We start from the raw sequence: 42076 nt of genomic DNA, 5'->3' as shown, positions 1-42076 counted from the left end.
CTGCTTACATCCACGGCTTCTACAATCCAGCCCGGCTACACTCGGCGCTGGGCTACCACTCGCCTAACAACTATGCCCGGCAGCTCCGGGCTGCCGCCTGAAACGGCTTCATGGCGTCCGTTTTCAGGGGGCCAGATCAGTGAGCCGCATGGATGCGGCGACCAAGCCCCCATGGATGGGTTTACGGCGTCCCCGCAAACCCACAGTGCCCCGCCATCCCTCAGTAAACCCGCTGTTGCTTTGACTTTGACTTTGGCTGTTGCCGTTGCTGTTGCCGGCCAGCGGCCGGCACTACCGCGGGTGCCGGGCGCAGCCCGGCCGCAAACCCCTTACTTCTTCGCGCGCGGCTGGTTCAGCGGCTCCATCGCGCGGAAGCGCTTGCTGTACTCATCGGTCAGGTTGCGCGATTCCTGGCTGTTGCGGACGATGGTCGGGGTCAGCAGCACGATCACTTCCGAACGACGGCTGGTGCGGGTCTTCTGCCCGAACAGCGCGCCAACCACCGGAATCCGGCTCAGGCCGGGAATGCCGCTGCTGCCATCGGTGCCCGAATCGGTGATCAGGCCGGCCAGCATGATGGTGTCGCCGCTCTGCACCGCCGCTTCGGTCGATAGCTTCTTTGTGGAAATGCGCGGGTTGCAGTTGCGCTCGTTCGGGTTGCAGGCGTCCGGCACGTCGGAGGCGCTGCTGACCTCCTGCACGATATCCAGGAACACCGTGCCATCGCGGGTCACGCGCGGGCGTACCTTGAGGATCACGCCCGTGTCGATGTACTGCACCGAGCTGTAGGTGCTGGTGCCCACGCCGGTATTCACCGTGGTGGTGTTGATCGGCACCTTGTCGCCAACGTTGAGCGTGGCCTCGGCGTTGTTGCGCACGAACACCGACGGTGTCTGCAGCAGGCGCAGGTCGGTGACCTTGTCCAGCGCGCTGACCACGGCGGCCGCGTTGTGGCCGGTGAACGCCCAGCCCACGCCATCGTTGCCGGTGACACCGCCGGCAAAGGTATTCCACGAACCGCCCGCTGCCGGCGGCAGGGTCAGGCCCGCCAGTGCGCCGGTCAGCGCGCGACCGGCCACGGCGTTGTCGAAGAACCAGTTCACGCCGTACTTCAGGTCACCGGTCAGCGCGACTTCGGCCACCTGTGCCTCGATGTGCACCTGCAGCGGCATCACGTCCAGCTTCTCGATCACCTCGCGGATCGAGCGCCAGGCCTGCGGGGTCGAGCGCACCAGCAGGGTGTTGGTCTCCTCCACCGCCGACACGCCGACGCGGTCGCCCTCCACTTCCAGGCTGACACTGACGTTGCCGGGCTGGCGCTGCGGCAGGTTCAGGCTGCCGTTGCTGCTGCCACTGCCACTGCTCCCGCCCAGCGTCGAGCCAAGGGTGCTGCTGTTGTTGTCCATGCCACGATCGCCGTCACTGCCCAGCTGCGACGGGATGGCGCCCGGCGCCAGCGAGTCCGGGCTGGAGCCGCCGCGGTTGCCACTGCTGGCGAAGGCCTCGCTGAGGCGCTCGGCCAGGTCGCGCGCCTTGATGTAGCGCAGCTCGTAGGAGAACAGGCGGGCGCTGCCACCTGCGGTGTCGATGCGATCCAGCCACTGCTGGATCTGGTCCAGGTAGCGTACCTGTGGCGTGATCACCAGCACGGCGTTGGCGTTCTCCAGCGGCAGGAAACGGAACATGCCAGCGCTGGGCGTCTTGCTCTCTTCGCCGAACACCTTTTCCAGGTCGGTCGCGACCTGCTCAGCCTTGCCCGACTGGATCGGGAACACGCCCACCGACATGCCCGACAACCAGTCCACGTCGAAGATCTCGACGGTACGCAGGTAGTTTTCCAGTTCTGCGCGTGTACCACCGAGGGTGATCACGTTGCGGCCGCTGTCCACATTGACGATGGCGTTGGGACGCGCATACGGCTCCAGCACCTTCTTCATCTCGGTGGCGGAGATGAACTGCAGCGGGACCACGCGGACCTCGAAGCCGCGTGCGCTGGCCGCCGGCGCGGTGCTCGGCGCGACCGTGCCGGCCAGCGCCTGGTCGGCGGCGACAATGTTGTAGCGGCCGCCGCTGTAGACCATGCGCGCGTTGTTCCAGCCCAGCACCATCTCCAGCAGGTTCAGCGCCTGCGCCGGCGAGACCGGCTTGGGCGTGGCCAGGGTGACCGTACCCTGCACGCCCGGTGCGATCACGTAGTTCTGGCCAAGCATGTCGCCAAGGATGGCCTTGACCACCGCATGCAGTGATTCGCCTTCGAAGTTGAAGGTGGCCTCGCCGGTGCTGGCGCCATGCAGCGCAGGTGCCGGTGCGCGCGCGGCCTCACGGTTGATCATGGTGCCGGTGCCGCGACGGATCACCGCCTGCGGTGCGCCCTGGCTCTCGCGGGCGGCATCAGCGGCGACGTCGGCCGCTTGTCCGGCAGCGGCACTTGGCGACAGGTTGCCGTTGCGCTGCACGTGCGGCGCGGACACCGTACTGCAGCCGACCAGCAGCGCGAGGGCAAAGGACCAGGGAAGAAAACGCAGGTTCATGCATTCACTCTATCGGTTGGTGCCATCGCCCGGGGGCGGCGACGGTTGTTGCTGCTGTTGCTGCAGCTGGCGGCGGCGGGCCTGGATGCGTTCGCGGATGGCCTGCATCTGCGCCTCGCTGGGACCGTTGTTGTTGGCCGGTGGTGTTTTTGCAGCTGACGCCGCAGGTGTGGGGGCATTGCCGGCGGGCGGCGTCGGTGGGGTTGCCGCGACCGGAGGCGGTGCCGGCGGAGCACCCGCCGAAGGCGGCACAACGATCGCACCTGCAGGCGGTACACCGTTGGCACCGCGCAGCACCGTCGGCGGCTCACCGCCCTGGCCGTTGAACACCGCCAGTTCCAGGACCTGGTTGCCACCGGGGCCGATCACCGTCGCCTGGCGCGGCTGCAGCGCCACCAGCTGCCAGCCATCCACGGCTTCGCCATTGAGACGCAGGCGCAGCGAGCGGTTCTGTTCGGTGGTGAAGGTGGCCATGCCGAAATCGCCGGTCAGCAGCACGCCGGTCAGGCGCAACGCGGCACTGGCCGCCGGTTCGCTGCCACCCAGCAGATAGGGCCTCGGCCTGCGGTCTTCGGCAAACAGCGGGCGCTCTCCGATCGCGCTGTAGCTGTCGGCGCTGGCCATGCGCTCGGCAGCCAGCGGCGGCAGCGATGGCAGCGATGGCGCGGCGTCGGCATCACCGTCGGCGCCCGGCAGCTGGCTGCCCAGCCCGAAGACGGTTGCCAGCCAGACCGCCGCCGCCCAGCCGGCCAGTGCCAGCAGGAAACCGGTACGCAGGCTGATCTGCTCACGCTTCATCGGCCACCTCCTGCCCTTCGGACGGGGGCGCCGGCTGGGACGCAGGCGTGGCCTCGGCCGGCGACGTGGACGATGCCGGTGCCGCAGCGGGCGCCGGTACCGTGCCATCGGCGGCGGCGCCTGGCAGCAGATAGCCGGCCAGCTCGAAGGACACATCCAGGCCCAGCCCCGATTCGTTCGGCGATTGCTGGAAGCGCTGCGCGATCAGGTTGAGGTTGTCGACGAACAGGCGGGGGCTGCCGGTTTCGAGGCTGTGCAGCACGGTGGCCAGTTCGGCCACGCCGCAGCGCAGGCGCACCTGCATGGCCACGCGCACGAACTCGGCATCGCGCCGGTTGTCGGCCAGTGGCGTGCGGTTGCTGATGGTGCAGCTGCGGTTGCCCGGGCTGGCCATCGCCACCGCATCCTGCAGCCGGGCGCCCAATGCAGCGGCGGCAGCTTCGGCAGTGGCTTCGCGCAGGAAGCCTGGCCGCTGCTGCAGTGCCTCGCGGGTAGCGCGAAGGCGCTGTTCGATCTGCGGCTGCTGCTGCAGCTGCGCCTGCACGCGCGACTCGCGTTCGCGCAGGGCGGCGACATCGGCATCGATCGCACGCAGCGGCTGGGTGAGCCAGGGGTGCACCAGCAGCAGATAGGCCAGGCCCAGCACTGCCAGCAGCAGTGCCAGCGCCAACCAGCGATCACGGCGTGCGCTTGGCATCGGCATCGGCCGCCTCCGGGGTCGGTGCTGCGGCCGGCAACGGCTGCAGTTCGGCGGTCATGGTGAAGCGGTCGCGGCCACTGGCCGCGCCATCGGCCTGCAGCACCCCGGTCAGGTTGACCTTGCGCCACTGCGGTGCGTCCTGCAGCAGCTGCACCAGCTGCGATGCCTCGCGGCTCAGGCCGATCAGCTGCAGGTTGTTGTTCTCGATCGCCAGCTTTTCCAGGTAGGTGCCTTCCGGCAGGCGCCGGGTCAGTTCGTTCCAGATCTCCACCGTACCGGCGCGCTGGCTGCGCTGCTTCTCAAGGAATGCAGCACCATCGATCAGCGCCTGCAGCTGCGCGCGTTCGCTGGCCACGCCACGCGCGCTGCGCGCGCTGCGCTCGACCTGCGCACGCAGTTCGTCGGCGGCGGCCTGGCGGTTGTCCAGCAGCTGCACCGCGGCCAGTACCAGCATCACGACGGATGCCACTGCCAGCAGCAGGTTCCAGCGCCGCATCGGGTCTGGCCGCAATTGGCGCTGCGCGGGCGGCAGCAGGTTCACCTGCAACACGTTGCCCTGCGCATCGATGGCATCGACGCCGGCCAGCGCATCGGCCCATTGGCCCACCCGCGTGCGCCATGCCTCCAGCTGCCGCAGTGGCCACGCCACCAGTTCGACCTGCAACTGCCCTTCGCCGCCCGCGCCGAGTTCACGCACGTCATAGCTGACCTGGGACGCTTCGAACGGGGTCTGCCGGTCGATTTCGAAACCGACCACGGCACGCAGGCGGTCGGCCGCCGCGGCGGGCAGGCGCAGCGTGCGCCGCAGCACATCCGCCGCGGGCAGCAGCCACACCCGGGGCAGGCTGCGCAGGCGCGGCTCGAGTACCCGGTCCAGTTCCGCCGGCGACAGCGGCCACGGCAGGCGCGCCACCACTTCGCGGCGTTCACCGGCCTCACGCCAGACCTGCAGTTGGTCGCTCTCAGGCTGCAGCAACAGGCGGGCCTGGCCCCAGCCCAACGCCCATTGCCAGCGCACCGGTACCCAGGCCAGCAGCGACTGCCGCCACCAGCGCAGGAAACGGCCAGCGCCCGGGCCGATCCGGCCCTGCACCTGCCGCAGACTGTCCTGCCACGCCGTCATCTTGCTGTCATTCCCTGCTCCCAGCGAAGCACTGTGTAGGTCCGCCCGGGAACCCCGCCCGAGCCACTGCGTACCACTGCCTGCAACACCGACCTGCGTCCACTGCTGTCGATGGCAGCGGACTCGATACTATAGGTGCCGCTGCTGCTGGCAAGCGTTGTCGTACCACCAGCGGAATCTGCATCACGCTCCTGCTGGGCGCGCTGCGCCAGCACGGTATCCGCATCCAGGCCCAGTGCGGTCAGTACCGGTGCGCTGGCGAACTGGGGATCCGGGCGTGCCTGGCGGCTGTACAGGGTCAGGTGCGGCAACATCGCCCGGTACAGCGTGCCGCGCATGCCCAGCACGCGCTGCAGCTCGCCCAGGGTCTCGAACCGCTTGTTGCGTGGGCCATAGGGCAACCCGGCTGCGGCGTAGTCCTGCGCTTCGGCACCACCGCCCGGCTGCAGCAGGCTGTCCTCGTCACGCCAGTCGATGATGGCCCCGGCCAGCTGCCGGGCCTGTGCATCGTCTTCACCCAGTGCCTTGAGGAAGGCGGCCAGCAGCGCGGCATCGGCCAGGTTCAGGTTGATCTTGCCGTTCTCGTCCAGCACCTTGATCTCGATGCTGGCGTCGTCGAACTGCCAGCGATAGGTCCGACCGTCGGCACGCCACGGCGCGCGCTGCGGATCGGCCGACAGGCGCAGCAGTGCATATTCGAGGCCGGCACGCGCACGTTCCTGCCCGCGTGCATCGTCATCCAGCACGCGCTGCTGCAGGTGTTCGACCCGTGCGCTCAGCGCGAATGCGCCGACCAGCGCGGTCATCAACGCGATCAGCCACAGCACCAGCACCAATGCCGCCCCACCCTGCCGGCTCATCGCGCGCCTCCGCTGCCACCGGCGCGCAGCGCCACCACCAGCGGTGGCCACGGCGCGCCCCGGGCCGGCACGATCTGGATCTCCACCAGCATCGGCAGCCGGCGGGTGTCGTCCCAGCGCGGCATCCAGTCGGTCACCTGCCCGGTGCTGGCATCGATACCCCGATAGCGCAGCTGCACCGACTTCAGGTTTTCCACCAGCACCTCGGGCGGGCGCGGCGGGTTCTCGGCGATGCGCTCGCCTTCCTGCAACAGCACCAGCTCCAGCAGCAGGCGCTGTCGGCCATCGCGTCCGTCGACCTGCAGCGCGTGCAGGTAGGGTCCGCCACGGCCGAGGTAGCCGGGCAGATCGGCGGCGAACAGCATGCGCTGTTCCTCGCCCTGGAAGAAGACCGGCTCGCGGGTGGGATCCGGAACTTCCAGTGGAGTGCGCAGCGCGCCCGCCAGCTGCCTGCGCAGCAACGATTCCACCGCGCGCATGCGTTCGCTTTCGGCGGCGATCTGCTCGCCGCGCTGGCTGACCGCCATCGCCGAGCGCACGCTGGCAAAGGCCAGCGCCAGGCCGCCGGCCAGCAGCACGGTGGCCAGCATCACTTCGACCAGGGTGAACCCTGCGGCGTGGCCCCTCACCGGGCATTCTCCAGGTCGGGCGGCAACAGGCGCAGGCTGCGCCAGCGCAGTTGTTCGCGTTCGCTGTCGCCCCAGCGCACCCGCAGCTGCAGCTCGGCCAGCCATGGGGTGCCCGCTGACGTGGCCTGCACGACGTTGCCGGCGCGTGGCTCCACCCACGGCTGAACCTGCAGTTCCCAGTGATAGCGCCCCTGTTCCCAGTCACCCTGTTGGCTGCCCACCTGCAGTGGTGTGTCGACGCCGGCTTCGGCCAGCAACGACTGGGCGTGCAGCACCGCGCGCGTGCGCAGCTCGGCATCGCGCACCTGTTTTGCGCCGCCGGACAGGCTGCCCAGCAGCAGGGTCAACGCCAGGCCCAGCAGGGCGAAGGCGATGATCACTTCGAGCAGGGTGAAGCCACGCGCGCGCCGCTTCATTGCGCCCGCCAGGGGCCGGAGCGGACCTCGCCGGTGAGCCAGCCGACGTCGACGCGCCATTCGGCGCCGTCGCGCTGCAACCGGATGCGGCCACCGCTGGAGCCGCCATCGGGGTGAAACTCGATCACGCCCTGCCCCGGCGCGGTGGCCAGCTGCGCGGCACCTTCGAACTGCACCTGCAGCTGTGCGGGCACCTCACCGTGGCGCTGGTTGGCGCCCTCCCAGCGCCGCCGCGCCGGCTCGATGACGAAGCGCTGCGGTTCACCGCGGGCGATCGCCTGCGCGCGCACCATGCGCAGCTGGCTGGCGATGTCCTTGCCTGCGCTGCGCAACTGCATGCCGGCGAAGCCGCGCGACAGGCCGGCGGCGGTGATCAGGCCGATCGCCGCGATCAGTGCGATCACCAGCAGCATTTCCAGCAGCGACAAGCCCGCCGCGCGCCTGCCATGCAGGCGCGGGTGGGGCAACCGGCGCGGCAGGAAATACGTCATGCGCGGTTACGGCTGGTAGCGGATGTCAGCGTCGACGCTGCTGCCGCCGGCCTTGCCATCCTTGCCCAGGCTGACCAGCTCATAGGGCTGGCCTTCGCCCGGTGCGCGGTATTCCAGGGCGTGGCCCCACGGATCGTTCAGGTCGGCCGGCTTGGCGTACGGGCCGAGCCAGCCGCCAACACCGGCCGGTGCGGTCACCAGGTCATTGAGCGAGCCGGGCAGCTTGCCGGTGTCGATCTGGTAGTTGTCGATCTTGGACGCCACGGTCTGCACCTGCGCCTTGGCGATGTTGGCCTTGCCACGGTCGGCACCGCCCAGTACGCGGCTGGCGACCAGGGTCAGCACCGCGCCGATCAGCACGATGACGATGATGATTTCCAGCAGGCTCATGCCCGACTGGTTGCGCGCGGCAGTGAAGGAAAGGCGGATCGGTCGGCGACGGGCAATCATGGACGGTCCTTTCAGTTGCGGAGTGTCGGGGTTGCAGGGAGTGCCATCGTCAACCGATGGCATTGGTCAGGTCGTACAGCGGCACCAGCACGGCGACGATCACCGCGCCCACCACCGAGGCCAGCACCAGGGTGATTGCCGGCACCATCGCCGCCAGCATGCGGTCGATGCGCCGGGCACTATCCTGTTCGAAGGTGTCGGCGGCCTTCAGCAGCATGGTATCGAGGGCGCCGGATTCCTCGCCGACCTGGATCATCTGCAGGGCCAGGCGCGGGAAGCGCTTGCCGCGCGACAGTGCCAGCGACAGGCCGGCGCCGTTCTTCACCTCATCGGCGGCCGTTTCCACGTCGGCGGCCAGCGCGCGGTTGCCCAGTACGTTGCGGGCGATGCCCAGTGCACCCAGCAGGGGCACGCCGTTGCGCAGCAGGGTGCCCAACGTGCGGGCCAATCGCGCGGTTTCCAGTTCACCCAGCAGGCGGCCGATGCCGCGCCGCTGCAGCAACCAGCCGTCCAGCGCCAGCCGGAAGGCCGGTTGCCGCGCCTTGCGTTCAAAGAACAGCACCAGCACCGCCGGCACCACCAGCAGCAGCACCCACCAGTCGCGCACGAACAGGCCCAGCTGCAGCACTGCATTGGTGAACCACGGCAGCGCCACATCCAGGCTCTCGTACATCTGCGCGAACTGCGGCACCACGTAGCCAAGCAGGAACAGCAGCGCACCGCCCACCACCACCAGCAGGATCGCCGGGTAGACCAGCGCGTTGATGACCTTGCCCTGCAGCGCGCGGCTGCGCTCGAGGTAGTCGGCCAGGCGTTGCAGGGTTTCATGCAGGCTGCCACCGGCTTCGCCGGCGCGCACCATGTTCACGTAAAGGCGCGAGAACAGCCCATGCTGGCGTTCCAGCGCGGTGGACAGCGGTGCACCGCCACGCACCACGTCGCGGATGTCGGTGATTGCGCGGCGTGATCGTTCGTCCTCGGGCAACCCCAGCAGGATCGACAGCGCGCGGTCCAGCGGCTGGCCGGCACCGAGCAGGGTCGCCAGCTGCTGGGTGAACTGCAGCAATGCAGCGCCCTGCAACGGGCGCTGCTGCAGCAGGTTGCGCCAGCTGCTGCCGCCGATCGCGCCGGCGTCGGCCAGCTGCGTCTCCATCGGCAGGTGGCCCTGGTCCTGCAGGCGCGCGATCAGCTCGGCCTCGCTGGCCGCTTCCATCTGCCCGTCGAAGACCTCACCGTGCGGATTGAGCGCCTTGTAGCGGTAGTTCGGCATGTCAGCCCCGGCGTCCTGCGCGCATCAGCTTTCCTCGGTCACGCGCAGCACTTCCTCGATGGTGGTCTGTCCGCTCAACGCCTTGGACAGGCCATCCTCGTACATGGTGCGCATGCCGGCTTCGCGGGCGATGCGCTCGATCTCGCCCATGCCATCGCGACGCATCACCGCACGCCGCAGCGCATCGTTCATCACCAGGAACTCCATGATGGTGGTACGCCCCAGGTAGCCGGTCGGCGCCAGCGCCGAGGGCTTCGGGCGGTAAAGGTGGATCGGCCCCTCCGGCTGCAGGCGGCGCAGCTCGAAGCGTTCGATCTCCTCTGGCGACGCTTCGTAGCGTTCGGCATGGGTCGGCTCCAGCCGGCGCACCAGGCGCTGGGCCAGGATGCCGTTGATGGTCGAGGTGAGCAGGTAATCCTCCACGCCCATGTCGAGCAGGCGGGTGATGCCACCGGCCGCATTGTTGGTGTGCAGGGTGGACAGCACCAGGTGGCCGGTCAATGCCGACTGGATGGCGATGCGCGCGGTTTCCAGGTCGCGCATTTCACCGATCATGATGATGTCCGGATCCTGGCGGACGATGCTGCGCAGCGCGTTGGCGAAATCCAGGCCGATCTGCGGCTTGGCCTGGATCTGGTTGATGCCCTCGATCTGGTATTCGACCGGATCTTCCACCGTGATGATCTTGACGTCGGCGGTGTTGAGCTGGCTCAGCGCGGTGTACAGCGTGGTGGTCTTGCCCGAGCCGGTCGGGCCGGTCACCAGCAGGATGCCGTGCGGCTGTTCCAGTACCTTGCGGAACTGCGGCAGGAAGGCGTCGGTGAAGCCGAGCCGGTGGAAATCGAAGACCACCGTTTCACGGTCCAGCAGGCGCATCACCACGCTCTCGCCGTGCGCGGTGGGCACGGTACTCACGCGCAGGTCCAGCTCCTTGCCCTGCACGCGCAGCATGATGCGGCCGTCCTGCGGCAGGCGGCGCTCGGCGATGTTGAGCCGGGCCATGATCTTGATGCGGCTGATCACCGCTGCGGTGAGGTTGGCCGGCGGGCTTTCGCCCTCCACCAGCACGCCATCGACCCGGTAGCGGACTTTCAACCGGCTCTCGAACGGTTCGACATGGATATCCGAAGCGCGCAGTTCCACCGCACGCTGGATCACCAGGTTGACCAGGCGGATCACCGGCGCTTCCGAAGCGAGGTCGCGCAGGTGCTCGATATCGTCGACCGCGCCGCCCTCGCCATCGGCGGTTTCCACGATCGCGCCCATCGCGCTGCGGCCCTGGCCGAACCAGCGCTCGACCAGGTCATCGATCTCCGCGCGCATGCCCAGCACCGGTGTCACCGGAACCCCCAGCGCCAACTGCACGGCCTGCTGCGGATAGGCATCGTGGGCATCGGCCAGCCACAGACGCACCCCGTGTTCATCCAACTCCAGCGGGCACACATGGAACTGCTTCAGGAAGCGCAGCGACAGCGGTAGTCCCTCGGCCAGCGCCTGCGGCGGGGCCTCCGGCACCTGCTTGCCCTCCAGCAGCGGCAGGCCCAGCACCTCGGCGCTGGCCTGTGCCTGGTCGCGTTCAGACACCAGGCCCAGGCGCACCAGCAGGCCCAGCAGGCTGCCGCCGGCCTCGGCGTGCAGCGGCCGCGCGCGCGCCAGGTCTCCTTCCTTGAGCCGGCCGCGTGCCAGCAGCGCATCCAGGATGCGGCCTTCGGCATCGTCGGTAACGGTTGCAGCGAGCGCGTTCACGTGACTCTCCTGTCAATCGGACCGACTTTAGCAGTTAAGCCATGATTTCCGCCGCCCTGCGGCCAGCTTTCATAAAAAGACGAAGCCCGTCACACAGGATGACGGGCCTCGGCCGTTCGACTACGACACGTCAGGCTTACTGCGTGGCGAGGATGCTCACGCCGTTGTAGGCCGCTTCGCCCACTACCTTGATGTAGTAGGTGCCTGCCACCGGCTTGTTCACCCGTACCGTTTCGGACGTGCCGGGACGGGTCGACTTGCCATCGTTGTCGCTGGCGCTCGGCTCACGTCCCTGGGCGATGTAGACCGACACGTTGCCGGTGCCACCGTAGGTGATCACGCTGAGCTGCTTTCCGGCGGCTGCCTCGAAGCTGTACAGGCGGCTGCTGCCGGCCGTACCGTTCAGCCCCCCCACGGCGATCTTGTTGGTCAGCGGCGTCGCCACCGGCCCGCAGTTCTCGGTGCACGGCTCTTCCAGTGCCTTGGCCAGCGCCGCCTTGGCATCGACGATGCCGGTGCCGATCGGAGTGGCGGTCGGGATGCTGACCGGGAACGGACGCGCGGTTTCCTTCAGCAGCGTGCGCATCGCCGCGGGGGCCAGCGGATCCTTGCCCTTGGCGATCAGCGCGCTCTGCACCAGTGCCGCGACGGCAGCCACGTGCGGCGAGGCCATCGACGTGCCACCCATGCCCATGTAGCTGTAGCTGCCCGACTCCGGCGTGGTGGCCGCATCGGAACCGGACTGCCAGACGTAGCCGCCGGGATTGCCATCGACGCTGCCGCCACCCCCCGGACCGGACAGGTCCACGCGGGTGCCGTAGTTGGAGTAATAGGTGATGCCGCCGGTGATGCGGGTGGCACCGACGGTCACCACGCCGTCGCAACTGGCCGGACGGTACTTGGAGGCGTTGTCGGTCTCGTTGCCTGCGGCCACGACCACGGTGGTGCCCCGCGAGATTGCGCCGTTGATCGCATCCTGGTAGGTCCCGTCGCAGCTGCCGCTGCCGCCGAGGCTCATGTTGATGACCTCGGCCGGGTTGGCATTGGCCGGCACGCCCGCCACCGTGCCGCCGGAGGCCCAGGTGATGGCGTCGGCGATATCGGAAAGGTAGCCACCGCACTTGCCGAGCACGCGCACCGGCAGCACCTTGGCCTTGTGCGCGACACCGGCCATGCCGACGCCGTTGTTGGTCTGCTCGGCCACGGTGCCGGCCACGTGGGTACCGTGCCAGGAGCTGTCCTCCGCGACGGAGCCGGTGTAGCACTCGTTGTCGTTCTCGACCCAGTCACCATAGTCCTGCGCGCCTGGCACGCGATCGTTGGTGGCACGGCGCGACGTCTCGGCATCACTGATGAAGTCGTAGCCTTCCAGCAGGTTGCCGACCAGGTCCGGATGCTGCGGCAGGATGCCGGTATCGAGTACCGCCACCACCACGCCTTCACCCTGCGACACGTCCCACGCCGACGGTGCATTGATGCCGCCGGTGGCGTTGTGCAGGTGCCACTGGTACTGCTGGTAGTACGGATCATTCGGCGCCAGCGCAGGCTGCACGTCACCGGCGCGCAGTTCGCTGCGGCGCAGCTTCACGTCGGCCTCGGCGTACTGCACCGCAGGGTCGGCCTTCAGTTCCTTCAGCACGCGCTGCAGTTCGGCCGGTGCCAGGCGGCCCTGCAGGCGGATCACATCCGCGCCCACGCCCAGCCGGCGTACCACCTGCGGGCCCAGCGTACTGGCGCGCGCGGTACCGCCGGCCAGGCTGGCGCGGGTCAGCGCCGACTGCACGGTGGACAGCTTGGCCGAACGGTCACCGGCTGCAGCGCTACCGGCACGATACTTGACGATGATGCGGTCGGTGCCCGGCTGGGCAGCACTGGCCTGGCGCACCGGTTCGCGGGTCGGCAGTCCAGCGGCGTGGACGGCACCCACCGCGGTCATCGACAGCACGGCGGCGGCAAGCACATTGATGCGAAGGTTCTGCTTCTTGATCACGTCGAATTCCTCTTCTGGGTCATGGATCGAACCAACACTGCGGCCATCATTCCTTGACGACTCCCGGCCGGCCCAGCCGGGATTGCCGTGACCTCCCCCCAGGCCCTGTTTGCAGGTTTGGCGCCGGCGTGGGTGGCCGCCGGCGCAGTGGTTTGGCTTACCAGCCGAAGCCGGCACCGACGCCAACCGAGCTGTCGTCACTGCTGAAGGCACCGCCGAAGGTAACCGTGGCGCGATCGCTGATCGCACGCTGGTAGCCCAGCGACAACGCCGACTCGCCGCCCTGGAAACCGATGCCGACGCCGACCCGGTTCTGGGTGCGGATACCGGCGGCACTGGTGGCCATGTTGAGCATCGCCGCACTCATCGCACCCTGGCGGTCGATGCGACGATCCATGTGGCGCAGGCGCCCGTCGATCTCGCCCTTGAACACATCGAAGCTGTCGGCAACGGCCTGGACGCGGCTGTCGGTGTAGCTGTTGGCGGTGGCCATGCCACGATCCAGCTGGCCCTTGTTGACGGCGTCGGTGGCGGTGGTGCCCGCGGCGACGTTGGTGACCTGGCGCTCGTTGCCTTCGCTGCCCACCGACACCGTATTGGCACGGTCGGCAACCGAGCCCTGGCCCAAAGCCACCGCGTTGGCAGCAGTGGCACTGGCGCCCTGGCCGATGGCGGTGGACGAGGCGCCACTGGCCACTGCGCCTTCACCCATGGCGACGGCATTGAAGCCCGTGGCCGGGGTGCCAACCGGAATCCCGGCACCGGCGGCAGCGGCAGTCGGAGTGCCCTGCACGCGTGCGGTGCTGGTCGGTGCCGCATCGGCGGTCACCGCTGCGTCGGCGACGCTGGCCAGCGGGCTTTCATCCAGCGACGCACTCATTGCGCGCAGGCTGGAAGCACCTGCGCGCGTGCCACCGGCGGTGCGGCGATCGATCTCGCTGACCTTGCGGTCCAGCGCACCGAGCGCATCGCCGACGTTGCTGTACGTCGCGCCCTGGATCACGTAGTTCGGCGCCACGAACACACCCTGCATGCCGACGCTGGCGCCACCGCCGAGGAAGCTGGCGGCATCACTGAGCGACTGGAACAACTGCCCGCCATTGATCGCCTGGCGGCTGCCGGCGGCGATGCTGCCGGCACCGACGTTGTCGATGGTGGTGCCCTGGAAGCCGGACAGGGTCAGGCGATCACGGCTGGCGTCGTCATAGCCGACCGCACTGGCCGCCGTGGTCTCGACCGTGGCGATGCGCGCATCGAAATCACCCACGCGGGTTTCCACTGCGCCCACGCGCTGGTTGGTGACGTTGAGCTGTGACCCGGTGACCGCATCGGTGCTGCCGGCAGCAATGCGGCCGTCGGCAACATTGACGATCCGCCGCGTGGCCGGACCGGCGGTGCCGTTGCCACCGCCGACCGAGACCACGTTGGCCTCCAGCGCCCGCGAACCGGCACCCAATGCCACTGAGTTGTTGCCGCTGGCGCCGCTGTTGGCGCCCAGTGCCAGTGCCGCGTTGCCGATGGCCGTGGCACCACTGCCCAGCGCATTGCTGCGGCTTCCACTGGCGTTGGCGTTGCCGCCGATGGCGACGGCATCCGTGCCGGTGGCACTGGCGGTACCCGAACCGTTGGCCTTGAAGCGTTGGCCGACCGCATCGGCGGTGGCGGCCACTGCATCCAGCTGGCCCTTGTTCACCGCATCGGTGGCCTGCGTACCGGCCGCGACATTGGTGAGCTGGCGGTTGATCGCGCTGTGGGTGACGCCGGCAGCATCGACCCACTCCTGTGCGGCACCCACCGACACCGTATCGGCGCGGTCGGCCAGCGAGCCCGCACCCAACGCGACGCTGTTGCCGGCGTCCTTGGTGGTCCAGGTATTGCTGCCGAGCACCGTCGCGTTGCTGGCCTGCGCGTAACTGTTGTAACCGACCACGGTGGCACCGTCTTCGGTGGCCCACGCCTCACTGCCGATGGCGGTGGTGAACCGGCCTGCACTGACGCTGGCGGCATCCTGTCCGGCCAGTGCATTGAAGCCGACCGCCACGCCGTTCAATCCGGTCGCGGCGTTGTTGCCCAGAGCGGTGCCGTACTCGCCCGCCTTGGCCTGCACGCCGAAGCCGGCGCCGGCGATCTGCGCAATGGTGCCCTGGCCCACCGCCGTGGACACGTCGGCGGCCTGCGCGGCACTGCCTATCGCGGTGCCGAAGAAGCCGGCGCTGGCGCCTGCACCAAACGCCGTGGCGCGCCAGCCATTGGCCTGTGCGAAGTTGCCGACTGCCGTGGTTTCGCGACCATCGGCGATCGCGCCGTAGCCCACGGCGGTGGCCGCCAGGCCGGCGGCCTCGGCCATGCCGCCGACAGCGGTCGCCCCGATGCCCTGCGACTGCGACTGCGCGCCGATCGCAATGCTGGCGGCGCCGCCGCTGCTGCTCTGTGCACCCAGCGCGACGGCACCGCCTGCGGTGCTGCTGGCACCGCTGCCGATCGCCACACCCTGCTCGGCCGTGGCCAGTGCGTCGACGCCGACCGCCGTGGCATTGGCCGCGACCACCGTTGCGCCGCTGCCCACTGCGGTGGCGCCGTTGCCAATCGCATTGGCCGCATTGCCAGCGGCGAGCGCGTCGTCGCCCTCCACCCGTGCACCGGCTTCGCCATCGGCGTTGCCGCTGGCCTGGAACTGCCGGCCAGTCCTGTCGGCAACGCTGGCAACCGCGTCCAGCTGGCCCTTGTTCACCGCGTCGGTGGCCTCGGTGCCCGCCGCCACATGCGTCACCTGGCGCTCACCGCCCGCGGTGCCCACGGCCACAGTATTGTCGCGCTCGGCCTTGGAGCCGGCGCCCAGCGCCACGCTGTTCAACCCGCTGGCGGTGGCACTGGCGCCCAGTGCCGTGGCATCTGCCGCATCCGCCCACGAATTCCAGCCGATCGCGGTGGCGTAATCTTCGGTCGCCCAGGCGCCGGCACCGAAGGCCGCCGCGCCGGTGCCGCTGGCGCGCGACGGGATCAGGCCGAAGAAGGTGCTGCCACCGATGGCCACGCTCTCGGCGCCACTGGCTTCGCTGGACTGGCCGACCGCAACGGCACCGCTACCGGCCGCGGCGGCGCCGAAGCCCACTGCCGTGGTGTTGGCACCGCTGGCCGCCGAGCCGTAGCCCAACGCGGTGCCGAGGCGACCGCTGGCTTCGGCATAGCCACCGACCGCGGTGGTGCCATCGGCGGAGGCGGCACTGCGGAAGCCACTGGCCAGTGCCTGCGTGCCGCTGGCGTTGGATTCGGTGCCGGTCGCGTTGCTGTACGCACCACTGGCCTGTGCACGCGCACCCACGGCGCTGGCGCCGAGTTCGCTGGCGCTGGCGCCGGTACCGAGCGCAAGGCTGTCTTCGCCGGTGGCCTGTGCGGTACTGCCCAGTGCTGCGGCGTTGTTGCCGGTGGCCAGCGCATCGATGCCGACCGCCGTGGCGTTGGCCGCCAGTGCATTGGCGCCGCTGCCGAGTGCGGTGGCACCGTTGCCGATGGCGTTGGCCGCGTCACCGGCCGCCAACGCGTTGTCGCCCTCGACCAGGGCGCCGGTTTCACCCTCGGCGTTGCCACTGGCCTGGAACTGCCTGCTGGTCTTCTCCGCTGCTGCGGCGACGGCGTCTAGCTGGTTCTTGTTGACCGCATCGGTGCCCTGCGTGGCATCGGCCACGTTGGTGATCTGGCGGGTATTGCCAGCACCGCCAACCGACACGGTGTTGTCGCGGTCCGCGATCGAATCGGCGCCCAGCGCCACGCTGTTGGCCGCGCGCGATTCGGCGGCGTTGCCCAGTGCGGTGCTGTTGATGCCGCCGGACCAGGCGCCGCCACCGACGGCGGTGGAGTAATTGCCCGATGCTTCGGTGGCCAGCACGCCGAACAGCGAGCCGCCGACGGCGACGCTGTTGGTGCCGGTGGCCAGGCTGCCCTGGCCGGTGGCCGTGCTGTAGGCACCGGAGGCTTCCGCATCGCCACCCACTGCCACACTGTTGGAACCGGAGGCATTGGCGAAGTTGCCGAAGGCGGTGGCGTTGAACGCCGATGCCTGCGCATAGCCACCGATGGCGGTGCTGTAGCCACCGGTCGCTTCGGCGCCGATGCCGAACGCGGCCGACGCGGTGCCGCTGGCGATGCTCTCGCTGCCGACCGCGGTGGAGCCGCTGCCGCTGGCGTTGCTGAAGTAGCCCACCGCCACGGCTTCCTCGCCGGAGGCTTCGGACAACACACCGTTGGCGGTACTGCCGGCACCACTGGCGATGCTGGCGGCACCGAACGCCGCGCTCTGCTCGCCGCTGGCTTCGCTTTCCGCGCCCTGTGCGGTGGCGTACTCACCGGTCGCCTGGGCGTTGGCACCGACGGCGCTGGCGTTGGCGGCGCTGGCCAGCGCGTTGAAACCGATCGCCTGCGCGTTGTTGGCCAGCGCATTGGCACCACTGCCGAGCGCGGTGGCGCCGTTGCCGATGGCGTTGGCCGCATCACCGGCGGCCAGCGCGTTGTCACCCTCCACCAGCGCACCGGCTACGTCGTCATCGCTGCCACTGGCCTGGAAGAAGCGGCTGGTGGTGGTGGCGGTGCTCGCGACCTCATCCAGCTGTGCCTTGTTCACCGCGTCCGTGGCTTGGGTACCGGCAGCGACGTTGGTGATCTGCCGCTCGTTGCCGCTGCTGCCCACCGACACCGTGCGTGCACGACTGGCAACCGAACCGGCACCGAGCGCGACAGCATTGCTGGCGCTGGCGTTGCTGCCGGCGCCCAACGCGATCGCGCTTTCACCACCGGCCACCGTGTTGGTGCCGATGGCAATGCTGTTGAGGCTGTTGCCCAGCGCCTGGAAGCCCAGCGCCACGCTGTTGTCGCCATAGCCGAAGGCACCACGGCCGACCGCGGTGGAGCTGGCACCATTGGCCCAGCTGTTGTAGCCGATGGAGGTTGCGCCACTGCCGCTGGCCCAGGCCGCGTTGCCGAACGCCGAGGCATTGGTGGCGGTGGCCCATGCACCGGATCCGAAGGCGCTCGCACCACTGGCCGTGGCCCAGCTGTAGCCACCGACAGCGGTGCTGTCATCGCTGCTGGCGAAGGCGCTGTCACCGACCGCAACGGCATAGCTGCCGGTCGCACGCGACTTGCCGCCGGCCGCGAAGCTGTTGTCGCCGCTGGCCTTGGCGGCATTGCCGAACGCACTGCTGGCAGCCCCGGTGGCCTGTGCACCGCTGCCGACCGCCGTGGCATCGGCAACCGCCGTGGTGCCCACCTGCTGCGCCTTGCCGTCGGCGCCGATGATCGGCTGGTTGTACTCATCGTAGGCCTGTCCGAGGCCACCGATGGCAACACCGCCGTTGCCGGTGGCGCTGCTGTTGCGACCCACTGCCACGCTGTCATCACCGATCGCCGACGCGGCTGCGCCATGTGCAACCGCACCAGCACCGATCGCGTTGCTCGAGGAGCCGGCCGCGACCGCGCCCTCGCCCTCGGCGAACGCACCGGCATCACTGCCCGCTTCGGGCTGTGCCTGGAAGAAGCGCGCGGTGCCGTCGGCGGTGCTGGCCACGGCGTCCAGCTGCGCCTTGTTCACTGCATCCGTCGCTTGCGTACCCGCGGCCACGCTGACGATCTGGCGTTCATTGCCATTGGTGCCCACGGCCACCGTATTGGCCCGGTTGGAGCCCGAATAGGCGCCCAGCGCGACACTGTTTTCGGCGCCAGCGGTGGCGTAGTAACCGATGGCCGTGCTGTCCTTGCCGATGGCCCAGGTCTGCGCGCCCAGTGCGCTGGCGTTGTCGCCTGCGGCATAAGCGAAGTAACCCAGCGCAGTGGACTCCGCGCCCACCGCTTCGGTGAAGCTGCCGTTGGCCAACGAGCGGTCACCACTGGCGACCGCACCGCCACCTACCGCGGTGGAGGACACGCCGCTGGCACGCGTCTGCACATACAGGCCCATGCCCGGCACGATGTCGGCCGGGCCACCGATGGCGACGCTGCCGGCGCCAGTGGCGCTGCTCTGCGTTCCCAGGGCGGTGGCGTTGCTGCCACTGGCGGTGGCCGCCGCGCCGAAGGCCGCGCTGCCCTGCCCCGAAGCCAGCGCATTGCTGCCGACGGCAGTGGCGCTCTGCGCGATGGCAACGGCGCCCGCTCCCAGTGCACTGCTGCCATTGCCGATCGCGTTGGCCGCCTCGCCGGCGGCCAGCGCATCTTCGCCTTCGGCCAGCGCACCGGCATCGCTGTTGCTGCTGCCGGTGGCCTGGAAGTGCTTGGCGGTGGCATCGGCCACGGCAGAGACGTCCTTCAACTGGGCCAGATTGACCGCATCGGTGGCTTCACTGCCCGCGGCAACGCTGGTGATCTGCCGTTCGTTGCCGGCGCTGCCGACCGCCACGCTGTTGGCGCGCACCGCTTCGGAATTCGCGCCCAGTGCAACGCTGTTGGCACCGCGTGCGGTGGCGTAATAACCGACGGCGGTGCTCTGCGCGCCGCTGGCCCAGGTCTGCGCGCCGAGCGCGCTGGCATTCTCACCCGGGGCGTAAGCGAAGTAGCCGACGGCGGTGGATTCCGCACCGGACGCTTCGGTCAGGCTGCCGTTGGCCACCGCACGATCACCGCTGGCGATGGCACCGGCGCCGACCGCGGTGGCGGCTTCGCCGCTGGCCTGGGTCTGCACGAAGAAGCCCAGGCCCGGAATCAGGTCGGCCGGGCCACCGATGGCGACGCTGCTGGTACCGGTGGCGGTGCTCTGCGTACCCAGTGCGGTGGAGTAGTCACCGATGGCATTGGCGACCGCACCGAATGCGGACGACTGCGCACCGGCGGCATACGCGCCAACGCCGTAGGACGACGCCGCAAATCCACTGGCTTCGGCACTGGCACCGACTGCAGTGCCACCGACGCCTGCGCTGGTGGCGCCGGTTTCGACCGGCACGCCACCACTGGTGATCAGTGGATTGCCATCGGCATCCACCGCAGCACCACCGACGGCGACGCTGCCCGGGCCGTTGGCCTGTGCGTTGTTGCCGAATGCCGCGCTGTTCTGGCCTGAGGCCAGTGCGTTGTTGCCCACCGCGGTCGCGTTCTGTGCGACGGCATTGGCGCCCGCGCCCACGGCGGTGGTGCCGTTGCCGATGGCGTTGGCCGCCTCGCCGGCCGCCAGTGCCTCGTCACCTTCGGCCAGCGCGCCCGCATCGCTGTTGCGGCTGCCCGTGGCCTGGAAGTGCCTGGCGGTGGCATCGGCCACGGCGGCCACGTCCTTCAGCTGGCCGACATTGACCGCGTCGGTGTCTTCGGTGCCCGCCGCGACGCTGGTGATCTGCCGGGTCAGGCCGTATTCGGCGGCGCCGACCGACACGGTGTCGACACGGTCGGCCAGCGAGCCGGCGCCCAGCGCCACGCTGCCGGTGGCGACCGCCGCCGAGTTGGACCCCAGCGCGGTGCTGTACTCACCCACGGCGGTGCTGAACGCCCCCACCGCGATCGATGCTTCATTGGCGGCAGTGGCGCCACGGCCCAGTGCGGTACTGCCCGGGCCCATCGCCACGGCACCGCCACCGACGGCAGTGGCGCCATCGGCGGTGGCTTCGGACAACGCACCCAGTGCGGTGGCCGCGCCGTTCTCGCTGGCGGCATAGGCGCTGGCGCCGACGGCGGTGTCACCAAGACCGAACGCTGCGGCGCTCTGCCCGACCACCACGCTGGCGTCGCCGATTGCCAGGGCGCCCTGGCCGAACGCGCTGGCGCCCAGGCCGGCGGCAATCGCCTGGGTGCCGATAGCAGTCGTGGCATTGGCCAACGCCTGTGCACCGGCACCGGCGGCAACCGCGCCCTGCCCGTCGATCTTCGCCGCGTCGCTGTCATCACCGGCGCCATCGGCCTTGAAATAGCGCTCGCCATCGGCGGCCACGTCCGCCAGCGCGACCTGCGTGGCGCGCGCCTGCGCATCCAGCTGTGACTTGTTCACCGCATCGGTGGCTTGGGTGCCGGCGGCCACGTTGGTGATCTGCCGTTCCTTGCCGGCATCGCCAACGGACACCGTGTTGGCGCGGGTGGCCCTGGAGCCTGCGCCCAGCGCCACGCTGTTGGCGGCAGTGGCGCTGCTGTTGCTGCCAATCGCCACCGCGTTGCTGCCCTTGGCACTGGCGGAGCCTTCGACCAGGCATTTTTCCAGCAGCTTGCCGCTGAATGCCACGCAGGTGGCGCTGCCGCCGATCTGCACCGACTGTGCGGCGGCGGAACTGCTCATGCCCAATCCCAATACCAGGCCCAGTGCCACCGCCAACAGCGCGGGCGTGGCCGGTGTCGTATCGCGGCGCTGGTCGACAACACCACCGCTGCTGTCAGAGGAGGCCAGTTCCGAGGCCACCACCAACTGACCCAATGCTTTGTTCCAGACCTTGCGATAAATCCGATTCATCGGTACGGCTCCTGATTGGACTGGTTTTCGGCAAAGCAACGCCATCGCCGGGCCTTCTGGCCCAACGTCCCCTGGGGGCGTTTATTCGCGTGATTTACTGCGGGGTATTGCCGAACGGCGCGCAGCGACAGAAAACCGAGCGCGTGCGCCGAGCGGTTACTGCGGAATGAATGGTTCTGAAACGGGGTTCAAGTGTTAACGGCAACTTTGCAGATCGTCAAGACTTTGACACGACAAATGCTATTGCCGTGAAGCAGTTCACCATTTCACGTGTTTATAAAAGTATTTTGTTAGGTACACGTGACGGACCGCTGGCGCATGAAAACCGATGTAACTAGCGGGCGCGACAAGGGTTTCACGCGTGCAAAGAAAAACCCGCCGACGAAGCGGCGGGTTCTTCCATACGCGGTGGCATTGCAGCCTGCGCGGGACGATGCGATCAGCCGCACCACACCCGCGCGTTGCGGAACATGCGCATCCACGGCGAATCACCCTGCCATTCCGCCGGTGCCCAGCTCAGGTTGAGCGCGCGCGGGGTGCGTTCCGGGTGCGGCATCATGATGGTGACGCGGCCGTCGCTGCTGGTCAGGCCGGTGATGCCGTCCGGCGAACCGTTCGGGTTCAGCGGGTACTGGCTGGCCACCTTGCCATTGCCATCGATGTAGCGCAGCGAGACACGTGCAGCAGCCTGGTCGACGGCATTGTCGAACACGGCCTGGCCTTCGCCATGCGCCACCGCCACCTGCAGGCGCGAACCGGCCATGCCACGCAGCAGGATCGACGGCGATTCCACCACTTCCAGCAGCGCGGTGCGGGCTTCGAACTGCTCGCTGGCGTTGCGGCGGAACTGCGGCCAGTGCTCGGCACCCGGAATGATGTTCTTCAGCTGGCTCATCATCTGGCAGCCGTTGCATACGCCCAGCGCGAAGCTGTCTTCGCGCGCGAAGAACGCAGCGAAGGCATCACGCAGTGCACTGCGCTCCAGGATCGAGGTGGCCCAGCCACGGCCGGCACCGAGCACGTCGCCATAGCTGAAACCACCACAGGCGACCAGGCCGGTGAAGTCCTGCAGGGCCACGCGGCCTTCGATCAGGTCGCTCATGTGCACGTCGAAAGCACGGAAGCCGGCACGTTCGAAGGCGTTGGCCATTTCGATCTGGCCGTTGACGCCCTGCTCGCGCAGCACCGCCACGCGCGGGCGCGCACCGGTGCTGATGAACGGTGCGGCCACGTCTTCGTTGAGGTCGAAGCTGAGCTTCGGCTTCAGGCCCGGTGCGTTGAACGCACGCGCGACCTCGCGCTCAGCATCGGCGTTGGCCGGGTTGTCGCGGCGCTTCTGCATCGCGTGGGTGACCGACCACCAGGCATCGAACAACGCTTCCCAGCGCCACTCGGCCAGGTTCTCGCCGCCCAGCGACACGCGCACCACCGGTGCGGTGGTCGGCTTGGCGATGCGCTGCGCGCATTCGGTCAATGCATGGCGTTCAACCAGGTCGGCAAACGCGGCGCGGTCTTCGCGTGCGATCTGCACCACCGCGCCCAGTTCTTCGTTGAACAGGCTGCGGAACGGATCGTCACCCCAGGCATCGAGGGCGATGTCCAGGCCCAGGCGCGAGGTGAAGGCCATTTCGCACAGCGCGGCGAAAGCACCGCCGTCGCTGCGGTCGTGATAGGCCAGCAGCAGGCCGGACTGGCGTGCATCGCGGATCAGTTCGAAGAAACCCCGCAGGCGCTGCGGATCGTCCAGGTCCGGGGCGGCACCGGCGAAAGCCGGCAGGTCGCCGTGGTCGGCATGCACCTGGGCCAGGATCGAACCACCCAGGCGCTGCTTGCCGGCACCGAGGCCTATCAGCCACAGCTCGCTGTCCACCTCCCGGTCGAGCAGCGGGGTCAACTGCTGGCGCACGTCGGCCACCGGCGCGAACGCCGAGATCACCAGCGACACCGGCGACACGCTCTTGTGCGCTTCGCCCTGGTCGTGCCACTGCGCCTGCATCGACAGCGAGTCCTTGCCCACCGGGATGCTGATGTCCAGCTGCGGGCAGAGTTCCATGCCCACCGCCTTCACCGCGTCGTACAGCAGCGCGTCTTCGCCCGGGTGACCGGCCGCGGCCATCCAGTTCGCCGACAGCTTGATCTCATCCAGCGCATCGACCGGGGCCGCGCACAGGTTGGTCAGCGCTTCGCCCACCGCCATGCGTGCCGAAGCAGCAGCATCGAGCAGGGCCAGCGGGGTGCGCTCGCCGATCGACATCGCCTCACCGGCCACGCCGTCGAAATCGGCCAGGGTAATTGCCACATCGGCCACCGGCAGCTGCCACGGGCCGACCATCTGCTCGCGCGCGGTCAGGCCGCCGACGCTGCGGTCACCGATGGTGACCAGGAAGTTCTTCGAGGCCACGGTCGGGTGCGCGAGCACGCGCAGGCCGGCTTCCTGCAGGTCCAGGCCACCGGTCTTCAGCGCCGGCCAGCGCGGTGCCGGCGGGTGCGCGGTATCGCGGTGCATCTTCGGCGGCTTGCCGAACAGCACGTCCATCGGCAGGTCGATCGGTGCATCGGCCGGAGTGTGGCCCGGCACGGCACCGTAGGCCACCACCAGATGTTCCTCGGCGGTGGCCACGCCGACCGCAGCGAACGGGCAGCGCTCGCGGGCGCACAGCGCGGCGAACTCGGCCAGGCGCTCCTGGGCCACGCCCAGCACGTAGCGTTCCTGCGACTCGTTGCACCACAGCTGCATCGGTGACAGCGACGGATCATCGGTGGGCACCTTGCCCAGGTCGATGACACCACCGACGTTCGAGTCGTGCAGCAGTTCGGGGATGGCGTTGGACAGGCCACCGGCGCCGACATCGTGGAAGAACTTGATCGGGTTGTTGGCGCCCATCGCCACGCAGCGGTCGATGACCTCCTGGCAGCGGCGCTCCATTTCCGGGTTGTCGCGCTGCACGCTGGCGAAGTCCAGGTCCTCGGCGCTTTCACCGGAGGCCACCGAACTGGCCGCACCGCCGCCCAGGCCGATCAGCATCGCCGGGCCACCCAGCACGATCACCGCATCACCGGCCTGCAGCGGGATCTTGTCGACCTGCACGCGGTCGATCGCGCCGAGGCCACCGGCCAGCATGATCGGCTTGTCGTAGGCGCGCACCAGATCGGCGCCTTCCGGCAGCTCGAAGCTGCGGAAGTAGCCAAGCAGGTTCGGGCGGCCGAACTCGTTGTTGAACGCGGCGCCACCGAGCGGGCCGTCGGTCATGATTTCCAGCGCCGGTGCCATGCGCGGATTCAGCGCGCGCGGCGCCTCCCACGGCTGCGGCAATTCCGGAATGCGCAGGTGCGAGACCGAGAAGCCGGTCAGGCCCGCCTTCGGCTTGCCACCGCGGCCGGTCGCGCCTTCGTCGCGGATCTCGCCACCCGCGCCGGTCGAGGCGCCCGGGAACGGTGCGATCGCGGTCGGGTGGTTGTGGGTTTCCACCTTGATCTGGAAGGCACTGGGCACCTGCGCTTCGCGGCGGTATTCGCCACTGGCCGGATCGGGGCGATAGCGCGACGCCGGATGGCCTTCGATCACTGCGGCGTTGTCGCTGTACGCGCTGAGCGTGTGCTGCGGGGTCTGCTGGTGGGTGTTCTTGATCATCCGGAACAGCGAGCGGTCCTGCTCCTGGCCGTCGATGGTCCAGCTGGCATTGAAGATCTTGTGGCGGCAGTGCTCGGAATTGGCCTGCGCGAACATCATCAGTTCCACGTCCGACGGCGACCGGCCCAGCGCAGTGAAACGCTCGCGCAGGTAGTCGATCTCGTCCTGGGCCATGGCCAGGCCGAGGCGCTGGTTGGCGGCCTCCAGCTGGTCCACCGGCACGCGCTCCAGTTCACCCCGGGCCGGTGCCGAGAACAGCGCCTGGCCCTGTTCCACGGTCTCCAGCACGGACTGCGTCATCGGGTCGTGCAGCGCCTTGACCAGCGCCTGCTGGGCGGCGGCATCGGCCGGCCAGCCCTGCACGTCGATGCGCAGGCCACGTTCGACCCGGCTGACCGGCTGGCCGGCACCGCGGACCAGTTCGGTGGCCTTGCTCGACCACGGCGACAGCGTGCCCAGGCGCGGCACCACGATGCGGCTGACTGCGCCTTCGGCCACGGCTTCGGCCTGCGGCGCCGCTTCGAGGATGCGGCACAGCGTGGTCAGGTCGGGGGCGGCGCTGCCTTCGGGCTGCACGAAGTAGACGTGCCAGGCACCGCTGATGCGCAGGGAGGGAGCGATGGACTGCAGGCGGGATTCAAGACGTTCGCGGCGGAACGGCGACAGGGCGGGCGCGCCCTCGAGGACCATCATGTCCGGGGAACCGTAGTTGGGAAACGGGCCCGACATTGTACCGGAAGCAGGGGGATGGCTTCGGCCGGGCGGCGCCCGGCACCCGCCGAGGCCAGGGCAACAGCAACAGCAACGGCCCAAGCAAAAGCTGGGTTCCCGTGGGATGGCGGGGTGGTGGGGGCCAGCAGGACACGCCGTAAACCCGTCCATGGGGGCTCGATGGCGCCATCCATGGCGCCAACGGTCCTGCTGGCCCCCACCACCCCGCCCCCGACAGATTTCCGCGATCTGCGGTAGATCCACGCCATGCGTGGATGCTCCCCGGTAGTGCCGGCCGCTGGCCGGCAACCAGGAAAATGTCAGAAGTCAGGCATTGAAGAGCGAAGCGACCGGCTTTTGCTTTTGATTTCTTGTTCTGTCTTTCGTGGCTGGCCACGCAGGAACCTGTCCGTGGCCGGGCGGGTGGGCTGCGCAGGGGCGTAAGCGCCATGGATGGCGCGCCCGAGCCTACAGGGACGTATTCACGGCGTCCCCTGCGCAGCCCACCCGCCCGGCCAACCCCAGAAATCTGCTTTTCGCGGAAAGCCCCCAGCCACGAGGGGCTTCGCCGGTGGCCGCCGAGCGCGCGCCAGCGCCGCCCTCCGCCCAAATCCTCGAACCATGCGCTTGCTCACGGATTGACCACGCAATTGATGACAACGTTGTCCCCACCTGGTGCCGGACTCTCTCCCCGGCCTCCCAGGTGCCTCCGTCCGGCCCCTCCGTCGCCTTCCCGGGCGATGCCCGGACCTGCGTCACGCGCGGCGCCATCGGGGCCCGCGCGCCCTTTGATCGGAGACTCACCCATGTACGACCCGATTGTGCGCAGTGCCGAACGTTCGACCCGAAGCTGTCGTCCCCGCCACCTGGCCTGGCTGCTTGCCCTGGCCGCCGGCAGCGCCGCCCTGCCCGGCCTGGCCCAGGCCGCCAGCTGTGCCGGCGTGGCCCAGTGGGACCAGGCCAAGATCTACCGGGCCGGCGATACCCTGCAGAAAGGAGGCGTCCTCTATCGGGCGAACCAGGACATTTGGAACGCGCCGCCGGACCATCCGGCCGGTGCGCCCTACTACACCAACCTCGGTGCCTGCGATGGCAGCGGCAGCAACCAGCCGCCGGTGGTCAGCCTGACCTCGCCGGCCAACGGCGCCACCTTCAGCGCCGGCAGCACGGTGAACGTGACCGCCACCGCCAGCGATCCGGACGGCAGCGTCGCCAAGGTCGAATTCTTCCGCGACGGCAGCACGCTCGGCGTGGCCACCAGTGCGCCGTATGCAGCCAGCTGGGCCAACGCCAGCGCCGGCAGCCACACCCTGCGTGCGGTGGCCACCGACAACAACAATGCCACCGCCAGCACGGCGACCATCACCATCACTGTCAACGCCGCCAGCGGCGATACCACCGCACCGAGCGTACCCGGCGGGTTGGCGGCCGGTACGCGCACCGCCAACAGCATCGCGCTCAGCTGGAGCCCTTCCACCGACAACACCGGCGGCAGCGGCATGGCCGGCTACGACGTGTACCGCAACGGCAGCCTGGTCGGTTCGCCGTCCAGTGCCAGCTATGTCGATGGCGGGCTGACGGCGTCGACCACCTACCGCTACCGCGTACGCGCCCGCGACAACGCCGGCAATGCGTCGGCACAGGGCACCGAGATCAGCGCCACCACGCTGGCCGGTGACGGTGGCACCACGGGCAAGCGGGTCATCGGTTACTTCACCCAGTGGGGCATCTACGGCCGCAACTACCGGGTCAAGAACATCGACAGCAGCGGTTCGGCGGCGCGCCTGACCCACATCAACTACGCGTTCGGCAACGTGCGCAACAACCGCTGCGAAGTGGGCATCACCCAGCCGTCGGACCCGAACAGCGGTGCCGGTGGCGATGCCTTCGCCGACTACACCAAGGCTTTCAGTGCCGCCGAAAGTGTCAGCGGCAGCGCCGATACCTGGGACCAGCCGCTGCGCGGAAACTGGAACCAGCTCAAGCAGCTCAAGGCCAAGTATCCGAACCTGAAGGTACTGATCTCGCTGGGTGGCTGGACCTGGTCGCGCGGCTTCTCCAGCGCGGCGCGACCGGAGAACCGCCAGGCTTTCGTTGCCTCGTGCATCGACGCCTACATCAAGGGCAACCTGCCGGTGACCGACGGTGCCGGCGGCGCCGGTGCGGCGCTGGGCGTGTTCGACGGCATCGACATCGACTGGGAATACCCGGTGGCGTGCGGCATCGAATGCGGCAAGCCGGAAGACAACGCCAACTTCACCGCGCTGATGGCCGAGTTCCGCCGCCAGCTCGATGCGGTGCGTCCGGGCCTGTTGCTGACGGTGGCGGTGGGTGCCGGCATCGACAAGATCCGCGTCACCGATCCGGCGGCGTACCACCCGTACCTGGACTACATCAACGTGATGACCTACGACTTCCACGGCGCGTGGGATGCGAAGACCAATCACCAGTCGGCGCTGTTCGATTCGCCGAATGATCCGTCCACCGGCGACCAGAAGCTGTACAACAGCAACGACGCCATCGAGGCCTTCATCAGCCGTGGCGTGCCCGCCGCCAAGCTCAACCTGGGCATCGGCTACTACGGGCGTGGCTGGACCGGCGTGGCCAATGCCAACAACGGCCTGTACCAGACCGCGACCGGCGCCGCCCCGGGCACGTATGAAGCCGGCATCGAGGACTGGAAGGTGCTGAAGAACCTGGCGTGGCCGGGCTACACCGACAACACCGCCGGCGCCACCTGGATCTACAACGGCAGCACGCTGTGGAGCTTCGACACCCCGGCCAACATCACCCGCAAGATGGGTTACGTGAAGACCCAGGGCCTGGGCGGCGCGTTCGTCTGGGAGTTCAGCGGTGACGATGCGCAGGGCACGCTGACCAAGGCGGTCAGTGATGGCCTGAAGTGAGGAAAAAGCCGGGGATGCGACACGCATCCCCGGCTTCCTGCCTGTAGAGCCGAGCCCATGCTCGGCTGATGGTTGCGCAGCCGAGCATGGGCTCGGCTCTACAGAAAAGGTCGGCGGCGATCAGCGCTTGGCCGACAGCTTTTCCAACGCCGCACGCAGCTGTGCCGGCGGCAGGTACCCCCCCAGCTGGGTGCCGTCCGGCGCGAAGATCGCCGGCGTACCATTCACGCCCAGCTGCTGGCCCAGCGCGTACTGCATCGCCACCGGATTGGTGCAGTTCCTGGCGGGAACGCTGCCGCCGCGCTTGGCGTTGGTCAGCGCCTGGCGACGATCCGCTGCACACCAGACCGAAATCATGTCGGTGTAGTCCTTGCTGCCCAGGCCCATGCGCGGGAACGCCAGGTATTCGACGGTGATGCCGTTGCGGTTGAGCTCGGCGATGTCCTGGTGCAGCTTGCGGCAGTAGCCGCACTCGATGTCGGTGAACACGCTGATGGTGTACTTGGCGTTCGGCGCGGCGAACACGATGCGATCGCCATGGTTGGCCTTGGCCAGCAGGCCGCGACGGTAGCCGAGCAGGCCTTCGCTGTTGGCCGGGCCCTTGGCACGTGTGTCGTAGGGCTGAGACTGGAACAGATAGCGGCCGTCATCGGACACATACAGAAGCTGGCCTGAAACGACGACCTCGCGGAAGCCGGGGAACGGCGCGGCGCCAATGTAGTCCACCTGGAAACCGGGGTTCAACGCGGTCAGTGCGGCGCGTACCGCCTGGTCGGCGGGCGCATTCGCGGCCGGACTGGCCTTCGCCGCAGCGGCGGCGGGTGCCTTGGCGGCTGGTGGAGCCGGCTGGGCGCAGGCGGTCAGGCTGAGCGCACCGAACACGGCGGCGATGGCAAATCGGAGCATGGAGCGGTCCGCGACAGAAGAAGACCCCGGATTCTGACACAGCCGCCGGTACCGGGCGGCGACGCCCGGCGGCGCCCCGGGCAGCGATTCAGCCCGGCACTCAGCCGCGCGGATGGTGGCGGGCGTGCAGCTTCTGCAGGTGCTCGCGCGCGACCAGGGTGTAGATCTGGGTGGTCGACAAGGAACTGTGGCCAAGCAGCATCTGCAGCGCGCGCAGGTCGGCACCGCGGTTGAGCAGGTGGGTGGCGAAGCTGTGCCGCAGGCCATGCGGGCTGATCCGCGCCGGGTCGATGCCGGCCACCTGTGCGTGGCGCTTGACCAGATGCCAGAACGCCTGCCGGGTCAGCGCATGCAGCGTCGGTTCGATGAACAACGGGGTCTGCCCATCCGCCAGGGCATGCACCTTGCCCTTGCCGACCAGCTGCGGGCGCGACTGCTGCAGGTAACGCTCCAGCCAGTGCTGGGATTCCTCGCCCAGCGGCACCAGCCGTTCCTTGCTGCCCTTGCCGGTGACCCGCAGCACGCCCTGGCGCAGGTTGACTGCCGTGGCCGGCAGCAACACCAGCTCGCTCACGCGCAGGCCGGCGGCATACATCAGTTCCAGCATGGCGCGATCGCGCAGGCCCAGTGGGCTGTCGATGTCCGGGGCCGCCAGCAGCGCATCGACCTGGCTCTCGGCCAGGGCCTTGGGCAACAACCGTGGCAGCTTCGGCGGATCCAGCAGCGCACTCGGGTCCTCGCTGCGTTCGCCACGGCGGACCGCATCGGCGAAGAACGCCCGCAACGCCGACAGCAGGCGCGCATTGCTGCGCGGCGACCAGCCATGCCGGGTGCGCCAGGCCAGATACTCGAACAGTCCGGGACGCTCGATGCCGGCCAGGCCACCGTCGCGTCCATCCATCCAGCGCGCCAACCCTTCGAGGTCACGCCGGTAGCTGTCGAGCGTGGCACGGGCCAGGCCGTTCTCGGCCCAGATCGCATCGAGGAAGCGCTGGATGCGCACGCTGTCGTCGCCGCGAAGCTCGGGCAGTTGCTGGACCAGCTGGCGGCGTTCGGCGGGGGTGGAGACAAGGGCCATGCATGCAGGATACGAGGGCCACTGCGGGCACGGCCAGCTTTGCGTATGCTCGGCGCATGTCCCGCCCTGCCACCGACACGGCCCCTGCGGCCGCTACCGAAATGCTCCATCCGCGCGCATTGCTGCTGTGGCGCGTGCTGGCGATGGCCTACGACGCACTGCCGGTGCTGGCACTGTGGATGCTGGCCGGCACGCTGTTCACCCTCGCCTACACCTTCAGCGGCCACGCACAGCGCGAGAACATCGCGCCGTTCAGTGCCTGGCAGTGGCTGCTGTGGGCGGTGTGCTGGGCGGTCACGGGGTGGTACGCCACGGCCAGCTGGCGCCGTGGCGGACAGACCCTGGGCATGCGACCGTGGCGGCTGAAAGTGCAATCAATCGATGGCGCGCCGTTGCGGCGCAGCCAGCTGTGGCTGCGCTTTGCGGTAGGCACGCTGTCACTGCTGCTGGGCGGGCTGGGATTCTGGTGGGCCTGGATCGACCGCCAACGGCTGACCTGGCACGACCGCGCCAGCGGCACCCGCCTGGTGCGCATGCCCAAGCGGTAAGGCGCTGTCTGTAGAGCCGAGCCCGTGCTCGGCTGCTTTCCGCACTGTACGTGACAGCCGAGCACAGGCTCGGCTCTACAACAATCAGGATCAGCCCGACTTGCGCCGGAACAGCAGTCCGGACACCGCCAGCATCACGATCGGCGGCAACGCGTAGGCAATGCGGTAATCGAACTTCAGCGCGCCGGCCATGCGGCCGAAGAACAGCTGCAGCAGCCAGAAGCCCAATGCGAACAGGATGCCCAGGAACAGGCGCTTGCCCATGCCGCCGCTGCGCAGCGATCCGAACGCGAACGGCACCGCCGCCAGGCACAGGGCCAGCACGTTCACCGGATAGAACCAGCGGCTCCAGTACACATCCTCGAAATCGCGCGCGTCCAGCCCGTTGCGTTCGCGGTAGGCAATGCTGGTGCTGAGCTCGGACACGCTGAGGTTGCGCGGCTTGGCGATGCCGGTCGCCAGCGCGGCCGGGTCCAACTTCGAGTTCCAGGGCTCACGTGCCACTTCCTGACGGGTTGCCGAGCGCTCGCCAAAGGTGTCGCGGCGCACGCCGGTCAACACCCAGCCGTCCTTGTCGTGCTCGGCGGTGGCGGCGTGGGTCAACGAGGCGATCTTGCCGTCTTCGGCGACCCGGTACAGGCGCACATCGCGCAGGATCAGCCGCGTGCCCTTGTCGCCCACCAGCTGCTCCTCGCCGCTCTGCGCATTGAGGAAGGTGTCGCCTTCGCGCGCCCACAGCCCCGAGTAACGGGTAGTGGCAATATCCCGCCCCCATTTGGCGCTGGACTTCAGAGCATCGGCGCGGTCCTGGCCCCAGGGGCCCAGCGTCTCGGCGCTGAGCACCATCACCGCGGTCAGCAGCGACAGCGCAATCGCCACCGAAACGCTCAGGCGCTTGCGCGACAGGCCCAGTGCACGCAGTGCGGTCAGCTCCGAGGTCGCGGCCAGCTGGCCCAGGCCCATCAGTGCACCGATCACTGCGGCCGTCGGGAACATGGTGTAGGCGCGGCGCGGCACCGTGTACAGCACCCACGCGGCGGCATGCCCCAAGGTGTAGCCGTTCTTGCCGATGTCCTTGAACTCGCCGGAGAAGGCCATCACCACGTCCAGGCCCACCAGCACCGCCCAGGTCAGCAGCACGGTGGTGAACACCGACCGGCCCAGGTACAGGTCGAAACGCATCGGGCGCAGCCTCATGCGCGGGCTCCCTTCGGACGGCCCAGGCGGCCATCACGTACATACATCCAGATCGCCAGCGCCAGCAGCGGCAGGGTCAACCACCACAGGCCGAGCGCGGGCGGAATCTTGCCGTTGGCAATCCAGCCGCTGCCGATGAACATCAGGTTGGTGCCCACCATGTAGGCCAGCAGGGCCAGCATCATGCGGCCGTAGCGCTGCTGGCGCGGTGAGCTGCGGCCCAGCGGCACGGTCAGCAGGGCGAACGCCAGCGCGATCAGCGGCGGTGCCAGCCGGCGATGCAGCTGCGCCTGCGCCTGCGGCCGTGCATCGCCGATCAGCTGCAGGGTCGGCATCAGTTCCGGGTCGTCCTCGGTGCGGGTCTGTGCACCATCGGGCAGGGCCACGTCGTTGCGGGCGAAGGTCGCCAGCCGGTAATCCAGCCCAGCGGCCACCGGGCCTTCCACCTGGTGGCCATCATCCAGCTCCAGGAAACGCTGGCGGGTGCCCTCGAAGTACATGCGGCCACTGTTGGCCGACACCACTTCCAGGCGATCGTCCTTCTGCCGCTGCATGAACACCTTGCCGAGCTCGGTGCCGTCAGGCGAGATCGAGGACAGGTAGACCACGCCGCCATTGGGCAGCGGCGTGAACCGGCCCGGCTCCAGGCCGGCCATCAGCACGCTGCGGTTGGCCTCGATGATCATCTGCTCGGCCATCCGGCCCGCCCACGGGCCCAGCCACAGCGAGCAGGCGCCGACCAGCAGCACCACCGGCACCACCAGCATCAGCAGCGGCCGCAGCAGTCGCTTGGGGCCGACACCAATGGCGGTGATGACCGCCATTTCCGAGTCGCGGTACAGCCGCGCCACGGCCAGCAGCAGGCCCAGCATCAGTGCCAGCGGCAGGATCAGCGGCAGGTAGGCGATGAACTGCAGGCCCAGCTGGGAGAACAGCAGCTTGGCCGGCAGCCGCCCGTCGGCGATGTTGCCGAGGATGTCCACCAGCACGCCGCCCACGCTGACCACCAGCAGGACGATCAGGGTAGCCAGGAAACTCTGGACGAAATCGCCCAGCAGGTATCGGTCGAGCTTCAGCATGGGGCGGTGGTTTAAACTCTGGGGTTCGTTCGCGGTGCCGCCCAGTCTACTGTCTGGGCGTAAACGGCCTGCGATTGTACGGACTCGCCAATGGAATCTGCTCAATGGCCCTCGAATTCACCCTGAACCACGTTGCTCCGGCCGCCGCCACCGTTGATTGCCTGGTGGTCGGCGCGTATGCCGACCATACCCTGACCCCGGCCGCGCAGGCCCTGGATGCCGCCAGCGGTGGCCGCCTGGCCGCCCTGGCCCAGCGTGGCGATCTGTCCGGCAAGACCGGCGCGACCACCCTGCTGCACGACCTGCCGGGCGTGACCGCCCCGCGCGTGCTGGTGGTCGGCCTCGGTGAAGCCGCCCGTTTCGGCGTGCCGCAATACCTGAAGGCCGTGGGCGACGCCGTGCGCGCGCTGAAGGCCGGCGCCACCCGCAGCGCGCTGTTCACCCTGTCCGAAGTGGCGGTGAAGGACCGCGACGCGGCCTGGGCGATCCGCCAGGCGGTGATCGCCGCCGATCACGCCGCCTACCGCTACACCGCCACCCTGGGCAAGAAGAAGGCCGACGATGCCGGCCTGGCCCAGCTGGTCATCGCCGGTGACGACGCGCAGGCGCTGGCCCAGGGCCAGGCCATCGCCGCCGGTGTCGAGTTCGCCCGCGAGCTGGGCAACCTGCCGCCGAACTACTGCACCCCGGCCTATCTGGCCGACGTGGGCGTGAAGTTCGCCGGCGAGCACGAGGGTGCCGAAGCCGAGATCCTCGACGAGCACCAGATGGAAGCCCTGGGCATGGGCTCGCTGCTGGCCGTGGCCCGTGGCTCGGCCAACCGCCCGCGTCTGGTCGTGCTGAAGTGGACCGGTGCAGGCGACGCCAAGCCCTATGTGCTGGTCGGCAAGGGCATCACCTTCGATACCGGTGGCGTCAACCTGAAGACCCAGGGCGGCATCGAGGAAATGAAGTACGACATGTGCGGTGGCGCCAACGTCATCGGCACCTTCGTCGCGGCGGTCAAGGCCAAGCTGCCGCTGAACCTCGTCGTGGTGGTCCCGGCGGTGGAAAACGCCATCGATGGCAACGCCTATCGTCCGTCGGACGTGATCACCTCGATGTCGGGCAAGACCATCGAAGTGGGCAACACCGACGCCGAAGGCCGCCTGATCCTGTGCGACGCGCTGACCTACGCGCAGCGCTTCGAGCCGGCCGCGCTGGTCGACGTCGCCACCCTGACCGGTGCCTGCATGGTCGCCCTCGGCCACCAGACCGCCGGCCTGATGAGCAAGCACGATGACCTGGCCAACGAGCTGCTGGCCGCCGGCGAGCACGTGTTCGACCGCGCCTGGCGCCTGCCGCTGTGGGACGAGTACCAGCCGATGCTGGATTCGACCTTCGCCGACGTCTACAACATCGGTGGCCGCTGGGCCGGCGCGATCACCGCCGGCTGCTTCCTGTCGCGCTTCGCCGAAGGCCAGCGCTGGGCCCACCTGGACATCGCCGGCGTGGCCAGCGATGAAGGCAAGCGTGGCATGGCCACCGGCCGCCCGGTCGGCCTGCTGAGCCAGTGGCTGCTGGACCAGGCCGCCCGCGCCTGATGCCGTACCCGACCCTGGCCGGCAGATGCCGGCCGGGGCCTCGCCCGGCACTGCCGGGCCCCTGCCTGACCCGGACCCTGCCATGCCCCGCGCCGACTTCTACCTGATCGCCAAGCCCCGCTTCCTGACCGAGCCGCTGCGCCTGGTCTGTGAGCTGGCGCGCAAGGCCAACGACGCCGGGTTGTTCACCCTGGTGCTGGCCCGTGACCAGGCCCAGGCCGAGGAGCTGGACGAGCTGCTGTGGGCGTTCGACAACGACGCCTACATCCCGCACCAGATCGCCGGCGAAGACATGGACGAGGAAGAGGCCCTGGTACTGATCGCGGTACCCGGCACCGAGGCACCGGCGCGTCCGCTGGTGATCAACCTGCGCGACGAGCCCTGGCTGGGCCAGTGCGAGCGCGTGCTGGAAGTGGTGCCGGCCGATCCGGAAGCGCGCGAACCGCTGCGCGAGCGCTGGCGCCAGTACAAGGCCGCCGGTTACGCCCTGAACAAGCACGACATGTGAGCGCGCCGCGGCCCCCTTGATGGGCCGCCGCCGCGCCCTGATCCTTCAACGATTACCTCCTGGTTCCCCCGCATGACCCAACTCGCCTCCAGCTACGACCCGAAGTCCTTCGAGACCGACCTCTACGAGGCCTGGGAGAAGGCCGGCCACTTCAAGCCGTCCGGCACGGGCGAGCCGTACACCATCCTGCTGCCGCCGCCGAACGTGACCGGCACCCTGCACATGGGCCACGCCTTCCAGCAGACCCTGATGGACGCGCTGGTGCGCTACCACCGCATGCGCGGCTACGACACGCTGTGGCAGGTCGGTACCGACCACGCCGGCATCGCCACCGAAATGGTGGTCAGCCGCAACCTGGCGCTGGAAGGCAAGGGCGAGACCCGCGATTCGCTGGGCCGCGAAGGCTTCATCGGCAAGGTCTGGGAGTGGAAGCAGCAGTCCGGCGACACCATCGAACGCCAGATGCGCCGCCTTGGCACCTCCGCCGACTGGTCGCGCAGCACCTTCACCATGGACCCGCAGCCGTCGGCGGCGGTCAATGAAGCCTTTGTGCGCTGGTACGAGCAGGGCCTGATCTACCGCGGCCAGCGCCTGGTGAACTGGGACCCGGTGCTGAAGACCGCCATTTCCGACCTGGAAGTGGAGAGCGCCGAGGAAGACGGCTTCCTGTGGTCGATCGCCTACACGCTGGACGAAGGCCTGAGCTACGAGCACGTCGAGCGCGATGCCGACGGCGTGGAAACCCTGCGCGAAACCCGCGACTACCTGGTCGTCGCCACCACCCGCCCGGAAACGCTGCTGGGCGATACCGCGGTGATGGTGCATCCGGAAGATGAGCGCTATGCGCACCTGATCGGCAAGAGCGTGGTGCTGCCGCTGACCGGCCGCCGCGTGCCGGTGATCGCCGACGAGTACGTGGACCGCGCGTTCGGCACCGGCGTGGTCAAGGTCACTCCGGCGCATGATTTCAATGACTATGAAGTCGGCGTGCGCCACAGCCTGCCGATGATCAACCTGTTCACCCCGGTGGCGGCGCTGAACGAGAACGCGCCCGAGCGCTTCCGGGGCCTGGACCGTTATGACGCGCGCAAGGCCGTGCTGGCCGAACTGGAAGACCTGGGCATCCTGGTCGAAACCAAGGCGCACAAGCTGCAAGTGCCGCGCGGCGACCGTACCGGCCAGGTGATCGAGCCGTACCTGACCGACCAGTGGTTCGTGAAGATGGACGAGCTGGCCAGGCGTGGCCTGGAACTGGTCGAGGACGGAAGCATTGCCTTCGTGCCGCCGAACTGGATCAACACCTACCGCCACTGGATGAACAACATCCAGGACTGGTGCATCAGCCGCCAGCTGTGGTGGGGCCATCGCATCCCGGCGTGGTTCGACGCCGCTACCGGCACCTGCTACGTCGGCCGCAGTGAAGAGGAGGTGCGGGCAAAGCACAACCTGGGCAGCGAGGTGGTGCTGAACCAGGAAAGCGACGTGCTGGAGACCTGGTTCTCCTCGCAGCTGTGGCCGTTCTCCACCCTGGGCTGGCCCAACGAACAGGCCATGGCCGAGCGCGGCTTCGACCGCTACCTGCCGTCATCGGTGCTGATCACCGGCTTCGACATCATCTTCTTCTGGGTGGCGCGCATGATCATGGCCACCGACAACCTGGTCGGGAAGATCCCGTTCAAGGATGTCTACTTCACCGGCCTGATCCGCGACGGCCAGGGCCAGAAGATGTCCAAGAGCAAGGGCAACGTGCTCGACCCGCTGGACATCATCGACGGCATAACCATCGACGACCTGGTCGCCAAGCGTACCGGCGGCCTGATGCAGCCGAAGATGGTCGAGAAGATCGAGAAGGCCACCCGCAAGGAATTCCCGGACGGCATTGCTGCCCACGGTGCCGATGCGCTGCGCTTCACCATCGCCGCGCTGGCCACCCACGGCCGCGACATCAAGTTCGACATGAACCGCGCCGAGGGCTACAAGAACTTCTGCAACAAGCTCTGGAACGCCAGCCGCTTCGCCCTGATGAACACCGAGGGCGCTGCGTTCACCGGCGTGCCCAAGCCGCGCACCGATGCCGAGCGCTGGATCCTCGCCCGCCTGGCCGCCACCACCGCCGAAGCACAGGGGCATTTCGCCGCCTACCGCTTCGACCTGCTGGCGCAGTGCCTGTACGAATTCGCCTGGAACGCGTTCTGTGACTGGTTCCTGGAACTGAGCAAGCCGGCACTGAACGGCGCCGACGCCGCAGACGCCGAAAGCACCCGCCACACCCTGCTGTACGTGCTGGAAGCGCTGCTGCGCCTGCTGCACCCGCTGACGCCGTTCATCACCGAACAGCTGTGGCAGCAGCTGGCCCCACGCCTGGGCCTGGCCGAAACCACGCTGTCGCTGCGCCCCTACCCGACCGCCGCCGAATTCGCCGGTGATTTCGCCCAGGCCGAGGCCGACGTGGAATGGCTGAAGGCGGTGATCAGCGCGGTGCGTCGCGTGCGCAGCGAACTGAACGTCGCACCGTCCAAGCAGGTGCCGCTGCGCCTGCAGGCCGGCCTGGCGCAGGACCGCGTGCGCATCGAACGCTTCAGCACCTCGCTGTCGTTCCTGCTGAAGCTGGACAGCATCCAGTGGCTGGCCGAAGGCGAAAGCGCACCGCCGGCGGCCGCCGCGATCGTGGGCGAGCTGAAGCTGCTGGTGCCGCTGGAAGGCCTGGTCGATCTTGATGCCGAGCGCGTGCGCCTGGACAAGGAAATCGCCCGCGTCGAAGCCGAAAAGGCGAAGAGCGAGACCAAGCTGGCCAAGTTCACCGACAAGGTGCCGCCGGCCGTGGTCGAGCAGGAACGCGTGCGCCTGGCCGACTGGAACACCCAGCTGGCCGGCCTGCGCGAACAGCGCGCGAAGCTGTAACGCCGCGCTCCGGTGCGTGCCAACCAAGGTTGGCACCTGCCACGGCGGGAGAGGTTGGCACCCACCCAAATGGAATGGGAAACGCCGGGCGATGCCCGGCGTTTCCATTTCCCCCGCATGGCATCATCGCCAGATGCCTCTTTCGATCTTCCTGGTGGTTCTCGCCGCTGCGGCACTGCATGCCAGCTGGAATGCGATCGTCAAGCGCGGGCCGGACAAGTTCCTCGGCACCGTGCTGGTCACCGGCAGCGCCGCGCTGCTGTCGGCCGCCGCCCTGCCCTTCCTGCCTTTCCCCGCCGCGCACAGCTGGCCCTGGCTGGGCGCGTCGGTGCTGTTGCAGGTGACCTATTACGGGCTGGTCGCACGCTGTTACCAGCAGGTCGACATGAGCCTGGCCTACCCGCTGATGCGTGGCAGCGCGCCGATCCTGGTCGCACTGGCGGGCACCCTGCTCGGTGAGCCGTTGCCCGCTGCAGCGTGGCTGGGTGTGGTGCTGGTGAGCACCGGCATCCTGTGCATGGCAGTGGGTGCGCGTGGCGGCCAACTGCGCCTGCCGCTGCTGACCGCAGCGATGATCGCCACCTACACGCTGGTCGATGCACAGGGTGCGCGCCAGTCCGGCAGCGCGCTCAGCTACACGTTGTGGTTGTTCCTGCTGTCGGGCATTCCGCTGCCGCTGTGGGCGTTGTACACGCGCGGCGGCGCGGTGCTGGACTATGCGCGGCGGCATTGGCCGCTGGGACTGGCCGGTGGCGTCGGCACCACCGCCTCCTATGCAATGGCGTTGTGGGCCATGACCCAGGCGCCGGTGGCAATGATTTCGGCGCTGCGCGAATCCTCGATCCTGTTCGCGCTGCTGATCTCGGTGTTCCTGCTGCGCGAGCGGATTCCGCGCGCGCGCTGGCTGGCGGCATCGCTCATCGTCGGTGGCGTGCTGGCGTTGCGGCTGGCGTGAGCAGAGCGTGCCAACCAAGGTTGGCGGCTAGCGGTAGTGCCGGCCGCTGGCCGGCACCCTTCTCCGTCACAGCGGCGGCATCACCTGCAGGTCACCGTCGACCAGCTCGATCGCCATCACCACCGCGTCCTCGCGGCCCTGTGCGGCCGGGTAGTAGCGCGGGCGGCGGCCGATCTCGTTGAAGCCTTCGCTGTGGTACAGCGCCAGCGCCGGCGTATTGGACGGACGCACCTCCAGGAAGACGCGCTGGGCGCCACGGTCGGCGGCCAGTTGCACCAGCGCGCGCAGCAGCTGGCGGCCCAGCCCGCGCGACTGTGCCAGCGGGTCGATGCAGATGTTGAGCACGTGCGCTTCATCGGCGGCGATGCTGAGCACGCCATAGCCGATCAGCAGGCCATCGCGCTCCATCGCCAGGCCGGGATAACCGGCGCGCAGGCAGTCGATGAAGATGCCGCGGGTCCAGGGAAAAGGATAGCCGCGCAGTTCGATCGCCATCACCGCATTGAGGTCGCTCTCGCGCAGCGCACGCAGGCTGACCGGGCCGGGCCGGGTCACCGCGCTCACGGCGTGCCCCGCTTGCGCAGGGCACGCAGCTGCGGCCACAGCGCACGCTTGGCGGCCGGGTCGCGGCGCAGCTGGTCCAGCGGCCAGCTGTCCATCAGTACCTGGGTGGCCGGGTCGTTCGGGTTGCAGCCGGAGGCGCGCAGCAGTGCGATCTGCAGGCGATCGGGCAGGCGCACCACCGGCTGGCGTGCGTTGCCGCTGGGCAGCGGGCGCTCAGCCGCCGGCACGGTATCCGGGGCACTGACCGGCGTTTCGCGGCGCGGCGGTGCCGGGCGTTCCGCGCGTACTGCGGTCGCGGGGGCGGCGTGGGCATCACGCGGCGGCACAGCGGCCCGCACCGGCTCCGGCGGGGCAACACTGGCCTCGGCTTCGGCCACGCTCAACTGCAATGCGGCATCCAGCCCGGCGGCCAGCTGGCCGTCGTGATAGACGGTATAGCCCATGGCCTGCAGCCAGGCCTGCTGGGCCGGTGACCACAGCACGGGCAGGTCCTGGCTCACGCGGCCTCGGGCTTCTTGCGCAGGCGCTGCGCGGCCCACATCACCGGGCCGGACAAGGCGTACAGGATGCCGACCGCGAGCAGCACGCGCGGCAGGTCGATCACCGCGATGGCGATGGCCACCGGCACCAGGGCGAGTACCAGGAACGGCACGCGATCCGAACGGGTGCCCTTGGCAGCGCCGCCCTTGAAGCTCCAGAAACGGATACGGCTGACCATCAGCAGCGCAGCGATGATCGTCACCGCCAGCGCCACGTAGCGCAGCTGGTTGCCGTCCCAGCCCAGATTGCCGTCGGCAAACGCCCAGACAAAGGACATCATCAGGCCGGCCGCGGCCGGGCTGGCCAGGCCGACGAACCAGCGCTTGTCGACCACCGCCACCTGCGTATTGAAGCGGGCCAGGCGCAGCGCCGCGCAGGCCGCATACAGGAAGGCCACGGCCCAGCCCACACGGCCCAGCAGCGGATCGTCGAACTTCAGCCACGACAGCGACCAGTGGTACATCACCAGCGCCGGGGCCATGCCGAAGCTGACCAGGTCGGCCAGCGAGTCGTACTGCACGCCGAATTCGCTGCTGGTGCCGGTCAGCCGTGCCACGCGCCCGTCCAGGCCATCCATCACCGCCGCCACGAACACGGCGATGCTGGCGTTGACGAAATCCCCGTTGGCCGCGGCGATGATCGCGTAGAAACCGGAGAACAGGCCGGCGGTGGTGAACAGGTTGGGCAACAGGTAAATCGTGCGCGAGCGCGGCGGCGGTGTGATCGGGTCCATGGAATCCAGTTTAATCGACTTGCCAGCGGTCGGCGCCAATGCTGCAATCGGCGTTCTGCGCCCATTCCGTGGAGTTTGCCATGCGTGCCCTGTCCTGCCTTGGATGCCTGCTGCTGTTGGCCAGTGCCAACGCCGTGGCCGGTCCCGTGTACAAATGGAAGGACGCCCATGGCGTGACCCAGTACTCGGAGACCCCACCGGCGGGCAAGAAGTACGAGACCCGTGAGCAGACCCGCACCCCGCAGGCCGCAGCCAGCACCGAGACCCCGGCCGCCCCGGTTCCCGAGCAGTGCAGCACGGCCCGGGCCAACCTGGCCCTGCTGGACGGCGGTGGCCAGGTGATGCAGGACACCGATGGTGATGGCAAGGCCGACACCCCGTTGACCCCGGAGCAGCACACCGCGCAGAAGGGATTGGCCGAAGCCGCCATCAAGGCGTACTGCCCACCGGCCGGTTAAGGGTATCGGCAGGGCTGCGCCCTGCACCTGCAGAGGCTGCAAGCAACGGCAACGTCAAAAGCGGGCATTCCGTGGAATGGCGGGGCGGTGTCGGATTGCGGGGACGCCGCAAGTACGTCCATGTAGCAACTGTGTTGATGGAGGGGCTTGGCCCCTCCAGGAGACGGGCACGGTAGTGCCGGCCGCTGGCCGGCAGCCTTTGGTCTGCGCCCTGGCTGGCCTTAGGCAGGGACCAGCCCGTTTTCAGCGTCGCGCACCCGGGCGTTGAGAATCACCAGCATTTTCCGCATCACCGCCACGATGGCTACTTTTCCTTCTTTGCCCCGGGCTCGCAGCGACTGGTAGAAATCGCGCAGTCGAGGTT

Annotated in this window: 28 protein-coding genes and 1 pseudogene; 7 read left to right on the top strand and 22 right to left on the bottom strand. The window is 68.8% G+C overall.

The genetic code is table 11. From position 1 onward, the window contains the following. Positions 1–329 precede the first annotated feature (329 nt). The 14 genes from gspD to purL all read right to left on the bottom strand — a co-directional run bounded on the left by gspD (position 330) and on the right by purL (position 25738). Positions 330–2531, bottom strand: a complete 2202-nt coding sequence (gene gspD, locus AC5P66_RS19405) for a type II secretion system secretin GspD (RefSeq protein ID WP_495216564.1) — start codon at positions 2529–2531, stop codon at positions 330–332. Positions 2532–2540: 9 nt separating this feature from the next. Further along, entirely contained in the window at positions 2541–3329 is a 789-nt protein-coding gene (locus AC5P66_RS19400; protein WP_049417194.1) for a type II secretion system protein, XpsN-like, read from the bottom strand. Continuing rightward, entirely contained in the window at positions 3319–4032 is a 714-nt protein-coding gene (gene gspM / locus AC5P66_RS19395) for a type II secretion system protein GspM (protein ID WP_495216563.1), read from the bottom strand. The genes AC5P66_RS19400 and gspM overlap by 11 nt, the downstream gene beginning before the upstream one ends. Next, entirely contained in the window at positions 4007–5152 is a 1146-nt protein-coding gene (locus AC5P66_RS19390; RefSeq protein ID WP_099542587.1) for a PilN domain-containing protein, read from the bottom strand. Before AC5P66_RS19390 ends, gspM begins: the two co-directional genes overlap by 26 nt. Continuing rightward, complete coding sequence (locus tag AC5P66_RS19385) at positions 5149–6012, bottom strand: type II secretion system minor pseudopilin (RefSeq protein ID WP_262257599.1); 864 nt, start codon at positions 6010–6012, stop codon at positions 5149–5151. The genes AC5P66_RS19390 and AC5P66_RS19385 overlap by 4 nt, the downstream gene beginning before the upstream one ends. Then, positions 6009–6641 (bottom strand): type II secretion system protein J, encoded by a 633-nt coding sequence (locus AC5P66_RS19380; protein WP_495216562.1) that lies wholly within the window; start codon positions 6639–6641, stop codon positions 6009–6011. Before AC5P66_RS19380 ends, AC5P66_RS19385 begins: the two co-directional genes overlap by 4 nt. Further along, positions 6638–7057, bottom strand: coding sequence for a type II secretion system protein XpsI (gene xpsI / locus AC5P66_RS19375; RefSeq protein WP_049417200.1), 420 nt, complete (start codon positions 7055–7057; stop codon positions 6638–6640). Before xpsI ends, AC5P66_RS19380 begins: the two co-directional genes overlap by 4 nt. Then, positions 7054–7548, bottom strand: a complete 495-nt coding sequence (xpsH, locus tag AC5P66_RS19370; RefSeq protein ID WP_049417201.1) for a type II secretion system protein XpsH — start codon at positions 7546–7548, stop codon at positions 7054–7056. The genes xpsI and xpsH overlap by 4 nt, the downstream gene beginning before the upstream one ends. Before the next feature lie 6 nt (positions 7549–7554). Continuing rightward, positions 7555–7998, bottom strand: a complete 444-nt coding sequence (gene gspG, locus AC5P66_RS19365) for a type II secretion system major pseudopilin GspG (RefSeq protein WP_005415225.1) — start codon at positions 7996–7998, stop codon at positions 7555–7557. A 49-nt stretch (positions 7999–8047) separates the two neighbouring features. Continuing rightward, positions 8048–9268, bottom strand: a complete 1221-nt coding sequence (xpsF, locus tag AC5P66_RS19360; protein WP_495216560.1) for a type II secretion system protein XpsF — start codon at positions 9266–9268, stop codon at positions 8048–8050. A 24-nt stretch (positions 9269–9292) separates the two neighbouring features. Beyond that, positions 9293–11014, bottom strand: coding sequence for a type II secretion system ATPase GspE (gene gspE, locus AC5P66_RS19355; protein WP_014035931.1), 1722 nt, complete (start codon positions 11012–11014; stop codon positions 9293–9295). 136 nt (positions 11015–11150) lie between these two features. Beyond that, on the bottom strand, positions 11151–13004 hold the full coding sequence (locus AC5P66_RS19350; protein WP_099496136.1) for a S8 family peptidase: 1854 nt from the start codon (positions 13002–13004) through the stop codon (positions 11151–11153). A gap of 157 nt (positions 13005–13161) precedes the next feature. Beyond that, on the bottom strand, positions 13162–21414 hold the full coding sequence (locus AC5P66_RS19345) for an ESPR-type extended signal peptide-containing protein (RefSeq protein ID WP_495216559.1): 8253 nt from the start codon (positions 21412–21414) through the stop codon (positions 13162–13164). Between the two features lie 439 nt (positions 21415–21853). Next, positions 21854–25738 (bottom strand): phosphoribosylformylglycinamidine synthase, encoded by a 3885-nt coding sequence (gene purL / locus AC5P66_RS19340; protein WP_099496138.1) that lies wholly within the window; start codon positions 25736–25738, stop codon positions 21854–21856. An 824-nt stretch (positions 25739–26562) separates the two neighbouring features. On the opposite strand from purL, the gene AC5P66_RS19335 reads away from it, so the two are divergent. After that, positions 26563–28662 (top strand): glycosyl hydrolase family 18 protein, encoded by a 2100-nt coding sequence (locus tag AC5P66_RS19335; protein ID WP_049439202.1) that lies wholly within the window; start codon positions 26563–26565, stop codon positions 28660–28662. Positions 28663–28782: 120 nt separating this feature from the next. On the opposite strand, the gene AC5P66_RS19330 is transcribed toward AC5P66_RS19335, so the two are convergent. Together AC5P66_RS19330 and xerD are read right to left on the bottom strand one after the other, a co-directional pair. Beyond that, positions 28783–29568, bottom strand: coding sequence for a thioredoxin fold domain-containing protein (locus tag AC5P66_RS19330; RefSeq protein WP_014645882.1), 786 nt, complete (start codon positions 29566–29568; stop codon positions 28783–28785). A gap of 100 nt (positions 29569–29668) precedes the next feature. Continuing rightward, entirely contained in the window at positions 29669–30646 is a 978-nt protein-coding gene (xerD, locus tag AC5P66_RS19325; RefSeq protein WP_111190429.1) for a site-specific tyrosine recombinase XerD, read from the bottom strand. Between the two features lie 56 nt (positions 30647–30702). Here xerD and AC5P66_RS19320 point away from each other — a divergent pair, with 56 nt between their 5' ends. Further along, positions 30703–31194, top strand: coding sequence for an RDD family protein (locus AC5P66_RS19320; protein WP_049414330.1), 492 nt, complete (start codon positions 30703–30705; stop codon positions 31192–31194). Positions 31195–31284: 90 nt separating this feature from the next. Here AC5P66_RS19320 and lptG read toward each other — a convergent pair whose 3' ends face one another. After that, complete coding sequence (gene lptG / locus AC5P66_RS19315) at positions 31285–32391, bottom strand: LPS export ABC transporter permease LptG (protein ID WP_049414332.1); 1107 nt, start codon at positions 32389–32391, stop codon at positions 31285–31287. Further along, complete coding sequence (gene lptF, locus AC5P66_RS19310; RefSeq protein ID WP_100477538.1) at positions 32388–33470, bottom strand: LPS export ABC transporter permease LptF; 1083 nt, start codon at positions 33468–33470, stop codon at positions 32388–32390. Before lptF ends, lptG begins: the two co-directional genes overlap by 4 nt. Before the next feature lie 104 nt (positions 33471–33574). Here lptF and AC5P66_RS19305 point away from each other — a divergent pair, with 104 nt between their 5' ends. The 4 genes from AC5P66_RS19305 to AC5P66_RS19290 all read left to right on the top strand — a co-directional run bounded on the left by AC5P66_RS19305 (position 33575) and on the right by AC5P66_RS19290 (position 39417). Continuing rightward, positions 33575–35053 carry a leucyl aminopeptidase gene (locus AC5P66_RS19305; RefSeq protein ID WP_495216558.1) on the top strand — a complete coding sequence of 493 codons (1479 nt, stop codon included), beginning with the start codon at positions 33575–33577 and terminating at the stop codon, positions 35051–35053. 82 nt (positions 35054–35135) lie between these two features. Then, entirely contained in the window at positions 35136–35561 is a 426-nt protein-coding gene (locus tag AC5P66_RS19300) for a DNA polymerase III subunit chi (RefSeq protein ID WP_049414335.1), read from the top strand. Positions 35562–35633: 72 nt separating this feature from the next. After that, entirely contained in the window at positions 35634–38462 is a 2829-nt protein-coding gene (locus tag AC5P66_RS19295) for a valine--tRNA ligase (RefSeq protein WP_495216557.1), read from the top strand. A gap of 133 nt (positions 38463–38595) precedes the next feature. After that, the gene (locus AC5P66_RS19290) at positions 38596–39417 is read left to right on the top strand and encodes an EamA family transporter (protein WP_495216556.1); all 822 of its coding nucleotides are present in this window, start codon (positions 38596–38598) and stop codon (positions 39415–39417) included. A gap of 66 nt (positions 39418–39483) precedes the next feature. Here AC5P66_RS19290 and rimI read toward each other — a convergent pair whose 3' ends face one another. Genes rimI through pssA form a run of 3 tightly spaced genes read right to left on the bottom strand, consistent with a single transcriptional unit; the run spans position 39484 to position 41254 of the window. Continuing rightward, entirely contained in the window at positions 39484–39981 is a 498-nt protein-coding gene (gene rimI / locus AC5P66_RS19285) for a ribosomal protein S18-alanine N-acetyltransferase (protein WP_049414339.1), read from the bottom strand. After that, positions 39978–40481: a hypothetical protein gene (locus tag AC5P66_RS19280; protein ID WP_049414340.1), complete on the bottom strand. Its 504-nt coding sequence runs from the start codon at positions 40479–40481 to the stop codon at positions 39978–39980. Before AC5P66_RS19280 ends, rimI begins: the two co-directional genes overlap by 4 nt. Continuing rightward, positions 40478–41254, bottom strand: a complete 777-nt coding sequence (gene pssA, locus AC5P66_RS19275; protein WP_495216555.1) for a CDP-diacylglycerol--serine O-phosphatidyltransferase — start codon at positions 41252–41254, stop codon at positions 40478–40480. The genes AC5P66_RS19280 and pssA overlap by 4 nt, the downstream gene beginning before the upstream one ends. An 80-nt stretch (positions 41255–41334) precedes the next feature. Between pssA and AC5P66_RS19270 the strand changes: the two genes are divergently transcribed. Further along, positions 41335–41712, top strand: a complete 378-nt coding sequence (locus AC5P66_RS19270; RefSeq protein WP_049414343.1) for a DUF4124 domain-containing protein — start codon at positions 41335–41337, stop codon at positions 41710–41712. Between the two features lie 221 nt (positions 41713–41933). Here the strand turns inward: AC5P66_RS19270 and AC5P66_RS19265 are convergent. Continuing rightward, a pseudogene (locus tag AC5P66_RS19265) lies at positions 41934–42076 on the bottom strand (IS110 family transposase); the annotation flags it as partial.

The sequence above is a fragment of the Stenotrophomonas sp. YJH_SMC_122 genome (assembly GCF_059369535.1).
The sequence above is the reverse complement of the archived record's forward strand: the minus strand, read 5'-3'. Positions and strand labels throughout refer to the sequence as shown.

Bases quoted from the DNA above. Each gene is read 5' to 3' on its own strand.
- AC5P66_RS19300 (WP_049414335.1), top strand. From the start codon at position 35,136: ATGCCCCGCGCCGACTTCTACCTGATCGCCAAGCCCCGCTTCCTGACC.
- xpsF (WP_495216560.1), bottom strand. From the start codon at position 9,268: ATGCCGAACTACCGCTACAAGGCGCTCAATCCGCACGGTGAGGTCTTC.
- AC5P66_RS19390 (WP_099542587.1), bottom strand. From the start codon at position 5,152: ATGACGGCGTGGCAGGACAGTCTGCGGCAGGTGCAGGGCCGGATCGGC.
- purL (WP_099496138.1), bottom strand. From the start codon at position 25,738: ATGATGGTCCTCGAGGGCGCGCCCGCCCTGTCGCCGTTCCGCCGCGAA.
- AC5P66_RS19270 (WP_049414343.1), top strand. From the start codon at position 41,335: ATGCGTGCCCTGTCCTGCCTTGGATGCCTGCTGCTGTTGGCCAGTGCC.
- lptF (WP_100477538.1), bottom strand. From the start codon at position 33,470: ATGCTGAAGCTCGACCGATACCTGCTGGGCGATTTCGTCCAGAGTTTC.
- AC5P66_RS19330 (WP_014645882.1), bottom strand. From the start codon at position 29,568: ATGCTCCGATTTGCCATCGCCGCCGTGTTCGGTGCGCTCAGCCTGACC.
- AC5P66_RS19385 (WP_262257599.1), bottom strand. From the start codon at position 6,012: ATGAGCCGGCAGGGTGGGGCGGCATTGGTGCTGGTGCTGTGGCTGATC.
- gspG (WP_005415225.1), bottom strand. From the start codon at position 7,998: ATGATTGCCCGTCGCCGACCGATCCGCCTTTCCTTCACTGCCGCGCGC.
- AC5P66_RS19400 (WP_049417194.1), bottom strand. From the start codon at position 3,329: ATGAAGCGTGAGCAGATCAGCCTGCGTACCGGTTTCCTGCTGGCACTG.
- lptG (WP_049414332.1), bottom strand. From the start codon at position 32,391: ATGAGGCTGCGCCCGATGCGTTTCGACCTGTACCTGGGCCGGTCGGTG.
- AC5P66_RS19320 (WP_049414330.1), top strand. From the start codon at position 30,703: ATGTCCCGCCCTGCCACCGACACGGCCCCTGCGGCCGCTACCGAAATG.
- AC5P66_RS19305 (WP_495216558.1), top strand. From the start codon at position 33,575: ATGGCCCTCGAATTCACCCTGAACCACGTTGCTCCGGCCGCCGCCACC.
- xpsH (WP_049417201.1), bottom strand. From the start codon at position 7,548: ATGACGTATTTCCTGCCGCGCCGGTTGCCCCACCCGCGCCTGCATGGC.
- AC5P66_RS19345 (WP_495216559.1), bottom strand. From the start codon at position 21,414: ATGAATCGGATTTATCGCAAGGTCTGGAACAAAGCATTGGGTCAGTTG.
- gspD (WP_495216564.1), bottom strand. From the start codon at position 2,531: ATGAACCTGCGTTTTCTTCCCTGGTCCTTTGCCCTCGCGCTGCTGGTC.
- xerD (WP_111190429.1), bottom strand. From the start codon at position 30,646: ATGGCCCTTGTCTCCACCCCCGCCGAACGCCGCCAGCTGGTCCAGCAA.
- AC5P66_RS19295 (WP_495216557.1), top strand. From the start codon at position 35,634: ATGACCCAACTCGCCTCCAGCTACGACCCGAAGTCCTTCGAGACCGAC.
- xpsI (WP_049417200.1), bottom strand. From the start codon at position 7,057: ATGAAGCGGCGCGCGCGTGGCTTCACCCTGCTCGAAGTGATCATCGCC.
- pssA (WP_495216555.1), bottom strand. From the start codon at position 41,254: ATGGACCCGATCACACCGCCGCCGCGCTCGCGCACGATTTACCTGTTG.
- AC5P66_RS19290 (WP_495216556.1), top strand. From the start codon at position 38,596: ATGCCTCTTTCGATCTTCCTGGTGGTTCTCGCCGCTGCGGCACTGCAT.
- AC5P66_RS19335 (WP_049439202.1), top strand. From the start codon at position 26,563: ATGTACGACCCGATTGTGCGCAGTGCCGAACGTTCGACCCGAAGCTGT.
- gspM (WP_495216563.1), bottom strand. From the start codon at position 4,032: ATGCCGATGCCAAGCGCACGCCGTGATCGCTGGTTGGCGCTGGCACTG.